Annotated in this window: 60 protein-coding genes and 1 pseudogene; 23 read left to right on the top strand and 38 right to left on the bottom strand. The window is 61.8% G+C overall.

Features of this window, described 5'->3' with window-relative positions; translation table 11 throughout:
• Positions 1-457: 457 nt before the first annotated feature.
• Both A3C3_RS0110355 and A3C3_RS0110350 read right to left on the bottom strand, forming a co-directional pair.
• The gene (locus A3C3_RS0110355) at positions 458-1,387 is read right to left on the bottom strand and encodes a peptidoglycan-binding domain-containing protein (protein ID WP_022714532.1); all 930 of its coding nucleotides are present in this window, start codon (positions 1,385-1,387) and stop codon (positions 458-460) included.
• A complete protein-coding gene (locus A3C3_RS0110350) occupies positions 1,359-2,900 on the bottom strand; it encodes a sensor histidine kinase (protein ID WP_028739546.1) in 1,542 nt (513 codons plus the stop codon). The genes A3C3_RS0110355 and A3C3_RS0110350 overlap by 29 nt, the downstream gene beginning before the upstream one ends.
• Positions 2,901-3,352: 452 nt before the next feature.
• On the opposite strand from A3C3_RS0110350, the gene A3C3_RS0110345 reads away from it, so the two are divergent.
• The 4 genes from A3C3_RS0110345 to A3C3_RS0110330 all read left to right on the top strand — a co-directional run bounded on the left by A3C3_RS0110345 (position 3,353) and on the right by A3C3_RS0110330 (position 4,928).
• Entirely contained in the window at positions 3,353-3,844 is a 492-nt protein-coding gene (locus A3C3_RS0110345) for a DUF5330 domain-containing protein (RefSeq protein ID WP_022714530.1), read from the top strand.
• Positions 3,845-3,907: 63 nt separating this feature from the next.
• Positions 3,908-4,144 (top strand): hypothetical protein, encoded by a 237-nt coding sequence (locus tag A3C3_RS0110340; protein ID WP_022714529.1) that lies wholly within the window; start codon positions 3,908-3,910, stop codon positions 4,142-4,144.
• 59 nt (positions 4,145-4,203) lie between these two features.
• Complete coding sequence (locus tag A3C3_RS48135; protein WP_051154451.1) at positions 4,204-4,407, top strand: cytochrome b/b6 domain-containing protein; 204 nt, start codon at positions 4,204-4,206, stop codon at positions 4,405-4,407.
• A 98-nt stretch (positions 4,408-4,505) separates the two neighbouring features.
• A complete protein-coding gene (locus tag A3C3_RS0110330; protein WP_022714528.1) occupies positions 4,506-4,928 on the top strand; it encodes a SufE family protein in 423 nt (140 codons plus the stop codon).
• Positions 4,929-4,936: 8 nt separating this feature from the next.
• Here the strand turns inward: A3C3_RS0110330 and A3C3_RS0110325 are convergent, their stop codons facing one another.
• From A3C3_RS0110325 to A3C3_RS0110310, 4 genes are all read right to left on the bottom strand, one after another.
• Positions 4,937-5,293 (bottom strand): hypothetical protein, encoded by a 357-nt coding sequence (locus tag A3C3_RS0110325; protein WP_022714527.1) that lies wholly within the window; start codon positions 5,291-5,293, stop codon positions 4,937-4,939.
• Positions 5,293-5,529 (bottom strand): hypothetical protein, encoded by a 237-nt coding sequence (locus A3C3_RS38110; RefSeq protein ID WP_022714526.1) that lies wholly within the window; start codon positions 5,527-5,529, stop codon positions 5,293-5,295. The genes A3C3_RS0110325 and A3C3_RS38110 overlap by 1 nt, the downstream gene beginning before the upstream one ends.
• Before the next feature lie 2 nt (positions 5,530-5,531).
• Entirely contained in the window at positions 5,532-5,837 is a 306-nt protein-coding gene (locus tag A3C3_RS0110315) for a hypothetical protein (RefSeq protein ID WP_022714525.1), read from the bottom strand.
• Positions 5,838-6,212: 375 nt separating this feature from the next.
• Positions 6,213-6,671 carry an Rrf2 family transcriptional regulator gene (locus tag A3C3_RS0110310; RefSeq protein WP_028739545.1) on the bottom strand — a complete coding sequence of 153 codons (459 nt, stop codon included), beginning with the start codon at positions 6,669-6,671 and terminating at the stop codon, positions 6,213-6,215.
• 174 nt (positions 6,672-6,845) lie between these two features.
• On the opposite strand from A3C3_RS0110310, the gene A3C3_RS0110305 reads away from it, so the two are divergent.
• Both A3C3_RS0110305 and A3C3_RS43490 read left to right on the top strand, forming a co-directional pair.
• A complete protein-coding gene (locus A3C3_RS0110305) occupies positions 6,846-7,727 on the top strand; it encodes an NAD(P)/FAD-dependent oxidoreductase (protein WP_022714523.1) in 882 nt (293 codons plus the stop codon).
• 97 nt (positions 7,728-7,824) lie between these two features.
• Positions 7,825-8,478, top strand: a complete 654-nt coding sequence (locus A3C3_RS43490) for a cysteine hydrolase family protein (RefSeq protein ID WP_084796933.1) — start codon at positions 7,825-7,827, stop codon at positions 8,476-8,478.
• On the opposite strand, the gene A3C3_RS0110295 is transcribed toward A3C3_RS43490, so the two are convergent.
• The 10 genes from A3C3_RS0110295 to A3C3_RS38105 all read right to left on the bottom strand — a co-directional run bounded on the left by A3C3_RS0110295 (position 8,379) and on the right by A3C3_RS38105 (position 17,351).
• Positions 8,379-9,320 carry an ornithine cyclodeaminase family protein gene (locus A3C3_RS0110295; protein ID WP_022714521.1) on the bottom strand — a complete coding sequence of 314 codons (942 nt, stop codon included), beginning with the start codon at positions 9,318-9,320 and terminating at the stop codon, positions 8,379-8,381. The genes A3C3_RS43490 and A3C3_RS0110295 overlap by 100 nt on opposite strands.
• A 269-nt stretch (positions 9,321-9,589) precedes the next feature.
• Positions 9,590-10,021, bottom strand: a complete 432-nt coding sequence (locus tag A3C3_RS0110290) for a Ros/MucR family transcriptional regulator (RefSeq protein WP_022714520.1) — start codon at positions 10,019-10,021, stop codon at positions 9,590-9,592.
• 431 nt (positions 10,022-10,452) lie between these two features.
• Complete coding sequence (gene mnhG, locus A3C3_RS0110285; RefSeq protein ID WP_022714519.1) at positions 10,453-10,785, bottom strand: monovalent cation/H(+) antiporter subunit G; 333 nt, start codon at positions 10,783-10,785, stop codon at positions 10,453-10,455.
• Positions 10,782-11,141 (bottom strand): cation:proton antiporter, encoded by a 360-nt coding sequence (locus A3C3_RS0110280; RefSeq protein ID WP_022714518.1) that lies wholly within the window; start codon positions 11,139-11,141, stop codon positions 10,782-10,784. The genes mnhG and A3C3_RS0110280 overlap by 4 nt, the downstream gene beginning before the upstream one ends.
• Positions 11,138-11,611, bottom strand: a complete 474-nt coding sequence (locus A3C3_RS0110275; RefSeq protein ID WP_022714517.1) for a Na+/H+ antiporter subunit E — start codon at positions 11,609-11,611, stop codon at positions 11,138-11,140. The genes A3C3_RS0110280 and A3C3_RS0110275 overlap by 4 nt, the downstream gene beginning before the upstream one ends.
• Positions 11,608-13,158 (bottom strand): Na+/H+ antiporter subunit D, encoded by a 1,551-nt coding sequence (locus tag A3C3_RS0110270; protein ID WP_022714516.1) that lies wholly within the window; start codon positions 13,156-13,158, stop codon positions 11,608-11,610. Before A3C3_RS0110270 ends, A3C3_RS0110275 begins: the two co-directional genes overlap by 4 nt.
• A 286-nt stretch (positions 13,159-13,444) precedes the next feature.
• Positions 13,445-13,822, bottom strand: coding sequence for a Na+/H+ antiporter subunit C (locus A3C3_RS0110265; protein ID WP_022714515.1), 378 nt, complete (start codon positions 13,820-13,822; stop codon positions 13,445-13,447).
• Positions 13,822-14,241 carry a Na+/H+ antiporter subunit B gene (locus A3C3_RS0110260; RefSeq protein WP_022714514.1) on the bottom strand — a complete coding sequence of 140 codons (420 nt, stop codon included), beginning with the start codon at positions 14,239-14,241 and terminating at the stop codon, positions 13,822-13,824. Before A3C3_RS0110260 ends, A3C3_RS0110265 begins: the two co-directional genes overlap by 1 nt.
• Before the next feature lie 421 nt (positions 14,242-14,662).
• Complete coding sequence (locus A3C3_RS0110255) at positions 14,663-17,029, bottom strand: putative monovalent cation/H+ antiporter subunit A (RefSeq protein WP_022714513.1); 2,367 nt, start codon at positions 17,027-17,029, stop codon at positions 14,663-14,665.
• A 112-nt stretch (positions 17,030-17,141) separates the two neighbouring features.
• Complete coding sequence (locus tag A3C3_RS38105) at positions 17,142-17,351, bottom strand: hypothetical protein (RefSeq protein ID WP_022714512.1); 210 nt, start codon at positions 17,349-17,351, stop codon at positions 17,142-17,144.
• Between the two features lie 321 nt (positions 17,352-17,672).
• On the opposite strand from A3C3_RS38105, the gene msrB reads away from it, so the two are divergent.
• Complete coding sequence (gene msrB, locus A3C3_RS0110245) at positions 17,673-18,083, top strand: peptide-methionine (R)-S-oxide reductase MsrB (RefSeq protein ID WP_022714511.1); 411 nt, start codon at positions 17,673-17,675, stop codon at positions 18,081-18,083.
• A gap of 262 nt (positions 18,084-18,345) precedes the next feature.
• On the opposite strand, the gene A3C3_RS0110240 is transcribed toward msrB, so the two are convergent.
• From A3C3_RS0110240 to A3C3_RS0110230, 3 genes are all read right to left on the bottom strand, one after another.
• Positions 18,346-18,852, bottom strand: a complete 507-nt coding sequence (locus A3C3_RS0110240; protein WP_022714510.1) for a GNAT family N-acetyltransferase — start codon at positions 18,850-18,852, stop codon at positions 18,346-18,348.
• Between the two features lie 88 nt (positions 18,853-18,940).
• Positions 18,941-19,609 (bottom strand): PAQR family membrane homeostasis protein TrhA, encoded by a 669-nt coding sequence (trhA, locus tag A3C3_RS0110235; RefSeq protein WP_022714509.1) that lies wholly within the window; start codon positions 19,607-19,609, stop codon positions 18,941-18,943.
• A gap of 107 nt (positions 19,610-19,716) precedes the next feature.
• The gene (locus A3C3_RS0110230; RefSeq protein ID WP_022714508.1) at positions 19,717-20,127 is read right to left on the bottom strand and encodes a universal stress protein; all 411 of its coding nucleotides are present in this window, start codon (positions 20,125-20,127) and stop codon (positions 19,717-19,719) included.
• A gap of 276 nt (positions 20,128-20,403) precedes the next feature.
• Between A3C3_RS0110230 and A3C3_RS0110225 the strand changes: the two genes are divergently transcribed.
• Positions 20,404-21,264 carry a VOC family protein gene (locus A3C3_RS0110225; RefSeq protein ID WP_022714507.1) on the top strand — a complete coding sequence of 287 codons (861 nt, stop codon included), beginning with the start codon at positions 20,404-20,406 and terminating at the stop codon, positions 21,262-21,264.
• Between the two features lie 32 nt (positions 21,265-21,296).
• Here A3C3_RS0110225 and A3C3_RS0110220 read toward each other — a convergent pair whose 3' ends face one another.
• The gene (locus A3C3_RS0110220; protein ID WP_022714506.1) at positions 21,297-22,358 is read right to left on the bottom strand and encodes a class I SAM-dependent methyltransferase; all 1,062 of its coding nucleotides are present in this window, start codon (positions 22,356-22,358) and stop codon (positions 21,297-21,299) included.
• A 175-nt stretch (positions 22,359-22,533) separates the two neighbouring features.
• Between A3C3_RS0110220 and A3C3_RS0110215 the strand changes: the two genes are divergently transcribed.
• The gene (locus A3C3_RS0110215; RefSeq protein WP_022714505.1) at positions 22,534-23,700 is read left to right on the top strand and encodes an AI-2E family transporter; all 1,167 of its coding nucleotides are present in this window, start codon (positions 22,534-22,536) and stop codon (positions 23,698-23,700) included.
• Positions 23,701-23,786: 86 nt separating this feature from the next.
• On the opposite strand, the gene A3C3_RS47875 is transcribed toward A3C3_RS0110215, so the two are convergent.
• Positions 23,787-23,921: a hypothetical protein gene (locus tag A3C3_RS47875; protein WP_267903856.1), complete on the bottom strand. Its 135-nt coding sequence runs from the start codon at positions 23,919-23,921 to the stop codon at positions 23,787-23,789.
• 19 nt (positions 23,922-23,940) lie between these two features.
• Positions 23,941-24,330: a DUF930 domain-containing protein gene (locus A3C3_RS0110205; protein ID WP_022714503.1), complete on the bottom strand. Its 390-nt coding sequence runs from the start codon at positions 24,328-24,330 to the stop codon at positions 23,941-23,943.
• A gap of 245 nt (positions 24,331-24,575) precedes the next feature.
• Here A3C3_RS0110205 and A3C3_RS0110200 point away from each other — a divergent pair, with 245 nt between their 5' ends.
• Positions 24,576-26,684: a S9 family peptidase gene (locus A3C3_RS0110200; protein ID WP_022714502.1), complete on the top strand. Its 2,109-nt coding sequence runs from the start codon at positions 24,576-24,578 to the stop codon at positions 26,682-26,684.
• Positions 26,685-26,892: 208 nt separating this feature from the next.
• Positions 26,893-27,417, top strand: coding sequence for a DUF1697 domain-containing protein (locus tag A3C3_RS0110195; protein ID WP_022714501.1), 525 nt, complete (start codon positions 26,893-26,895; stop codon positions 27,415-27,417).
• 398 nt (positions 27,418-27,815) lie between these two features.
• Here the strand turns inward: A3C3_RS0110195 and A3C3_RS0110190 are convergent, their stop codons facing one another.
• The gene (locus A3C3_RS0110190) at positions 27,816-28,445 is read right to left on the bottom strand and encodes a TetR/AcrR family transcriptional regulator (protein WP_022714500.1); all 630 of its coding nucleotides are present in this window, start codon (positions 28,443-28,445) and stop codon (positions 27,816-27,818) included.
• A 209-nt stretch (positions 28,446-28,654) separates the two neighbouring features.
• On the opposite strand from A3C3_RS0110190, the gene A3C3_RS0110185 reads away from it, so the two are divergent.
• The 3 genes from A3C3_RS0110185 (at position 28,655) to A3C3_RS0110175 (ending at position 31,435) form a co-directional block, all read left to right on the top strand.
• On the top strand, positions 28,655-29,611 hold the full coding sequence (locus A3C3_RS0110185; RefSeq protein WP_022714499.1) for a homocysteine S-methyltransferase family protein: 957 nt from the start codon (positions 28,655-28,657) through the stop codon (positions 29,609-29,611).
• Between the two features lie 9 nt (positions 29,612-29,620).
• A complete protein-coding gene (locus tag A3C3_RS0110180; protein ID WP_145611882.1) occupies positions 29,621-29,863 on the top strand; it encodes a hypothetical protein in 243 nt (80 codons plus the stop codon).
• A 69-nt stretch (positions 29,864-29,932) separates the two neighbouring features.
• Positions 29,933-31,435, top strand: coding sequence for a protein adenylyltransferase SelO (locus tag A3C3_RS0110175; protein WP_022714497.1), 1,503 nt, complete (start codon positions 29,933-29,935; stop codon positions 31,433-31,435).
• A 22-nt stretch (positions 31,436-31,457) separates the two neighbouring features.
• On the opposite strand, the gene A3C3_RS0110170 is transcribed toward A3C3_RS0110175, so the two are convergent.
• On the bottom strand, positions 31,458-31,961 hold the full coding sequence (locus A3C3_RS0110170) for a GNAT family N-acetyltransferase (protein ID WP_022714496.1): 504 nt from the start codon (positions 31,959-31,961) through the stop codon (positions 31,458-31,460).
• A 468-nt stretch (positions 31,962-32,429) separates the two neighbouring features.
• On the opposite strand from A3C3_RS0110170, the gene A3C3_RS0110165 reads away from it, so the two are divergent.
• Both A3C3_RS0110165 and A3C3_RS45155 read left to right on the top strand, forming a co-directional pair.
• Complete coding sequence (locus A3C3_RS0110165) at positions 32,430-34,769, top strand: glucose/quinate/shikimate family membrane-bound PQQ-dependent dehydrogenase (protein WP_022714495.1); 2,340 nt, start codon at positions 32,430-32,432, stop codon at positions 34,767-34,769.
• Between the two features lie 322 nt (positions 34,770-35,091).
• Entirely contained in the window at positions 35,092-35,256 is a 165-nt protein-coding gene (locus tag A3C3_RS45155; protein ID WP_022714494.1) for a hypothetical protein, read from the top strand.
• A 69-nt stretch (positions 35,257-35,325) separates the two neighbouring features.
• On the opposite strand, the gene bla is transcribed toward A3C3_RS45155, so the two are convergent.
• The 4 genes from bla to A3C3_RS38100 all read right to left on the bottom strand — a co-directional run bounded on the left by bla (position 35,326) and on the right by A3C3_RS38100 (position 39,820).
• A complete protein-coding gene (bla, locus tag A3C3_RS0110155; protein WP_022714493.1) occupies positions 35,326-36,216 on the bottom strand; it encodes a class A beta-lactamase in 891 nt (296 codons plus the stop codon).
• A gap of 77 nt (positions 36,217-36,293) precedes the next feature.
• Positions 36,294-37,256, bottom strand: a complete 963-nt coding sequence (dmeF, locus tag A3C3_RS0110150) for a CDF family Co(II)/Ni(II) efflux transporter DmeF (protein ID WP_022714492.1) — start codon at positions 37,254-37,256, stop codon at positions 36,294-36,296.
• A gap of 20 nt (positions 37,257-37,276) precedes the next feature.
• On the bottom strand, positions 37,277-37,549 hold the full coding sequence (dmeR, locus tag A3C3_RS0110145) for a Ni(II)/Co(II)-sensing transcriptional repressor DmeR (RefSeq protein WP_022714491.1): 273 nt from the start codon (positions 37,547-37,549) through the stop codon (positions 37,277-37,279).
• Positions 37,550-37,990: 441 nt separating this feature from the next.
• Positions 37,991-39,820 (bottom strand): phospholipase D-like domain-containing protein, encoded by a 1,830-nt coding sequence (locus A3C3_RS38100; RefSeq protein ID WP_022714490.1) that lies wholly within the window; start codon positions 39,818-39,820, stop codon positions 37,991-37,993.
• Positions 39,821-40,118: 298 nt separating this feature from the next.
• Here A3C3_RS38100 and A3C3_RS0110135 point away from each other — a divergent pair, with 298 nt between their 5' ends.
• Positions 40,119-40,613, top strand: a complete 495-nt coding sequence (locus A3C3_RS0110135) for a GNAT family N-acetyltransferase (protein WP_022714489.1) — start codon at positions 40,119-40,121, stop codon at positions 40,611-40,613.
• 34 nt (positions 40,614-40,647) lie between these two features.
• Complete coding sequence (locus A3C3_RS0110130; RefSeq protein WP_022714488.1) at positions 40,648-41,226, top strand: type 1 glutamine amidotransferase family protein; 579 nt, start codon at positions 40,648-40,650, stop codon at positions 41,224-41,226.
• A gap of 145 nt (positions 41,227-41,371) precedes the next feature.
• On the opposite strand, the gene A3C3_RS0110125 is transcribed toward A3C3_RS0110130, so the two are convergent.
• From A3C3_RS0110125 to A3C3_RS0110115, 3 genes are all read right to left on the bottom strand, one after another.
• On the bottom strand, positions 41,372-42,286 hold the full coding sequence (locus A3C3_RS0110125) for a cytochrome c (protein ID WP_022714487.1): 915 nt from the start codon (positions 42,284-42,286) through the stop codon (positions 41,372-41,374).
• 102 nt (positions 42,287-42,388) lie between these two features.
• Entirely contained in the window at positions 42,389-42,835 is a 447-nt protein-coding gene (locus A3C3_RS0110120) for a c-type cytochrome (protein WP_022714486.1), read from the bottom strand.
• Between the two features lie 310 nt (positions 42,836-43,145).
• Positions 43,146-43,784 (bottom strand): LysE family translocator, encoded by a 639-nt coding sequence (locus tag A3C3_RS0110115; RefSeq protein WP_022714485.1) that lies wholly within the window; start codon positions 43,782-43,784, stop codon positions 43,146-43,148.
• Between the two features lie 126 nt (positions 43,785-43,910).
• Here A3C3_RS0110115 and A3C3_RS0110110 point away from each other — a divergent pair, with 126 nt between their 5' ends.
• Positions 43,911-44,606, top strand: coding sequence for a helix-turn-helix transcriptional regulator (locus tag A3C3_RS0110110; RefSeq protein ID WP_022714484.1), 696 nt, complete (start codon positions 43,911-43,913; stop codon positions 44,604-44,606).
• 41 nt (positions 44,607-44,647) lie between these two features.
• Here A3C3_RS0110110 and A3C3_RS41400 read toward each other — a convergent pair whose 3' ends face one another.
• The 3 genes from A3C3_RS41400 to A3C3_RS0110095 form a co-directional block, all read right to left on the bottom strand.
• Positions 44,648-44,938 (bottom strand): hypothetical protein, encoded by a 291-nt coding sequence (locus tag A3C3_RS41400; RefSeq protein ID WP_145611885.1) that lies wholly within the window; start codon positions 44,936-44,938, stop codon positions 44,648-44,650.
• Positions 44,939-45,014: 76 nt separating this feature from the next.
• Entirely contained in the window at positions 45,015-45,860 is an 846-nt protein-coding gene (locus A3C3_RS0110100; protein ID WP_028739544.1) for a metallophosphoesterase, read from the bottom strand.
• 107 nt (positions 45,861-45,967) lie between these two features.
• Positions 45,968-46,570 carry a superoxide dismutase gene (locus tag A3C3_RS0110095; protein ID WP_022714481.1) on the bottom strand — a complete coding sequence of 201 codons (603 nt, stop codon included), beginning with the start codon at positions 46,568-46,570 and terminating at the stop codon, positions 45,968-45,970.
• Between the two features lie 211 nt (positions 46,571-46,781).
• Here A3C3_RS0110095 and A3C3_RS0110090 point away from each other — a divergent pair, with 211 nt between their 5' ends.
• The 3 genes from A3C3_RS0110090 to A3C3_RS0110080 all read left to right on the top strand — a co-directional run bounded on the left by A3C3_RS0110090 (position 46,782) and on the right by A3C3_RS0110080 (position 49,329).
• Entirely contained in the window at positions 46,782-47,111 is a 330-nt protein-coding gene (locus A3C3_RS0110090; RefSeq protein ID WP_028739543.1) for a hypothetical protein, read from the top strand.
• 116 nt (positions 47,112-47,227) lie between these two features.
• Positions 47,228-48,529, top strand: a complete 1,302-nt coding sequence (locus A3C3_RS0110085) for a hypothetical protein (protein WP_022714479.1) — start codon at positions 47,228-47,230, stop codon at positions 48,527-48,529.
• The gene (locus A3C3_RS0110080) at positions 48,526-49,329 is read left to right on the top strand and encodes a COG3904 family protein (protein ID WP_022714478.1); all 804 of its coding nucleotides are present in this window, start codon (positions 48,526-48,528) and stop codon (positions 49,327-49,329) included. Before A3C3_RS0110085 ends, A3C3_RS0110080 begins: the two co-directional genes overlap by 4 nt.
• 61 nt (positions 49,330-49,390) lie before the next feature.
• Here the strand turns inward: A3C3_RS0110080 and A3C3_RS0110075 are convergent, their stop codons facing one another.
• Both A3C3_RS0110075 and A3C3_RS45150 read right to left on the bottom strand, forming a co-directional pair.
• A complete protein-coding gene (locus A3C3_RS0110075; RefSeq protein WP_022714477.1) occupies positions 49,391-49,711 on the bottom strand; it encodes a GCG_CRPN prefix-to-repeats domain-containing protein in 321 nt (106 codons plus the stop codon).
• A gap of 74 nt (positions 49,712-49,785) precedes the next feature.
• Positions 49,786-49,935 carry a hypothetical protein gene (locus A3C3_RS45150; protein ID WP_022714476.1) on the bottom strand — a complete coding sequence of 50 codons (150 nt, stop codon included), beginning with the start codon at positions 49,933-49,935 and terminating at the stop codon, positions 49,786-49,788.
• Positions 49,936-50,692: 757 nt separating this feature from the next.
• Here A3C3_RS45150 and A3C3_RS0110060 point away from each other — a divergent pair.
• On the top strand, positions 50,693-51,424 hold the full coding sequence (locus A3C3_RS0110060) for a sulfite exporter TauE/SafE family protein (protein ID WP_022714474.1): 732 nt from the start codon (positions 50,693-50,695) through the stop codon (positions 51,422-51,424).
• A gap of 357 nt (positions 51,425-51,781) precedes the next feature.
• Here A3C3_RS0110060 and A3C3_RS0110055 read toward each other — a convergent pair whose 3' ends face one another.
• Positions 51,782-52,120 carry a nuclear transport factor 2 family protein gene (locus tag A3C3_RS0110055; protein WP_022714473.1) on the bottom strand — a complete coding sequence of 113 codons (339 nt, stop codon included), beginning with the start codon at positions 52,118-52,120 and terminating at the stop codon, positions 51,782-51,784.
• A gap of 265 nt (positions 52,121-52,385) precedes the next feature.
• A pseudogene (locus tag A3C3_RS41395) lies at positions 52,386-53,394 on the bottom strand (IS110 family RNA-guided transposase); the annotation flags it as partial.

Genomic DNA, 53,394 nt, shown 5'->3' with positions numbered 1-53,394 from the left:
CAAATGTTCGCAGTTGGCACGAAGCAAGGTGGCTTCCTGCCTGAATGGTGGCAGCTTCAGCAAGCGTTAAGTGTCGACGGGCGTGAACGTGTCGGCCCAGACGGCTCACCTTTCCAGACGGAATACTCCGCTCTCTACCGCGCCGATCACTTGCCGCAAGGTTTCCTCCCGGCTCACCTTGCGCCGGATGAACATGCCGTCCAGCTCTCCCAGCGAAGGGAGCTGCCGGTCGAGCTCCGCGATTGCCAGGGCGCGGTCAGCCTATTCCGCCACGCCCCTGGCAGCGCCGGATCACCTCGTCGAGCGCCGGACGCAGAACGACATCGTGAAGCGGCGCGGAAAGCGCCTTGAACGACGTCAGGAACCAGAAGTCGTCGGAGTGAAGATTTCACATTGGACGAGTTTTGATGCCAGCGTGTAGCGTCCGCTTCCAGCGCGAGGTCTCCCTCACCCAGCCTCAAATCGCGCCGATTTCCTTCAACTTCTTCAAAACCGCCTCGTTGGGCTCGCCGGTTTCCGGCAGGTTGTAGTGCTTCTGGAAGCGTCGGATGGCAGTGCGGGTCTGTTCGCCGGCGACACCGTCGACGCCGACATTGGCGTAGGCCATGTTGGAAAGGCCCTTCTGGATTTTCAGCACCAGATCGACATTGGTGAGCTCGGATGAGGGAACCTGCTTCAGGCCGGCGGGCGCGGTCTTGATCTGCTTTTCGGCGCTGCGGATGGCGGCGGCGACCGGATCCTCGGCCGAGGCTTTCGAGGTCACATCCTCGCGCGGCTTGTCGGCGGGAACGGCAGACGGGCCGATGGAATCGGTCTTGAGGGCAGCAAGCACCTCCGGCGTCGCATCGCCGCTCGGCGGCATGCCGACGGTTTCCTCGAAGAAAAGGATCGCGGCGCTGGTGCGCGGGCCAATGATACCGTCGGCCGTGCCGTTATAGAGGCCGCGGCGGATGAGCTCCTTCTGGATGTCCATGACCAGCTGACTGGGCTGTTGGCCGGGTGCTGCAGCCGGCGGCGTCGCATTGGTCGTGGCGGCAGCGCCCTCTTCGCCCGGACGTTCGATCTTGAAGGTCGTGACGTCGCCTGGGTGCGGCTCTTCCATGGCCGGACGGCCGATCGAGAAGGGCGCTAGCACATCGCGGGTGCGGAAGAAGGGATGCGGATGCGTACCCGGCTGATACCAGAGCGCATTGGCGGCGACGAAGCTGAAGATGACGACAAAGGCGGTGGTACCGCCTGCGACCGACGGATTGCGCGCAATGACGCCGCCGAGCGCGGATGCGCCCGTCATGCCCACGCCGCCGAGGGCGGCAGCCCCTGTGAGAAGCAGGCTCGGCTGCTGCCGGCCTCTCCTTCCCTTAGGCGATTTTCGCTTGCGCGCGGCCATCGAAAAGCCCCTCTTCCAGTCCGGCGACATTCGTCGCCGCAATTTTCAGGCGCGGCGGGAAATCGACGGCCCGGTCTTTTTGCGCATGCGCGGCACCGGCGGCAGAACCATCTGCCGCGATCGAAATGGTGATGATCGTGCCTTCGCCTGGAACGCTGGCAATCGCGAAGTGACCGCCATGCAGCGCCACGAGGCCCTTCACCAGCGACAGGCCGAGGCCCGTGCCCTCGTAGTGACGTGTATAATCGTTCTGCACCTGCATGAAGGGCTGGCCGAGCGATTCGAGCCTGTCGGCGGGAATGCCGATGCCGGTGTCGCTGACGCAGATCTGCAGGATGCCGTCGCGCATCGCCGCATCGACGGTGACGGCGCCGCCGGCATCGGTGAACTTCACAGCGTTGCCGACGAGATTGATGAGGATCTGCTGAATGGCGCGCTGGTCGGCGACAACCTCGTCGAGGCCGCGCTGGATGCGGCTCGTCAGCGTCACACCCTTGCCCTTGGCCTGCAGCGCAAGCATCGCCTCGCAGGAGCGGACCGAGGCGCCTATATCGAACGGTTCGAGCAGCAGCTCATAGCGGCCGGCCTCGATCTTGCTCATGTCGAGCATGGTGTTGACGACGGAAAGCAGGTGCGCGCCGGACTCGCGTACCAGGGTCACGTATTCGCGCTGGCGCTCATTGTCGAACTTGCCGAAATATTCGCCGAGCAGGATATCCGAGAAGCCGAGGATGGCGTTCAGCGGCGTGCGCAGCTCGTGGCTGACGGCGGCGAGGAAGCGCGACTTGGCATCGTTGGCGGATTCGGCATCGGCCGCCCGGCTTTGGGCTTCCATGCGCAGCTGTTGTTCGACGGAGACGTCGCGGAGCTGGGCGACCACGGCCAGGAGCTCGCCGTCCTCATCGCGCCGTGCCGTCATGTCCATTCTGAGATGCGCGAACTGGCGAAGATCAAGGGAAACGCAGGGGCGGTCGAGGCGAAGGTCGACGCTGGCGCACTCCTCGCCCTGGCGCAGCCGGTCGAGCGCCTGCAGGACGAAGATGCGGTCGGAGACATGCACCTGCTCGATGAAGCCCCTGCCCTTCGGATCGCGCATCCAGGCGAGGAACTCGCGGCTGTCGCGGCCACCGGCGGTGGTGACGTTGCCTTGCGGATCGAGGAAGAGGACAAGGCCGACGCTGTTTTCCAGGAAGAAGTCTTCCGCGGGTGCCGCGGCGACGGCGGACACCGCGGCGCTCTGGCGGGCAAGCGCGATGCTGCCCACGGCTGAAAAGAGGAAGCCAGCACAGACGGTCGCGACACCTGCAGGCAGCGCCACGGCCGGGCTGGTGACGAAGGAGAGGCCGGCAGGCGCAGCGATCAAGGCCGCGCTGGAGAGGAAGACGAGGCGGCGCAGGATCGCAAGCTCGCGCTCGGCAACAGCTTCGCCGCTTCCCGTGCGGAGAAGCCAGCCTGCCGCTGCCCGGTCCACGAGGGCTGCCGCCCGTCCGCCAATTTCACTCAATACGCGCACGCAATACCCGCCGAAAAGGCTCTTTACACAGTGCGGACAATAGGCCCCGGCGGCTTAAGGAAAGGATAAGGCAAAGCGGCTCTCCACAGCCCAAAAGCTGTAAAAATCCCATTTTGAGCCATCCGCAGGGCCCTTTGGTTTTTGTGGTTAATAGCGGGTAAGCGGTGGATTTCGCTCGCATTTCGGCTTTGCGTTAACCTTTGCGGCACGCTGCCCTTAGGGAATCCCTGCAATTCCAGGCGGCCCACTGCGCCATGCTTAACCCCGATGGCTACAATTTGACTGAAATGCGGTCAGAATGCCTTTATTTAAAATTCGAATTAAATTTGCCTCAAATGCCGTCGAGTTTCGAAAAGTGGCATTCGCATTTCCCCGCTAGGGTGAAAGCACACCGGAAAACCGGCCTGATTCGGCGAGAAGACCGGACGGGAAAAACAGGATGGGCAACGACAATGTGGTTTCTGATCAAAGGATCGTTCTGGTTCGGCCTTGTGCTGGTCCTCTTGTCGCTCTTCAGCTCGGAGAGCTCGACGCGGCTTGCCAACGACCCGCAAATCCAATTCTTTGACGCCTTCACCGCCGCAAGCGGCGCCTATGATTATCTCACCGGCATGTGCAACGAGAAGCCGGAGGTCTGCGCCAAGGGCGCCGAAACGCTCACCGCCCTCGGCTACCGGGCCCGCGAAGGCGCCCGCGTCGCTTATGAGCTGCTGGACAGCCAGTTCTCGGACGAGAAGGCGCCGGCTCTGAAGCTTGCGGAAGCGACGCCGGCCGCACCGCTTGGCGAAGCTCCCGTTGCAGCCGCTGCTCCTTCCGCAAAAGAGCAGAGGGCTGCCGCACTGAACCAGCCGATGCCCTACCGCCCGCCGGTGGAGGACGAATCGGTTTCCGACAAGGTCGTGACCGGCGCCATTCCCTTGCCGACACCGAAGCCGGTCCTTTAAGAATTCCGCGGAGTTCTCCGCCCCAAGCTTGCACCGGCGATCCGCATGATACGGAGATGCCCCGTGCCTGACGTGCCTGCCCTGTTTGACTTCAGCATTTTGCTGCGCCGTGAGGATGCCCATCCTTCACGGCGTTTTTTCTATGCGTTCGAGGGATACGCGGGCTGGCGGCGAAGGTCGCATTTGAGCTTGAGGCCGTCGCGCATGTTGAGGCTGAAGAGAGTGATGTTTATCGTCCCCCCCGGCGAGTTCGAGCGCCATATAGAAGACGGTGTCGAACTCACCGGCCTTGGCTTTTGAGGCGAGGAACAGGGCGAAGGAATGAGGATCAGGATGCCGTTGGCGTCGTCATTCCCGGCATGGCCAGCGGCATCGGCATGATAATCCTGAGCGGCGCGGCCCCCCCGCAATGCTGCCGAACTTCACCGACTATCCTTCGCGCGCCTCACGGCCTCGGTGCCCGCCTGCTTGTCGCGCTGCTGGTGTGCCATGCCGGAGCTGCCCTCTATCACCAGTTCGTTCGCAGCGATGAGCTGCTCCGGCGGATGCGGTACGGCGGCTGACCCCAAGGCGTTTGTCGCCTGGCGGACGTTTTTCTTTTTAATGGTTCAAAAGCGGCGCCAGTTCACCTATATCACTCACAATAGTGAAAGGCCCGCTTATGGCATCTCTCGACGAGATCATCGACGACTTCTCCTTCCTCGACGACTGGGAGGACCGCTACCGCTATGTCATCGAACTTGGCAAGGGGTTGCCGGACCTGCCGGACGACAAGAAGACGTCCGCGAACAAGGTGATGGGCTGCGCCAGCCAGGTCTGGCTGGTGACGCATCCCGAGGGGGATCCTGAAAATCCGGTGCTGATCTTCGAGGGCGATTCCGACGCGCACATCGTGCGTGGTCTCGTCGCTATCGTGCTTGCTACCTATTCCGGCAAGAGGGCCTCGGAGATCGCGGGCCTCGATGCTTTCGATATCTTCTCGAAGATCGGCCTTGTCGAGAACCTGTCGTCGCAGCGCTCCAACGGGCTGAGGTCCATGGTAAACCGGATCCGGGAAGAAGCGCGGGTGCGTGTCGCGGCTTGAGCGCGCGGTCATTCGTTCGGCAATATGCTCGCCTCGCGCGGAAACAGCCTGATCAAGTGCGTCCGCTCCATCTGCAGCCGTGAACGGCCCGACATGATATTCTCTTCGAGACATAACGTGATGTCGCTAGCCAGAGCCCTAGGGATCTCGATACCTCCGGCCTTGAGGAGCCGATGCTCCATCGCCGAAAGGGAGCCAACGGCACCATTGCAGCCGTCTGCGGAAAGTTCCGCCAGTCGTGTTCGGCGCTCGGCGGCATCGGTGGTTTGAACGCGCTCCCGCTCCTGATAGGCAGCGAACTGTCCCCACGCCAGATAAAGCGCCGCGGCGGTGCAAAAAAACGCGATGAGAAGGCCGCTCCGCATCAAGCCTCCCGAACGGCGTTGCAGTTGGCCGCAATCGGCATCTCATGCGTGCCGGCTGCGACATGCATGACGTAGCGCTCGGCGGCGTCAGCGAGAGCCAATGCAACCTCGCTCTGCAGCCACCCCGCGTTTGCGGCTTCAATCGCAATCTGCGTCGCCAGAAGGTCGAAGACGCAGGCGCACTCGTTCGCGCGCCGGGCATCGTCGACGTCGAAGGTGGGTGGCCTTATGTTCATGTTCAGTGGACGATCGCGGAAAGGGAGGAGGGAAGGCCCTGAATGGCAAAACGGTGAAACGGCGGAACGGTAGGAGGCACGGCGACGACACGCTTTGCCTTGCCGAAGTGGCGGTCGAGTTCACTTGCAAGCTCGGCGGGCGAGGTCGTGCCCGCCTGGAACAACTGGATGAGCAGCAGTGCCGCAGCATTAAAAGTCCGAGGCTGATCGAAAAGAATATCGCCGGTATAGCCTGCATCGCTCAGCACCTGCTGCAGCATGCCTAGGTCCTCGCTTTTCAGGTATTTCATGGTGACTTCGGAAGACATGCAGTCCTCCTTTCTGTCGGGGCTAGGGCATGACCGCCCTCAGACAGCAGCGCCCGTGAAAATGGCTGCTGGAGGCCGGACAGTGCGCTTCCAGGCAATACAAAGCAAACGATATCTTTCGCATTCCCTCATATAACGTCAGTCCGTTCGCGGCGCCGGAACGGACCGCTGCGCGATCCCCGCAGTCGCTTCGGGCTTTTGACCACGGATCTCCTTGCAGGGGTGTGAAAAGCGATGACGAGACGGTCAGTGATTTCGGCCCGGGCCTTGTTTATTGCCTGCATTCTTCGGCGCGGGTGTCCCGCCGGCCTTCGAGCGGCCTTGGGGCCGCCGGAAACACGTTTGGTCCAACAATAGCCTCGAAGGGGCAATTCTCTACGAATGCTCCATTTCCAAAGAGCAGTGCGCAGGCTTTGCCCATCGCTTGGAGGATTCTTCGGCAAGCCCGGCCAATGTGACCTTACCGAATTTCGCCAGCAAAATGGCTTCCGCCTCATGCATCGCCCCGGCAAGCGAGGCGTTGACGGCCTGTTCGATGACGCAGTTCGGATTGTCGCCCGCCAGTCCGATCGAGAAGAGTTGCGGCGCGCCCAAGGCATTGTGAATGTCGAGCAGGGTGATGTCCCGCAAAGGGCGCGCCAGGATCCAGCCGCCGCCGTGCCCCTTCTCGGACCGGACATACCCCTGATCCCGCAGACCGGCCATGGTTCGGCGCACGACGACGGCATTGGTGCCCAGCATCGCTGCAATTGTTTCGGATGTTGCGGCGCCTTCGTGGCGATCCATGTGAACGAGCACATGCAGCATGCGAGATAAGCGGGTGTCGTGTCTCATAGCCTGGTTCAGCTCGTTTGCGGATCAAAAGATTTAACAGATACATAATCATGCAACAATATTAGTTGCATGATTATTGACAAAGCCCTTTCACGTAACTTAAAAAGTTTCATGACTCGACATTCGGCTGTTCCCGCCGGGCGATGAACCGGAACGAGCGTGAGAGGATCATTTATGCATTTCGACGTCATCATCATCGGCGGCAGCTTTGCAGGCATTTCAGCGGCGCTGCCGCTCGCCCGTGCCAGACGGAAGATCCTGGTGATCGATGCCGGTGAGCGCCGCAATCGCTTTGCCGCTGTCTCGCACGGCTTTCTGGGGCAGGACGGCCGTGAACCCGGCCTGATCGTATCCAAGGCCCGCCAACAGCTCGAACGCTATCCGACTGTCCACTGGCTGAATGCCAAGGCACAAGCCGCAGAGAGGACCAGCAATGGATTTGCCATCGAGATCGATGGCAAGCCTATGACGGAAGGCAGGCGTCTGATCCTGGCAGCGGGGGTTGCAGATCGACTGCCCGCCATTCCAGGCCTGCAGGAACGCTGGGGAAAATCTGTCTTCCATTGCCCCTATTGCCATGGTTACGAATTGGACCAGGGGCGGATCGGCGTCATCGCATCCGGGGAGCATTCCATGCATCATGCCCTAATGCTTCCTGACTGGGGCGAGACGACTTTTTTCACCAACGGTATCGTCGTACCGAATGCCGATCAGGCAGCGCAATTGCGTGCGCGCGCAGTCAAGGTCGAGACGACACCAGTGCGGGAGATCGCAGGAGACCGTGCGGACGATGGCAGGATTGTCGCAATGGACGGTTTGTTCACCCTGACGCGGACTTCAGTGCAAATTCCTTGGGCTGAGCAACTGGGTTGCGTGCTCGAAGAGGGGCCGCTCGGCCAGTTCATCTGGACGGATGCCGTAAAGCAGACGACCGCGAAGGGCATCTTCGCCTGCGGCGATGCAGCAAGGGCCGCAGGCTCCGTGGCTCTCGCCGTTGGTGATGGAGCGCTGGCTGGAACGGCAGCGCATCAGTCGCTGATGTTCGGGAGTGATTGACGGCATTTTCATGTCCGCGGCATGAACAAGAAACGCTCCAAACCGGCATACCGCCCGGCGTCACAACACTGCAACTGTTGTGACGTCTAATCGCTTAATGACCAAACGCGCCCTTGTTATCATCGACATCATCAATGACTACCTCGACCATTGGAGCGCAGATAAAGCTGCTCGGCTGATCGGCGAAACCAACAAGCTGGCTGTGGCCTTTAGAGAGGCCGGGTTGCCGGTCATATGGGTGCGGCCGGAATTTCGGCCTGACCTTAGCGATGCCTTTCTCGAGATGCGGGACAAGAACCTGAAGATTGCGATCGAAGGAACTTCAGGCGCCCAGTTTCATGCTGGCCTCGATTGGGAGCCAAGCGACACGACCATCGTAAAGAAACGCTATAGTGCGTTTTACCGGACCGAACTTGAAGGCATTCTATCGGCGATGGGCGTGGGCGAGCTGGTATTGTGCGGCATCAACACGCACGCTTGTATTCGTATGGCCGCTATCGACGCTTACCAACGCGACCTTCGCGTGGTCCTGGCGGAGGAATGCATCGATTCCTATGATGGCGAGCATGGAAGGGTCTCGGTTGACTACCTGAATGGCAAGATTGCCAAGCTTGCTACTGTTTCCGAGATAACCCAGGCTCTCCGCCCACTTCAGGCCGCAGGAACCTTGCCGCCGCAAGCCGCAAGCAGCTTCGATGCCACCAGGACTTCGGTGCCTGCGAGGCCCGCCGAGCAAAACAACGTCGTTTGATCGTGCGCCGGGCGGACACGCAGCCTGCCGCTGACGATCGCGGCCAAATCAACCAGGCGCACGGCATCGGGCGATCCATGCAGGAAGAATGGAGCCTTATAGGCGTCTGTCTGCTCCAGAGAGTCGGTCGCGATAAGATGGGCGGCAGCGGCGATGTCCAAGCCCAACTCATGCTCATCCACGGTCTTCGGACCGATGGTGTTGATGTGAACTCCGGGCTTCAGCCAAGCTGCCTCCATCACCGGTGTTCGGCTGGTCGTTGCACAAATGACGATATCGGCTTCGCTTACAGCGCGCCGTGGCGTATCCACAGGCTCCACGGGGATCCCTAAGCGCTCTTCCATCTCCGCTGAAAATGTCCGGCGGTTCTGTTCGTGGCGGCTATAGACGCGGACGTGATCCAGCCTGCGGACAAGTGCCGCAGCCTCCAACTGCGTCCGCGCCTGGTGCCCGCTTCCAATGACGCCTACCGTCCTGACGCCAGGCGACGACATATGACGAATGGCGATGCCGCCAATCGCGCCGGTTCGGATATCTCCCAACCGGCTGCCGACGACAAGGCCCTGAAGCTCTGCCGTTTCAGCCGACCAGACCGCGACGATCTGGTCGTGGCGCAGCCCTTTGAATGTTTCATAAACCCTGAAGCCCGCAATCGAATGCTCGCCGATCGTGCCGCCGATGGTGAAGACAAGGTCGCCTTTCCCGCCAAAGGACACGTTATGCCTGGGCGGCGAAACCAATACCCCTGCTGATCGCGCCGCCATTGCTTCCTCGATCGTCTCGATGGCGATCTGCATAGCCGTGCTTCGGTCCAGGTCGCTGTCGCTTAAAATGATGGTCACCGGCACCTCCTTGGCTGACGGACTGCATCAAGTTCGCATCTCAACTTAGATTGAGGTCAACCGGGATCTTACCGGTTCCGGCACTAAGGCAGGCGCCAAATTCGATCCGGAGCGACCGCAAAGAGCGCCACGTGCAATTCTTTTTTGCTTCAAGTCGCCTTTTTCGCCACCGGCTTGAATATACTGGGATTATTTTCCACGATTTCCGCGCGAGGAGGCAAAAAAGCCGGGCTTGGGGCCCGGCTTTCGCGCTTAGGAGCGTGCGAGACTCAGCCGCGGCCGCGTTTGCGGCGCTGGCCGAGGCCCATTTCCTTGGCGAGGCGCGAGCGCGCCTCGGCATAGGCGGGAGCGACCATCGGATAATCGGCGGGAAGATCCCACTTCTCGCGGTACTCTTCCGGCGAGAGACTGTGATGGGTCATCAGATGGCGCTTGAGAGATTTGAAGTTGCCGCCGCATTCCAGGCAGGTGATCTGATCATCCTGTACTGACTTGCGTACCGAAACGGCGGGCTTCTGCTTTTCGATGGTGGCTGCGGCGGGTTGCGGTGCAGACGTGTTGCTCAGTGCGGAATGCACGTCGGAAATCAAATTGGCCAGGTCACTGACCGGGACCACATGATTGCTGACATAAGCCGCTACGATATCGGCCGTCAGTTCTACCAGCAATTCCGGCCCGTTGCCGGTCGCGGTATCCGTCATATTCTGTTTCTCCTGTTCGCATGCATGGATGACCCTCTTTCGGAGGATCGCCTTCGTAGAGGCAAACAGTAAAAGGCCCAGACAGCGGCATCATGTCCTAAAACGCGAATCCACCCCTAGATTCTTGAGACCGAAACCTGTTCTAATACTGCCCGAATACGAATCACAATCGCCGCACTCTTCGACCACAGCCTTCATTAGACATTCGAAATCAAAGCTAGAGATGGAATAGGCGAAACGATTCTAATTCGAAATCAGAACTCTACTTACACTTCAATTATCACTGTTTTACCAAAAGTCCAATTCTTATTTGCGGTTTTTCTACTTAAAAAGTTCAAAACACTAAGATTTTGCAAGCAAGGCTGCGGCTTTAGTTCACAATCGCGTGCATAACTTGCGTAAAACGAGCTAAATCGCTGAAAATTATACTCTCATCGGCCTTCCATGTCGTCGCGGACCGAGAGTTCCCACAATTTATGCCCGGTTTCATGCGCCGCCTTGGCCAAGAGGTGCGCTGCGACCGGGGCGGTCAGCAGCAAAAAGACGACGCCTGCGGTAGCGCGCGCAAAAATTGCAAGTTCGCCGGAATAAAGGCCGGCAGCAAGCAGCAGTAGGCCGGAGCCAACGGAACCCGCCTTGGAGGCTGCATGCATGCGCGAGTAAAGGTCCGGCAAACGGACGACGCCGATCGCCGCCGAGAGCGCGAAAAAGGCACCGGCAAGCATCGTGAGGGCGGTTGCCGTGGCGATAACGTATTCCATCATCCCGCCTTTCCTGCCGTATCGCCCGGCGCCGGCGTCACTGCCTGTTCTTCCCCGGCCGGCGACGGCCTGGCGCCCGTCGCACGGCGCGATAGGACAAAGCGGGCAAAGGCAACCGTCGCGAGGAAGCCGACCAGGCTCAGGGCGATCGCGATATCGATGTAAAGCGCAAAGCGCGTCTTGACGGCGATTACCGCTATGAAGCCGATGGCAATGCCGGTCAGCGTATCGAGAGCGAGAATGCGGTCCGGCAGCGTCGGTCCGGTGATCACGCGATAGGCCGTGAGCACGAAGGCGATCCCGAGGATCGCAAGCGTGACCACGGCGGCGGCCGAAACAAGCGCAAACGGCGCCATCATCGGAAAGCCTCCATGATCTTGCGTTCGAAGCCGCTCGCAATGGCGCGCTTCGTCGCCTGTGGGTCGGAGCAGTCGAGCGCGTGGACATAAAGCGTCCTGCGGTCCTCCGAAACATCGACAGAGAGCGTGCCGGGCGTCAGCGTGATGAGATTGGCAAGCAGCGTGATCTCGAGATCGCGCTCGACGGTCAGCGGAAAGGCAAAAATGCCGGGCCGGATCTCCATCCTCGGCCGCAGCACCGTCCGGGCGACGGTCCAAGCCGAAAGCGCCAGTTCCTTCAGGAAAAGCAGCGCGAGTGACAGGACGAGGCGCGTGCGGCGAAGATAGCTCTTGCTGCCGAAAGGCTCGCGCACGATCGCCAAAGCAATGGCCCCGAGAACGAAGCCGAAGACGAGATTGTGCAGCGAGGCGCTGCCGGATACGGCGACCCAGGCAATGGCGAGCAGAAGATTGACGAGGAAGGCGATCATTGCGCCGCTCCTTTGGGGAAGACAGAATGAATGTAGGCGCCCGGATCGGCAAGGCTTCCGGCGGCTGCCTGCGCCAGCGACAGCAACGGCTCCGGCAAGATGCCGAAACCGGTGACGAGTGCGGTCAGCGCCAGCAGCGGCAGCGCCGATTGCCATCCGATCGCAACCGCCTCGACAGGGGCCGGCGCCGGGCGCCAGTAGGCAAGCAGGAAGACGCGGCCGAAACAGATGGTCGTCAGAAACCCGCCGGCCAAAAGGACGGCGGCAAGCCACCATGCGCCGATATCGAGCGAGGCCTTGACGAGGATGACCTTCGGCCAGAAGCCGGAAAACGGCGGCAGGCCGCAGGCGGCGAGGAAGAGGATGAGCGAGACGGCGGCAAACCAGCCGCACTCGCGATAGAGCCCGCCGAGCGCGCCGAGCTCGAAGCTGCTGCCGAGGCGGGCCACCTGCCCCGCCAAGAGATAGAGCGCCATCATCAGCACGACGGAATGCAGCGCGTAAAAAACCGAGCCGCTGACGCCACCCGGCGTGCCGATCGCGATACCGGCAAGCATGTTGCCGATGCCGGAGATGACGACATAGCCGAGCATGCGGCGGATATCGGTCTGCGCCAGCGCGCCGAGTGCGCCTATGAGGACGGTTGCGGCGCCGACGAGCGCGATCATCAGGCTCAGCGCCTCGCGCTCCACCGGCAGCAGCATCACCATCACCCGGATCAACGCGTAGATGCCGACCTTGGTGAGCAGACCGGCAAAGAGCGCGGAGACGACGATGCGCGGCGTATGATAGGAGGCCGGCAGCCAGAAGTTTACCGGGAAAGCGGCGGCCTTCATGGCGAAGGCAAAAAGGAAGAGGGCCGCCAGCGTCGAAAGCGGCGCCGTATCGCGCAGGCCGGCGGCCTTCAGGGCGATGTCGGCCATGTTGAGCGTGCCGAAGATCGCGTAGAGGTAGCCGACGGCAGTCAAAAAGAGCGTCGTGCCGATCAGGTTCAGCACTGCATATTTCATCGCACCGTCGATCTGCTCGCGCTCGGATCCGAGGATCAGCAGGCCGAAGGACGAGATCAGCAGCACCTCGAACCAGACATAGAGATTAAAAATGTCGCCGGTAAGAAACGCCCCGGACACGCCTGCCATCAGGAGCATCAGGAAGGGGAAGAAGCCGAAGCGCCGCCCGCCCGCGTCGATGTCGGAGAGCGCATAGAGGCTGCCCGCAAGCGCCGCGATCGCGGCTGCAAGCGCCATCAGCGCGCCGAAGAGGTCGACGGTGAAGGCAATGCCGAAAGGCGGCAGCCAGCGCCCCATCACCATTGTGACTGGGCCATCGTCGATCACCCGTTTCAACAGCACCGCGTCGATCAGCACCAACGCCGCAAGGCCGAGAACGGCGATCAACGCATGCAGGCGGACATGGGCGCGCAGCATCAGCATCAGCGCGCCGAGCACGATGCAATGCACAACCGGCAAGATCACCAACCAATTGCCTGGGGGGACGGGTGCGGTGAGGAGCGCGGCGGAAAGGTCGGTGGCGAAGGGGGCGGCCATTTAAAGCTTCCTCCTCTTCTCCCCAGCGGGCAGAAGTGCCGCGCGGAGCGGGGCGATGAGGCGGGCGGTCGGCGCAGGCCGTAAACGTCGGGAGCGCAAGCGACGGATACCATGTGCCGAGCCTACCCCCCCGTCCGACACTTCCGGCCCCCTTCTCCCTGCCGGGGAGCAGGGGGAATACGCGCTACCCCCCATGGAAAAAGCCAGCGCCAACAGCCGATCTCCCTCCCTGTGGGGGCGATGCCCGTCAGAACGGAGAAGGATTATCATCGGCACCATCCTCATCTCAATACCCCACTGGCGGAAGCAGCGGGTCGTCGGGCTCGGCGACGCGCATCTCGTCGGTGTTGTCCGTGCCGATGTCTTGATAGGCGCGGTAGGTCAACACCAGCAGGAAGGCGAAGAACGAAAAGGAGATCACGATCGCCGTCAGGATGAGGGCCTGCGGCAGCGGGTTGGCGGCACCGGCGGGCAGCGCGTCGAGGCCAGCCGGAATGATCGGCGGCACCTCGCGCGTCAGGCGGCCGGCGGTAAAGAGCAAGAGGTTCACCGCGTTTCCAAGGATCGCGATACCGAGCATGATGCGGATCGAGAATTTCGACAGCAGCAGGTAGATGGCGGCGGAAAAAAACAGGCCGACGAGGACCGCAAAAAGCGGCTCCATCACTCCACCTCCCTTTCCTCAAGGGCTAGCGCAATGGCGGTGATTGCGCCGACGACGACGAAATAGACGCCGATATCGAAGAGCATGACCGTCGAGAGCGACACCTCGAGCCCGAAGATTGAGGGATGGACCCACAGGCCGGTCATGAAGGGCACGGCAGCGGCGATCGAGATCAGGCCGGCGAGCGCCGACATCATCAGCCCGGCACCGGCGATCGACAGCGGATGGAAGAGGATTGCCCGGCGCACGGCCGGCACGCCGGCCGCGATGCCGTAGATCGCCAGTGCCGAAGCGGCGATAAGCCCGCCGATGAAGCCGCCGCCCGGCTCGTTGTGGCCGCGCAGCAGGATGAAGACCGAAAAGAGCAGCATGAGCGCGACGAGGAAGGGAGCGATGGTGCGGAAGATGAGGGTGTTCATCGGGTGGGTGCTCCGCTTGGCGGCGAGCGGCGGACGAGGTTACCCTCTTCGCTCATTGAGTCAGTTGATGGAGCACGCAAGGAAAACCGCACCTGATCCCCCGCCCTCATCCTCGAAGGATCACTTCCTCGTGCGCCGCCTTGGCGATATGAATCCCGCTGAATGCGTGCCCTTTGCCACCAGCGCTCATCCCATACTCCCCTCGTTCCTGAGCTCGTCACACGAACGAGGCCACGGCGCGTCTGCGCCGTGAATGAACCGCCTTTTGACTGAGCCTCCTGCGCCCAAGGACTTGGGCGCGCTGGAATCCTGTGACAGGCACGGGAATGAGGGCGGGTGAGGCAATGACGTCTCCAGACAACAGCACCTGGCGCTGCAAACCTGCCGGAATGGGAACCCACGAGATGGAAACAAACGCCCTTCACTCCGCCACCTCCCCTCGATCCAGATCATGCGCGACCAGCTTCCGCTCTCCCCCTGCCCGCATGCGGATCAGTGCGATGATGGCGAGGCCGGTGATGGCGACGACGGCGATCTCGCCGAGAGTGTCGGTGCCGCGGAAATCGACGATGATGACGTTCACGACATTGGCGCCGTGGGCGATGGTTTTCGAATAGGTGTTGAAGAATTCCGTCAGCGCCGCATTGAACGGCCCCTCCGTCGCCCGCATCAGGAGCAGCGCAAAACCGAGGCCGCAGGCAAGCGCGATCGAGCCGTCGACAAGCCGCTGGCGCAGCGGACGCGGGTCGGTCGGCGTAAGGCGAAGCCTCGTCATGACGAGCGCCAGGATGACGACGGACAGCGTCTCGACCATGAACTGGGTGAATGAAAGATCGGGCGCCCCGAAGAGCAGGAAGATCAACGCCACGGAAAAGCCCTGGATGCCAAGCGAGACGATCGCCGTCAGCCGGTCGCGGGCGCAAAGCACTGCCGCAAGGCCGATCACGGCGAGCACGAAGACCGCCCATTCATGGAGTTGAACGCCGCGCGGCCAGACGGGAAACGACGGCAGTTCGCCGTAAAGCAGCGGCGGCACGAGGAGAATCAAGGCGAGGCAGACAAAGGTGCAGGTCACGTAGATTTCCAGCCGTCCCGGCTGGACGATGCGGGTGACGCGCCAGGCAAGGCGGACGAGTCCGGCGATGAAGCTGTCGAAGCCGCGGTCCGGCCCCGGCCCTGCCGCCTGCAGGAAGGACACCATCAGCGTCCGGGCCTGCTCTATCTTCCAATAGACCGCAACGCCCAGGATCACGGTCAATACGGAAAGCGCGAGCGGAAGGCCGAGATGTGGCATCGGCGAGATCGCAACGTCGATCGCATCGCCCTGAACGGCCGAAGCCATCGGCGACGAGACGTAGTGATGCGTGATGCCGGAAAAGAGCGCGCCAGCAAGGCCCAGCACTGCCAGGATGCCGGGACCGAGCCAGAGCAGAATGGGCGCGTCCTTGGGATGTTTCGGGGTTTCGGCCGCTTGACCGACGAAGGGCTTCAGGCCGACCGAAAAAGCAATTGCAAACATCAGCGCATTGCCGAAGATCGCGACTGCGGTGAACATCAGCGAGCGCAGATTGCCACCGGCGAGCGCTGCGTAGATCTCCTCCTTGGCGAGGAAGCCGAAGAAGGGCGGAAGGCCGCCCATCGAGATCGCGGCGAGTATCGCGATCGCAAAGGTCAGCGGCATCGCGTTCAAAAGACCACCGAGCTTCGTGATGTCGCGGGTGCCCGTCTCGTGGTCGAGGACACCCGCGATCATGAAGAGTGCGCCCTTGAAGAGCGAGTGCGCCACCAGGTAAAGCACCGCGGCTTCGATGGCGTATTCCGAACCGAAACCGGTAAGCAGGACGAGAAGGCCGAGCGAAGAAACCGTCGTATAGGCGAGCTTCAGCTTCAGGTCGGCATGGGCAACGGCGAGTGCCGAACCGGCAACCAGCGTCATCCCGCCGAAGAACGGCAGCAGGATTTCCCAGGCCGGCGTGTCACCCATCACCGGGTTCAGCCGCATCAAGAGATACACGCCGGCCTTCACCATGGTTGCGGAATGCAGGTAGGCCGATACCGGCGTCGGCGCCTCCATGGCGTTCGGCAGCCAGAAATGAAATGGAAACTGCGCCGATTTGGTAAAGGCGCCGCACAGCACGAGACCGAGCGTTGCCAGATAAAGCGGGCTGCCGCGGACGACATCGCCGAACGGCGAAAGCAGCGACATCTGCGTGACGCCGGTGATGTTCCAGAGAAAGAGCAGGCCGGCCAGCAGGCAAAGCCCTCCACCGCCGGTTACCACCAGCGCTTGAAGTGCCGCCCGTCGTGCCGCCTCCCGCTCATGGTCGAAGCCGATCAGCAGGAAGGAGGTGATGGAGGTCAGCTCCCAGAAGATGAAGAACATCAGGAAACTGTCCGAGACGACAACGCCGAGCATCGCACCCATGAACAGGAAGATGAAGGAGAAGAAACGCCCCTGCTGCGGATGCCCCTTCAGGTAGCCGCCGGCATAAAGCACGATCAACGTGCCGATGCCGGTAATCAGCAGCGCAAAGGTGAGCGACAGACCGTCGAGAAACCAAGAGAAGCTCAGATTGTAGCTCGGCACCCAGGAATATCCGCCGTTCACCACCTCGCCGCGGGCGATGCCAGGTATGAAGCGGAGGAAGTGCAGGAACGACAGCAACGGCACGGCCGCCAGCAGCCAGGCGCCGTTTGCGCCGAACCGGCGAATGACGAAAGAGGAAAGCAAGGCGCCGAGAAGCGGCAGGCACAAGGCCAAAAATGTCAGACCAGTGACACCGGCCATGTCCCCTCCTCATTGCCAGAAAGTGATGCGTTGGCGCGAACTTAGGGTAATCGGCAAGCGCCCTCAAGCAATTTCGGAGGAGGTTCAGGATGAATGATCGGAGGCGGACCGATCAGGCCCGGCGGAGCGGAGCGGCAGAAGCAAACATGTGACACAGCAGGACGGCCAAAGTCAGCGGCCAGAGAATGCATGCCACCGCGCCTGCGAGGCGGGCCAACGTCCAACCATCGTGGTTGGCCCAGCCTTCCAGCAAAGTCATCGTCAGAAAGAGCACAGCCACAAGGCAATAGGCTAACGGCAGAACCACGATGAACAAATCCATATCCCCCGCCTGGCATCAGCTGCCATGGTTGAGAGTACGTTAACGGCGCGGACGGGATCAAACCATCAATTCGGATTAGCTATTAGGCTAGGCAGTTCCTCGATTACCCTTACCCTGCCCTCTCCCCGAGGGGCCGTCAGCTATGCCGCAGCCTTTCTGCGAAACGCGGATGCACACTGGATGAGCCTTGTGCAGATATTTCGAGGCCCGCGATAGAACATGATTGCCGGGCTAATCCGTTCTATCTTGATCCCGCTTGTCTTGCGCCCCACATTCTGGCCAAGACGGAATCGCCCCTCCGGCGCGAAAGGAGCATGCCTGATGTCCGACACCACGACCGCCAAAGTTCGCAAGACCGATGCAGAATGGAAAGAGCAGCTGACGCCGGAGCAATACCGCATCACGCGCCAGCACGGCACGGAACGCGCCTTTACCGGCCCCTACTGGGACAGCTTCGAGACCGGCCTCTACCGCTGCGTCGGATGCAACGCGCCGCTCTTCCGCTCCGATACCAAGTTCGATGCCGGCTGCGGCTGGCCGAGCTATTTCGAACCGGTCTCGCCGGATGCCATGACAGAGCATCGCGACAGCTCCTACGGCATGGTCCGTACGGAGATCCGGTGCAGCAGATGCGATGCACATCTCGGCCACGTCTTCCCCGATGGCCCGCCGCCGACGGGCCTGCGCTACTGCGTCAACGGACATTCGATGGTGTTCGAGGCGGGGAAATAGGCAACGCACGGGGGCTCATCACCACCGCCAGCTCTTTTCCGGTAAGGGAAACGATCGACCGCCTGTGCCCGTCACAGGGATGAGGGCAGTGCCATGTCCATGGCGCGGAAGACTCACTCGATGCCGCATATGCGCCGTGGCTTCATTCCTGTGAGAGGCACAGGAATGAGGGAAGAGAGGCAGCGCAAGACAGCTATGGCCTAGTGTGCCGCTCCCGCGCCTGCGATTGAAGTGCCAAGAATGCCCGCCTGAACGACGAGGCTCACTTCAAAACCCTAAGCTCCATGCAGGTGAGATCGAGCCAGCGGCCGAACTTGGTGCCGACTTCGGAGAAGGTGCCGGCGATGCGGAAGCCGAGCTTTTCGTGCAGGCGGATCGAGGCGACGTTTTCCGACTCGATGCCGGCGATCATGACGTGAACGCCGTTCTCTTTGGCTTTCTCGATAAGCGCCTGCATCAAAAGCTTGCCGATGCCGCCGCCGCGGTAGTCCTTGTCGACATAGACGGAGTGCTCGACCGTATGGCGATAGCCGTCGAAGGCCCGCCAGTCGCCGTAGCTGGCGTAGCCCGCAATCTGCCCCGCCTTTTCCGCGACCAGAACCGGAAAGCCCCTCGCCTTGCGCGCCCGGAACCATTCGGCGCGGTTTTCGAGATCAACGAGGGTTTCGTTCCAGATCGCCGTCGTGTGTTCGACGGCGTGGTTGTAGATGTCGCGGATCGGCGCAAGGTCGGCTTCGGTGGCGTCGCGCACGAGGACGGCGTCGGTCATGTCATGTCCATTCCGGTTCGTTCAGCCCAAGCGCATACGCCCGGCCTTCTTCGATGTAAACCGCGAAATTGGCGCGAAGAAAGAACGATCAGAGCCTGGCAGCGCCCATGCTGAAGCAGGTGAGTACCGCCGAATAATGTACCGCTGCGGCGGCAACCACGAAGCCATGCCAGATGGCGTTCTGGAAGCGCAGCTTTTCCCAGACGTGGAAAATCACACCTGCCGAATAGATGATGCCGCCGATGACGATCAAAAGCATCGAAGCGAAGGGAATGCGCGAGGCGACCGGCCCGGCAACCAGAATGCCGCTCCAACCCATGGCGAGATAGAGCAGGATCGTGAGCTTGTCGTAGCGCCCCGGAAAGGCGCATTTCAGGAAGATGCCGGCGGCCGCCATCGCCCAGATGGCAATCAGCATGGCAAAGAGCAGCGGGTCGTCGGCACCGCGTTCAAGGAAGGGCGTATAGGTCGCGGCGATCAGGATGAAGATCGCCGAATGATCGAGCCTGCGCAGGTACCATTTGGTGGGCGAGACCGGCCAGGCATTGTAGGAAAAGGAAATGCCGAGCGTCAGCACAAGGCCGACGCCGTAAATCCAGGCGGCGGCGATCTCGCCGTAGGAGCTCCAGACCGTCGCATAGAAGATCAAGACGGTCGCACCGACGAGCGCAAGCGCCAGACCGACGCCGTGCACGATGCCGTCGGCGATCAGCTCATATCGGTCGTAAGCCCAGCGAATGCCGTTGAACTCGCCCATTGATGCGCACCCATTCCTCGACCCTTACCGATGCTCTCACTGAACGGCCGGCGGCGCAACAGGCGGCAGCACCGTGCGCGGTAAAACTTCATAAAACGCTTTAATCCTTACCGATCCACCAGCACCGAGCATTTGGCGTGGCGTACCACCCGGTCAGCGGTCGCACCGATGAAATAGTTCGAGAAATCCGGAACATGCGAGGCGATGATGATGAGGTCGGCGTGGTGCGCCTCGGCGGCGGCGAGTATGCCGTGCGCCGGCGGGCCGCGGCCGATCTCCACCTTCGCCGGGATTCCGGTCTTCAGCCGCAGCTGCTCCAGTTTCGCGCGCCCATCATCGATCGCATTGTCGATCAGTTCAGCCGGTAGGTCGACGGCGATATAGGTCGGCACGTCCTGCACGACATTGAGCAGGATGATCTCACCGCCGGCATCAAGCAGCGTCGCGGCCTTGCGGAATGCCCTTTCCCCCCTCTCGATCGTACCCATCTCGATAGGGACGATGATCTTCTTGTACATGGTTTCCTCCACAGCGGGCTTACCTACAAAAGAAGATAACGCGCGATGGACAGGTTCAAGTGGGCACAAGCGATCGTCAACATTAGCTCAACGCTTTATCCTCAAAAACTGATCTTCTGTGAACAATCGGAATCCGCCATATAGAATACAAGTACAGCGGCTCGAGAGGACTTAGAGGCGAGATGGACCGGCGAACATTCCTCGAGCTTGCTTACGGGCAGCGCTTTCGCTGCCGCCGCCGGTGCGCCTTTCCCTTCCATGGCAGGAGATAGACATATGACGACCGAAACCTCTTATGCGCTGACGCGGCCTGCCTATGTCGGCCAGTCGCATCTGGTCGTCACCGACCTGCCGCTGGTCTCGAGCTTCTATCAGTCGATGCTCGGCCTCAAGGTGATCGAGAAGGCGCCGAGCGGCGAGGTGCTCGGCGTGAACGGGATGCCGCTCCTGACGCTGACGACGGGCAGCAAGACGCAGATCGCGCCGCGCAATGCGGCCGGCCTCTTTCACACCGCCTTCCTGATGCCGAACCGGACGGAACTTGCCCGCTGGCTGCGCCATGCGGCCCATAACGATGTCGTGCTCGACGGTGCCTCCGATCATCTCGTCAGCGAAGCCATCTACCTCTCCGATCCCGAAGGCAATGGTATCGAGATTTACGCCGACCGGCCGCACGAGGCCTGGAAATTCCATCAGGACGGCCAGGTCGAAATGGCAACGATCCGCCTCGATCTGCAGGCGCTCTACGACAGTGCGCCGGAGGACGCCTGGGGCGGCATGGCCGACGGCACGGCGATCGGGCATATCCATCTGCAGGTCGGCGACATTCCGGAAGCCGATGCCTTCTATCGCGACGTCCTCGGCCTGAAGCTGATGGCGCGCTATCCCGGCGCGAGCTTCTTTGCAACTGGCGGCTATCACCATCACATCGCCGCCAACATCTGGAACAGCCGCGGCGCCGGCACTCGCGCCGACGGTATGACCGGCCTTTCCGACTACACGCTGCGCTTCAACGACAAGGCGGCGCTCGACAATGCGGTGGCGGCACTCGACCGGCTGGAGATCGAGAGCGCAAAGCGCGACGGCGGCGTGTTCCTCAAGGATCCGTGGGGCATCGGGCTGACGCTTTCGGCTTGAGGCAAAGGTCCGTCCCCCATTCCTTCGAGCCGCTACGTCCGCGCCTCGAACACCATGTTGAACGGCGTTTCCGTCGCCCGGCGGAAATGCGAGAAGCCGGCGTCGAGCACCACTTTCCTGAGCCTCATCTCGCCCGCCTGGGCGCCAAGGCCGAGGCCGACCTCCTGCGACAGCGACGCGGGGGTGCAGATCATCGTCGAAGCGCCGTAATAGACGCGTCCGATCGGATTGAGGTTGTCCTTCAGATTGTCGTGGGCAAATGGCTCGACGATCAGCCAGGTGCCGCCGGGCGCCAGCGTTTCCTTGACATGACGGCCGGCACCGACCGGGTCTCCCATGTCATGCAGGCAATCGAACATTGCGACCATGTCATATCCCTGCGGGGGGAATTCCGCCGCAGTGGCCTGCCGGAAGGTGACGCGGTCGCCGACGCCTGCCTCCTCAGCGGCGGCCCTGGCTTTCTCGATCGAGGGAGCATGATAATCGAAGCCGAAGAATCGCGAGGCGGGATAGGCCTGCGCCATCAGGATTGTCGACGCACCATGGCCGCAGCCGACATCCGCGACCCTGGCACCCGCCTTGAGCTTTGCCTCAACGCCATTGAGCGCCGGTATCCAGCTTGAAACCAGATGCGTGTTGTAGCCGGGCCGGAAGAAGCGTTCGGTGCCGCGGAACAGGCAGGCACTATGTTCGTGCCAGCCGACGCCCTGTCCGCTGCGGAAGGCTTCGGCGATCTTCGGCTCGTCCATCCACATGGACTGCGCCACCTGAAACGCGCCGGCGAAGAAGGCGGGGCTATCTTCTTGCGCAAACACCATCGCCTGCTCGGGGCTGAGATGGAAGCGGTCCGTCCCGTCGTCATAGGTTATGTAATCGGCCGCGGCCATCGCCGAGAGCCATTCGCGGAGATAGCGCTCCTTCAGCCCGGTCTCCTTCGCAAGGCGCCCCACATCCCGCGGCTCGCCGTCCGCCAGAGCCTTGAACAGACCGAGATCATCGCCGAGCACGACGAGCGCGCCGGACACAGCGGCTCCGACATCGCCGACCAGCCGTTCGACCAGTCCATCGAGTTTCGGCATATCGGGTTCGCGCATGTCACCCTCCATTTCCACCGAGGAAAGACCAGCCCGCAAAACTATTCCGAGTATGCCGCGCGAGTGTCAACTTGCCCAAACTGAGTATCCGCCGGCACGCCAGCCTGCCGGGAACCAACACGCATTCCGTGCGTTTCCGTTCCGAGCCAATGAGGCTTTCGGGGACATTCCATAGATGGGCTTTGCCAGCGGCATCCGGAAACAAGCAAAGAAGATCGCAATCGGCGAGCGGCGGACGAGCGCATGGGAAGACACGCTGACCACTGCGACGGAAGAGATGCCGCAGGCACCGGCCCACCGCATCCAGAAGGATGCGCTCGATGTCAGCATGGCCTGGGCGATGATCGGGATCTTCGTGATCCTTGGCCTTGCCGTCCTCTACCAGATGTCGCTGATCCTGATCCCCATCACGCTCGCCGTAGTGGTGGGCATGATCCTCGGCATGGCGGCGGAAAAATTGAGCAAGCTCGGCGTGCCGCGCGTCACCGTTGCCGTCATCCTTTCAAGCGCCGTTGCCCTGGTCATCTTCTTCGTCGTCAGCTCGCTTTCCGGGCCTTTGACGACACTGACCAACGAGGCCCCGGCGTTCATCGAAAGGACGATCAACCGGATCATGCCCTATCTGGAGCAGATACGCTGGCTGCGCATTACCCCCGCAAGCTTCCAGAGCGGGGCAATCTCGATCAATGCACTGCTCGAAAACACCGGCAACGTGCTGCATGTGGTGACGACAAACCTGACGCCGGCGCTCGTGCAGGCGCTGATTTTCTTTGCGGCCCTGCTGCTCTTCCTCTCCGGGCGCGTCAACCTGCGCAAGACGATCATCCTGACCTTCCGCACCCGCCAACAGCGGCTCACGGCCATCCGCGTCATCAGCTCCGTCGAGCGGGTACTGGGCTTTTATTTCGCAACCGCCTCGGTCATCTATGCAGCGCTCGGCGTCGTCATGGCGATGATTGCCTGGGCGGGCGGGCTCTCAGCGCCGGCGCTCTGGGGCTTCTTCGCCTTCCTTTCGAGCTTCATTCCCTATCTCGGCATCACCATGATGACGTTTTCCATCGCGGTCGCCGGCATCCTCATCCATAACGGCATCATCATCGGCCTCCTGCCGGCGGCCGCCTTCTTCATCGTGCACCTCGTCATGGAAAATCTGGTGTTCCCCGCCGTCATGGGCCGTCGGCTGGAAATCAATCCCTTCATCGTCTTCGTCGCCATCATCTTCTGGACATGGATGTGGGGTGCCGTCGGCGCCATGCTCGCTCTGCCGCTCTCGCTCATCGTCATGACGATCGTCGATGAACTCTTCATCGAGGAGAAAGTACTGCCGCAATTGCCGAAGTGAAGGGGTGAGGCTGATGGCGGCGGGGGCGGCATATCCTTTCTGCCAGCGGGGAGACAGTGGGTAGCCGGATGAGGGGCTGAAACGCGTCAGTTCGTGGTTTGAACCTCGCCCACATCCTCGACATCCTGCCGCTGGACGAATTCGGCGCCCTTACCCTCAGATCGAAGCGCCGTCGTAAAGGGCCGCTCAACGCCCCCATCCTCCCAATATTCTTTCGGCATCGGGAGGCCGCGCCACATCTCAATCATACAAATAATACGTGCTCCACTTTTCCCGGGGCACTTTCTCGCCGATCTCGTATTGCAGCTCGCGCACGTTGATGTGCTGCGGGCCGGTGATGCAGGTGTAGGAGAGATGGTACCAGTCGCCCTGGCTGCGGAAGACGGCGCCGGGGGCTTCGAGCTTGTCGTCGCTGGGGATCGGATCCTTGAAGGTGTAGGCGATCACCTTGTCCGGTTTGAAGCCGGTCCTGTCCTTGTTGATGCGGCTCATCGCTTCGGTGTCGCAGCTCTGTTCGAGGCGGGTGGCGGGATCGAGTTTTTCCAGCTGCTTCTTGATGGCGGGATCGACGGCGAAGGCGCAGGAGGCAAAGCTGACGACAGACACGCACAGGACCAGACATTTCCGCATTACGGGCAAATTCCTCTTTATGCTCATGGCAAAATCCGCCCGCCTATGGCCCTCACCCCAAGCCAAAACGAAGCGTAAATTCCGCGCGACGGTAGCGGACTTTGTTAAACAATGTGGTGACATCAAGGCAACGCGAGGAAGGCTCCGATTTGCCGCAGGGTTCTCGCTCCTGCCTTGGCGCTTGATCCAGCCCGCCTCCACCTCTATCTCTTCTCCACCCCGCAATTCCGATCCGGAGCCTTTCCTTGTCTGTTTTCAAGAACCTGCCGACCCCGCCCTCAGCCGCCAAGAAGCCCGTTTCCGATACCCGCCACGGCATCACCCGGTCGGACGATTATGCCTGGCTGCGCGCCGATAACTGGCAGGCGATGTTCAAGGATCCGTCGATCCTCGACCCTGAAATCCGCAGGCACCTGGAGGCGGAAAACGCCTATATGAACGCGGCGATGGAAGACACCAAGCCGCTGCAGAAGACCCTTTTTGCCGAGATGCGCGGCCGCATCAAGGAGGACGACAGCTCGGTGCCGATGAAGGACGGCGCTCACGCCTACGGCACCTTCTTCGTGACCGGCGGCGAGCAGCCGCGCTATTTCCGGATCCCGCGCGACGGCGACGTCAAGGACGAGACGATCCGCACCGTGCTGCTCAACGGCGACAAGGAGGCGGTCGGCAAATCCTATTTCCGGCTCGCCGGCCTCGACCACTCGACCGATCACAGCCGCGCCATCTGGGGCTATGACGACAGGGGATCGGAATTCTTCACGCTGAGGGTGCGTGATCTTGCGACCGGAGGAGACATGCCCGACGTGATCGAGAACACCGGCGGCGGCGGCGTCTGGGCGCCGGACGGCAAGAGCTTCTTCTATTCGGCGCTCGACGAAAACCACCGCCCCTCCAAGGTGTTCCACCACATCATCGGCACGCCGCAGAGCGAGGACCGGCTCGTCTACGAGGAAAAGGATGCAGGCTTCTTCATGAGCGTCGGCGGCTCGCTGCTCGACGATTTCATCTTCATCGACATCCACGACCATGAGACCAGCGAATACCGGCTGCTCTCGACCAAGGATCTGACGGCCGATCCGAAGCTCGTCGCCAAGCGCCAGGAAGGCATCGAATATACACTGACGGAAGGCGGCGACGTCTTCTACATCCTCACCAACGACGGCGGCGCCAAGGATTTCAAGATCATGGAAGCGCCGGTTGACAATCCCGGCAAGGAGAGCTGGCGCGAGGTCGTACCGCACAAGCCCGGAACGCTGATCATCAACCACATGGCCTATGCCCGCCACCTGCTGTGGCTTGAGCGCAAGGATGGTCTGCCGCAGATTATCATTCGCGATCGCAAGACCGGCGAGGAACATGCGATCGCCTTTGCCGAGGAAGCCTATTCACTCGGGTTGCAGGGAGCTGCCGAATACGACACCGACGTCATCCGCTTCTCCTACTCGTCGATGACGACGCCCTCGCAGCTCTACGACTATAACATGATGACGCGCGAGCGGACGCTGTTGAAGACACAGGAGGTGCCCTCGGGCCACAATCCGGACGACTACGTCACGCGGCGCGTCTTCGCGCCGTCATGGGACGGTGAGCAGGTGCCGGTCACCCTGCTCTACCGCAAGGATACGCCGCTCGACGGCTCGGCGCCCTGCCTGCTCTATGGCTACGGCGCCTACGGCATCAGCATTCCGGCCGGTTTCAACACCAACTGCCTGTCGCTCGCCGACCGCGGCTTCGTCTATGCCATCGCCCATGTCCGCGGCGGCAAGGACAAGGGCTTTGCCTGGTACGAAAACGGCAAGATGGCCTTCAAGACCAATACGTTCAAGGACTTCATCGCCGCCGCTGACTATCTGAATCAACAGAAGTTCACGTCCTACGCGAAGATCGTCGCCGAGGGCGGATCGGCAGGCGGCATGCTGATGGGCGCCGTTGCCAACATGGCGCCGGAGAAGTTCGCAGGCATCATCGCTGCCGTTCCTTTCGTCGATGTGCTGAACACCATGCTCGACGACAGCCTGCCGCTGACGCCGCCGGAATGGCCGGAATGGGGCAACCCGATCGAGAGCCGCGAGGATTACGAGCAGATCGCGTCCTATTCGCCCTACGACAACATCAGCGAAAAGGCCTATCCGCCGATCCTGGCGCTCGGCGGCCTGACCGACCCGCGCGTCACCTATTGGGAGCCGGCAAAGTGGGTCGCCAAGCTCCGCGACAAGACCACAAGCGCAGCACCGGTCCTGCTCAAGACCAACATGGACGCCGGCCACGGCGGCGCCGCCGGCCGCTTCCAGCGGCTGGAGGAGATCGCGTTTGAGTATGCGTTTGCAATCAAGGTGGCGGGGAAGGTGTAGGCGGGAGACGGCACGGGAGTTGCCTTTCCTCATTCCTGTCCTTGTGACAGGAACCCAGCCGCGGCGCCTCCGCGCAGCGGACGACTCTCATGGAGTTTCCTGCGCGCAAGGACCTGGGCGCGCTGGACGCCTGTGACGAGCACAGGAATGAGGGTGGCTGGGGTTGGCGTCTGTCCCCGGATACCAGAATGGCGAAAGGAGCAAACCCATGCCGGTCTATGTCGCGCTGCTTCGAGCTGTGAATGTCGGCGGCACGGGCGCTCTGCCGATGGCGGAGCTCAAGGCGATCTGCGAGCGGCTGGGCTTTGCTAACGTCGAGACCTACATCCAGAGCGGCAATGTGCTTTTCCGCTCGGACGAGACCGAGGCGACGGTCGAGAGGCGGCTGGACGAGGCCCTGGCCAAGAATTTCGGCAAGAAGCCGGGCGTGATGATCCGCAGCCGCAAGGAACTGCAGAAGATCGTCGACGAGGCGCCCTTCCCCGATGCCAAGCCGAATTTCCTGTTGGTGACCTTCCTGCCCGAAGCGGCCCCCAAGGGTGCCCTTGGCAATATGATCGCGCCGGACGGCGAGGAGGCGAAGGTCGCCGGGCGCGAGGTCTACGTGCATTATCCGATCGGGTCGGGAAAATCGAAGCTCAAGCTTCCGGCGCTGAAGGCAGGGACGTCGCGCAACCTCAACACCGTGCGCAAGCTCGCCGAGATGGCGGCGGCGATGGAAGATAGTGGGTGAGTATTTCAAGACTGCGCCCTCGGGCCTGCATCTCAGGATGGGCTGATCGACGGCGCCCGCGGCACTGCCCTCATCCTGAGGTGCCGAAGGCGAAGCCGCAGCGTCTCGAAGGATCCCCCTACGCCGCCTTGGCGATGCGAATCCCGCTGAATGCGTGCCTTTTGCCACTATCGCCCATCTCATATTCCCTCATTCCTGTGCCTGGCACAGGAACCGAGCGCGCCCAACTCCTTCTGCACGGGAGACACATTCAAACAAGACGCCATTCACGGCGCGGTCGCGCCGTGAATGAATCTCTGCGACAAGCCACACAGATGAGGGAGAATGTGGAGACGCCGAGACCTTCTGCACCGCATAGCCCCACGCTATGGCCGCATCCGCCGCCTCTCGCGCTAAGCCTACGCCCTTAACACCTCCACGGAAGGCTGAAACAACAGCTTGACGAAGGTCCTGAGCATCAGGATCTGCTCGGCAAGCGTGTTCGGTTCCTTGAGGGCCTTCGACAGCACGATGCCGCCTTCCAGGACGGCGGAGACCATGTCGGCGAGCTGGTCGATATGCACCGGCTCGCGCGGCGTGTAGACGGCCATGATCTCTTCGAACATGCCGCGGAAGCGGTGGCGCCAGGCGAGTACCGCGTTCCTGTTCGTCTCCCGTATCTCGCGGTCGAAGAGCCGTTCGTAATAGCAGACGGTGGCGACGAGGCAGCCGGGATGGCCGTTCGGCAGATCGGAGAGCAGTTCCGAAAGAAGTTTGAGGCCGAGCAGGAAGGATTGCAGCGGATCGTCCACCAGATCGCGGGCGCGGCTGAAGATCTCGTCGTAGATCCGCTCGTCGTTTTCGATGTAGCGGTTGAGCAGTGCTTTCGCGAGCTCGTTCTTATCCTTGAAATGATAGAAAAATCCGCTCTTGGTGATGCCGGTCTCGGCAATCAGCTCCTCGATGGAGGTGCCGCCGAAACCCTTCTGGAGTACGGCCGCCTCCGCCACATCGAGAATGCGGGTTCTCGTTTCCTCGCCCTTGCGCATCAGCCCCTCCTGTACCGCCGGTACAGTTTTTCATCGCGGCCCAACGCATCACGCATGCCGCCTCGTCATCCCAACCGATTGATTTCAAACGGCAACTTGGGAAATCGCGACCAGTATACCGCAAGCTGGCTAGTTTAGCAGGCTCTAAAGGGGGAGAAATCTTACCTGGCCGATCGATCCGACCGGTCAAACGAGGGGCGGAGCCACCGATGAGCAAATACAGAGATAGACTGCCGCAGTTAAGCGGCGGCACATTCATCACCGACGGCGGCATGGAAACCACGCTGATCTTCCACGAGGGCATGGAGCTTCCGCATTTCGCTTCCTTCGTCCTTCTCGCCTCGCCGGAAGGGCGGCGAAAGCTGAAGGAATACTACCGGCGCTATCTCGATATCGCGCGGCAGCACGGCACCGGCTTCGTGCTCGATACGGCGACCTGGCGCGCGAACGCCGACTGGGGCAACAGGCTCGGCTATTCGCCGCAAGCGCTGAAAGCTGCAAACGAGGATGCCGTCGAATTGCTCGCCGGGCTTAGAGGCGAATACGAGCGGCCGCAGATGCCGATCGTCCTCAGCGGCGCGATTGGCCCGCGCGGCGACGGCTACAAAGCGGGCGCGATGAACGCTTCGGAAGCCGAGGACTACCACGGCGAGCAGATCGCGGCCTTCGCCGGGACGGAGGCGGACATGGTGACGGCCCTCACGCTCACCAATATCGACGAGGCGATCGGGGTCGCCCGCGCCGCCAAGGCCCATGGCATGCCGTCGGCGATCTCCTTTACAGTGGAAACGGACGGCAGGCTCGTGACCGGGCGCAGCATCCAGGATGCGATCGAAACGACGGATACGGCGACCGGCGCCGCGCCAGCCTATTACATGATCAACTGCGCGCACCCGATACATTTCGAGGCCGCACTCGATCATGATAGCGGTTGGGTAAAGCGCATTTACGGCATCCGCGCCAATGCCTCGATGATGAGCCATGCCGAGCTCGACGATAGCGAGACGCTGGACGCCGGCGATCCGATCGATTTCGGCAACCGCTACCGGAGGCTATTGTCCAGCATGCCGCAGCTGCGCGTGCTGGGCGGCTGCTGCGGCACCGATCACCGGCATGTCACGGCAATCTGCGAAGCCTGCCTACCGCCGCAGGCAGTGAGCGCATGAGGTGTAATGATGGTTACGATCCAACAATGGCGGCCGAGCCACCTGCTCCAAGAAGCAGTGCGCTTCGCTTTCAGCCACAAACCCAAGCATCAGCACGAAGCCTTCGAGCTGTTCGATGCTGGGCTGATACCCTTTGAGGGCCTCGACGGTCACCTGTTGCAGGACATCGGCATCGGTCCGAACGGTTATCATGCGCATGTCGCCGATCAGCCAACCGGGACCGACAAACCAGGGCCGGTGCATGCTCTGTGACCGATGGCGGCAGGTGTGTCCGCCGCCGTGCAGCTTGCATGCGCAGCTGCGCGGCCCTACCTATGGCCTATGACTTCTGTTCTTGAAAAAGCTGCGCCCGTACGCGCCTTTCCGTTCGACAACAGCTATGCGCGGTTGCCGCAGCATTTCTTTGCGCGGCAGGCCCCGTCGCAGGCGGCGGAGCCCTGGCTGATCAAGCTGAACGAGGAACTCGCCGCCGAACTGGGCCTCGATGTGGATTTGCTGCGACGCGAGGGTGCCGCGATCTTTTCCGGCAATCTCCTGCCGGAAGGCGCCGAACCACTGGCCATGGCCTATGCCGGACACCAGTTCGGCGGCTTCGTGCCGCTGCTCGGCGATGGCCGCGCGATCCTGCTCGGCGAGGTGATCGACCGGAACGGCAAGCGGCAGGACATCCAGCTGAAGGGTGCGGGACAGACACCATTCTCACGCCGCGGCGACGGGCGTGCAGCACTCGGGCCGGTGCTTCGCGAATATATCGTCAGCGAGGCGATGTATGCGCTCGGTATTCCGGCGACACGGGCGCTCGCCGCAGTTTCGACCGGCCAGCCCGTCTATCGCGAAGAGGTGCTGCCGGGTGCGGTCTTCACCCGCGTTGCGGGAAGCCATATCCGCGTCGGCACCTTCCAGTTCTTCGCGGCCCGCGGCGATGCCGAAGGCATCAAGGCGCTCGCCGACTATGTAATCGAACGACACTATCCAGAGCTGAAGGCTGCCAAAAACCCATATCTTGCGCTCTATCAAGCGGTCTGCGAGCGGCAGGCGGCGTTGATTGCCCGCTGGTTGCATGTCGGCTTCATCCACGGCGTGATGAATACCGACAACATGTCGGTCTCCGGCGAGACGATCGACTTCGGGCCGTGTGCCTTCATGGATGCATATGATCCGGCAACCGTCTTCTCCTCGATCGACCATCACGGTCGCTATGCCTATGCCAACCAGCCTGGCATCGGCCAGTGGAACCTTGCGCGCCTCGGCGAGACGCTGCTGCCACTGATCGATGCGGATCAGGACAAGGCCGTCGAGCGCGCCAACGACGTCATTACGGACTATGGCAAGCGGTTCCAGGCGCATTGGCTTTCCGGCATGCGCCGCAAGATTGGCCTCGTCTCCGAAGAGGACGGCGATCTGGACCTGATCCAGTCGCTGCTGGCGCTGATGCAGGACGGAAAGGCGGATTTCACGCTGGCCTTCCGGCGGCTTTGCGCGCTTGCCGGCGACGATGCGGCGGAGACCGCCTTTACCGCGAGCTTCCGCGAGCCGGGGGCCTGCGGCGAATGGCTGGCACGCTGGCGCGAGCGGCTGTCGCGCGATCCGCAATCACCGGCCGACCGCGCGGAGGCGATGCGCAAGGTCAACCCCGCCTTCATCCCGCGCAATCACCGCATCGAGCAGGCGATCGTCGCCGCGACCGAGGACGGCGACTTCTCGCTCTTCGAGGCGCTGCTGACGGTTCTTTCCAAGCCCTACGACGACCAGCCGATGTTTGCAGCCTACATGGAGCCGCCGAAGCCGGAAGAGCGGGTGCTACAGACGTTTTGCGGGACGTGATTTTTCTCTGCGCGGCGCCTGTTCAGATCGGCCGCGACATGAAGACTTCGGTAGGAGCGATGCTGTCCGGCATCTGGCGGAACGGCGGGCAGCGTGTGAAGTCGAAGGCTTCGTAGACCGAGATCGCGTTCTCCATATAAACGGTCGTGTGGGCCACGATTGTGCGTCGATGACCTTTTTCGACTTCAGCCAGGACCGCTCGCATCAGCGCACTGCCGATGCCCTTGCCGCGGAATTCGGGATCGACGTAGAACTTGCGAATCTCCATGGTTGCGTCATCGAATGGAGCGAAGGCCAGGCATCCCGCCGGCGAGCCCTCCCATCTGGCGATGTACATCTTGGCGTCCGCCGAACTGTATTTCGCGGCCAGGCTGCTCCTCGTTTCGCCGTGGTATATGGCCAGCACTTCTTCCGGAGCGACGCCATAGGCCTGCACCTCGGCCGCATCCCATGCCGCGAGTGCATCGCAGAATTCCGCGGCAATCTCAAAATCCGCCGCACCAATCGCCCTGGAAACAGAAATCATCGCATAGTCCCGTGTATCCGATGATGCGATTGCATACCACGGCTGCGTAATTCTTGCGAGCGGGAAGCCAGGGTTTTGCGCTTGCTTCACGCTGCACGGGAGGCCAAGAAGCGGATACTGCTGACCGCTTTTGAGAAACGTGAGTGTCCCTCACTTTTGTCATTTCCATGCTTGTCACAAGGATCCAGCCACAGCGAGTCTGCCGTGAAATGACCCGCTTACAAGAAGGAGTCTCCTGCGCCAGGGACATGGCGCTGCTGGATCTCTGCGACACGCACAGGGATGATGGAGAACGAGGGGATGGGGGACTACGAGGAGCGTCGCATGCGAGGCGATGCGGCCGTCCATCCATGCCTCCCTGCGCCAAATGTGGCCATTGAACGACAGCCCCTTCGCCCTAAGTCGCTGATTCGGCGGAATTGTCCCCATCCCACCACGCCCAGCTCACCTTAGCGGGAGACCGGCTTTATGACGATCGTCATTACTTCCATCCTTTTTCTTATCATCGGACTGGTTCTTAGCGGCGGCGGCCTGTGGCTCGTGACGCTCGGCGGCAGCGTCTTCTATTTGTTTGCAGGGTTGATGTTCCTCATCACCGCAGCGTTGCTTTTCATGCGCAAGGCCATGGCGCTCTGGATCTATGCGGTGCTGGTTGCCGTGGCGCTCATCTGGGCGGTGTGGGAAGTCGGGTTCGACTGGTGGCAGCTCGGGCCGCGCGGCGGCTTGACCATTCTACTCGGGCTTTGGCTATTGACGCCGTGGATCCGAAGGCCGCTCGGGTTTTCGAGCCCGAGCGGCCTTCCCTACCCTGCCAATCCCTGGCCGCTCGCCGTGCCGGTGATCATCGCCATTCTTGTTGCCGGGTATTCGATGACTACCGATCCGCATGATCTTGCCGGCGATCTTCCCAGCGAGGTCGTGGCGGCCGCGCCGCCCTTCGGCGGCAATGTGCCAGACGGCGAGTGGCATCAATATGGCCGCACGCCTTTCGGCCAGCGCTATTCGCCGCTCGACCAGATCAACAAGGACAATGTGAAGGATTTGAAGGTCGCCTGGGAGTACCAGACCGGCGACGTGAAGCGGCCCGACGATATCGGCGAGACGACCTATCAGGTGACGCCGCTCAAAGTCGGCGACACGCTCTATCTTTGCACACCGCACAACTGGGCGATCGCGCTCGACGCCAAGACCGGGAAGGAGAAATGGAAATACGACGCAAATTCCGGCATGAACCCGGACCGGCAGCACCAGACCTGCCGCGGCGTCACCTACTATGCCGATCCGGCCGTCGCGGCCGGCCAGCCCTGCGCCGCACGGGTCTATCTGCCGACGTCCGATGCGCGGCTGATCGCGCTCGATGCAGCCGACGGCAAAATCTGCGAAAGCTTTGCCGACAAGGGCGTACTGCATCTGGAGACCGGCATGAAATACAACCCGGCCGGCTATTATTACTCCACCTCGCCGCCGGTCGCGGTCGCCGGCAAGCTCATCATCGGCGGTGCCGTCAACGACAACTATTCGACCCAGGAGCAATCCGGCGTCATCCGAGCCTTCGACATCAACACCGGCGCGCTTCTCTGGAACTGGGATTCTGGCAATCCGGATCAGACCGCACCTCTGCCCGAAGGCCAGACCTACGTCACCAACTCGCCGAACAGCTGGTCCGTCTTCAGTGTCGATGAAGGGCTTGGCTCCGTCTATATCCCGCTCGGCAACCAGGTGCCGGACCAGCTCGGCATGGACCGCAGCGCCAATGTCGAAAAATTCTCCTCCTCCGTCGTGGCGCTCGACATCAATACGGGCCAGTTGAAATGGGTGCAGCAGTTCGTCCACCACGACCTCTGGGATATGGACGTGCCGGCGCAGCCCGTGCTCTTCGACATGACGAAGCCGGACGGCAGCGTCGTTCCGGCTCTCGTCGCCCCGACGAAGCAGGGCGACATCTACGTACTCGACCGGCGCACCGGCCAGGCGATCATTCCCTTCAAGGAAATCCCGGCGCCCGGCGGCGCGATTCCCGAGGACCATACGGCGCCGACGCAGCCGATCTCCGACCTCAGCTTCTCGCCCGATCCGCTGAAGGAAAAGGACATGTGGGGGATTACGCTCATCGACCAGCTCGCCTGCCGCATCGCCTTTCACCGCTACAAATACGAGGGCCGCTATACGCCGCCTACGGTGGAGGGAACAATCGTCTATCCGGGCAATTTCGGCACCTTCAATTGGGGCAGCGTCGCGGTCGATCCGGAGCGGCAGATCATGTTCGGCATGCCGACTTATCTCGCCTTCACCTCAAGGCTCGTTCCGGCCGCCGAGATTCCCCCGCGCGGACAGGACGAAAAGGGCAGCGAGCAGGGCCTGAACCGCAATGACGGGGCGCCTTACGGCGTGTTCATGGGACCGCTCCTCGGCCCGCTCCAAATCCCCTGCCAGGCGCCGCCATGGGGCTATGTCGCGGGCGTCGATCTCCGGACCGGCAAGATCGCCTATATGCACAAGAACGGCACCGTGCACGACATGACGCCGCTGCCGCTTCCCTTCAAGGTCGGCGTGCCGGGTATCGGCGGGCCGATACTCACCAAGGGCGGCGTCGCCTTCCTCGGCGCTGCCGTCGACAACTACCTGCGCGCCTACGACGCCACCAACGGCAACCAGCTCTGGGAAGCGCGTCTCCCAGCCGGCGGTCAGGCAACGCCGATGACCTATACGGCCAGCGACAACAAGCAATATGTCGTCATGGTTGCCGGCGGCCATGGGTCGGTGGGGACGAAGCCCGGCGATTACGTGATCGCTTATACGCTGCCGTAGGCGCTACCGGGGTTGGTGCCGCTGGGATGCGGCTCCCACTTCAAGTCGCAAAATTTAAACACTGCCTCCTCAAGCACAACCTGAAATGGAAGCACAAGCCTTGTGCATGTTTTGGCGCCCACGGTCTGCTACAATCTTTAAGGGTGTCTGTTCATGGAAATCGGTGGAAGCGTTTGAAGCCTTCTCAGTCCCTATAACCGGCGGGGACTGAGCTGAGCTATCTGGCGCCTTCCATTTCCAGCACCATGTGGGCGATGCAGCCAGCCGGGCGACACGATGATTGCCGAGGAGACCGAGGCCGATCTCGCCGCCAAGAAACACCATGCCGAGTCTTGCCGCCATGCCGCCTGAAGGACGCGACGCAAGCGAAAAGCAGATTGCCGAGGCGATCAAGCGCGAGCTTCCCGGAATCGACAGCGCAGACGATACCGAGCGCACCGCTTCCGGGTCTCAGGCGGCCGACATCCAACGCAAACAGACCGCCTAAGTTCGCAAACTGATTCAAGACGATGCGGCGGAGATTCACATCTCCGCCGCATGCTTTTGAATTTGCTGATTATCCCGTCATGCCCGCGACGATCTTCGCGACTTCGGCAAAGACGGGGTTCAACTCCTTCACCGGCGCCGTCGCCTCGGCGATATAGGCCGTCACAAGGATCGGCCCGCGGCCCTTCGGCCAGATGATGGCGATGTCTGCAGCGCTCCCATTGTCGCCCGTGCCGGTCTTGTCGCCCACCTTCCAGGCTCCCGGCAGACCGGCGCGAAGACGCGCATCGCCCGTGGTGTTCGCCAGCATCCATTCGATCAGCTTTTCGCGTGAGGGCTCGGACAGCACCGAACCGAGCGCGAGGTTGCCGAGCGTGTCGAGCATCGCGTCCGGGGTGGTCGTGTCGCGCGGATCGCCTTTCTTGCCCTCGTTCAGCGCCGTCTCCCAGCGATCGAGGCGGGTCGCGCGGTCGCCGATCGAGCGCAGCCATTTGGTGAGCGCCTTCGGGCCTGCGACGCTTTCAAGCAACAGATTGCCGGCGGTATTGTCGCTCAGCGTAATCGCCGCCTTGCAAAGATCGCCGACGCTCATCCCCTCCCCGCCGACGTGTTTTTCCGTTTCCGGCGAATAGGAGACGAGCTTGTCCTGGCTATAGATCACGCGGCGCTCGAGATTCTCATCGCCCTTGTCGACGCGCGAAAGCACCATGGCCGAGGCGAGTACCTTGAATGTGCTACACATCGGGAAACGTTCGGTCTCGCGATAGCCGAGCGTGACCTTTGTTTCGGTGTCGATGACGGAAATGCCGAGCCTGCCGCCGGTGCGCTTTTCAAGCTCCGCCAACCGGCGTTCAATGTCGTCATCGGTTTCGGAAGCGCCAGCGAACGAGGCAAGGGAAAGTGCGGGAAAGAGCATCGCCGTCTTCAAGATCGTGCGGCGATGGATTGAAAAATCATTCATGAAATCACTCCGGCTGAATCAACAGCCAAAGAGCTATGCCGCGATTGTGGCGCCTTGTCGTCGCCTTTACGGCGTCATCAGGTCGCCTGCAATTGCGTGACCTCGACGGTCACGTGCGAGAGCTCGTCCAGGCTTTCGAGCTTCGCCTTGTAGAAAGCAGGCTCGCGCGGCTCGGACGTCGCGACGGCGACGATCGCGGCGTGATGGCCGGGGCCGAGCTGCCAGACATGCAGGTCCGTGATGCGGTCGCTGTCGGTTTCGATCACCTTGCGGATTTCTCCTGGCAGCTCCTCGCCGTCTGCCGCCGCATCGAGCAGCACGCGGCCGGAGGACTTCATCAGGCCCCAGGACCATTGCGCGATGATGAAGCCGCCGACGATGCCCATCAGTGGATCGAGCCATAGCCAGCCATAAAGGCCGCCGAAGGAAAGGGCCGCAATCGCGAGCACGGAGGTCAGCGCATCGGCGAGGACATGGGTGTAGGCGGCGCGTATGTTGTTGTCGATCGGCCCGCCGTGGTGGGGATGGTCGCCGCGATCATGATGCGCATGATCGCCGTGGTGATGATGGTGGCTGTGCCCGTGGTGATGGCCGTGATCCTTCAACAGCCAGGCGCTGACGAGATTGACGGCAAGGCCGATGACGGCGACGCCGATCGCCTGGGCGAAGCTGATGGGTACCGGATTGGCGATGCGCAGGACGCTCTCCCAGGCCATCAGCAGTGCGATCATGGCGAGAATGATCGCGCTTGCAAAACCCGCCAGATCGCCTAGCTTGCCGGTGCCGAAGGTAAAGCGCGGATTGCGGGCCTGCTTGCGGGCATAGAGATAGGCAACGGCGGAGATCAGAAGCGCACTGGCATGCGTCGACATGTGCCATCCGTCGGCGACGAGCGCCATGGAGCCGAATATTGTGCCGGCGCCGATTTCCACGACCATCATCACCGCCGTCAGCGCAATCACAAACCAGACGCGACGCTCGTTGCGCTCGTGGCCAGCACCCAGGAAGACATGGTCGTGTTCCAGAGTTTGTGTGGTCATCGCGCGCTCCTTCGATCTCTTCAGCGGATGTAGGTCCGCAGCACTTGCGAAATTTCCTCGACCGCCTCGGCGCGGGCCTTCTCGTCGGCCGCATTCAGCACGTGCTCGTGTAGGTGATCTTCCAGCACCTCGCCGGTCAGCCCGTTCAGCGCGCCGCGGATCGAGGCCAGCAGCTGCAGGATGTCAGAACAGGGGCGCTCGGCCTCCAAAGCGCGCTCGACGGCTTCCAGCTGGCCCTTGAGGCGGCTGACGCGGGCGATGAGCTTTTTCTTGTGACGGCTGGTGTGCGACAAGGGCTGTTACCATTTTAGTATAGGGGGGTATAGTATATGCGGCGGCCGCGAATGGGAAGTGTATCTTTGGTTTCCGTGTGATGTTCGACGGGCGGAACGGCAAAGACCACGTTGCTGACCGGGGGCTGCCTCATCATTCCCGCCCTCATTCATGTCCTTGTGACAGGAATGAGGAGAGTATGCGATGGTTTGCTGGTGGCAAAGGGCACGCATTCAGCGGATCCATACCGCCAAGGCGGCGTCGAGGAGGTGATCCTTCGAGGCCCTGCGCCTTCGATTTCGGGGATCTCAGCATGAGGGCCGCTCCGCGGGCACCGGCGATGAGCCCTCATCCTGAGATGCAAGCCCGCAGGGCGCAGCCTCGAAGGACGAGCGGGTGATGGGGTCGGTTTTCCTTGCGTCCCCCATCACCCGGCTTGATGAGCCCGCGGCTTGGGAACGCTACAACGTCTCCGCACCCGCCATCTTGGTGAACACCTGCACACGCTTCCAGCGCAGCGTGCCGGGCTTGTATTTCTTCAGCCACTCCTGGGTCTCGCTCTCGTCCAGGAAGAGGCTTGCACTGGTGTCGGCCGACGCATTCGCTTGGCCGTCGCTCCGCCCGGCCATGACCTCCTGGATCGAGCGGAAATAATAGTGGTTGAAGAGGCGGTTGAACTCGGTGAAGTAGATGTCGGCCACGCGTTCGCTGCCGCGGATCAGCAGCATATTCTCGTCGTTGTCATTGGTCGAAGCTTCTGAAAAATTCGCCGAACCGGACACGACGATCGGGTCGGCGCCGAGCGGGTCCTTCAGCAGAAATTTCGAGTGGACGTAAGCCACATGCTGGTTGAGCCCGAGTGCCCGGGCATTGGTTTCCCGCGTCCACTGGTAGACCGGATCGCGCAGGAACGATCCCCAGGCCTGATAGACGTTGTGTTTCGCATTCAGCGGCACGAAGGGATCGTTGGCACGGGGATTGGGCTTGTCCTGCTTTTCCAAGAGCAGGAAGATCACGGGGCGCTGCGGCATCTCTGCTTCCGTGTTGTCGACCAGCGCCGTCTTGAATTTCTTGCCGATGCCGAACGCAAGCGTGATGCCGCCGTAATCGGTGGAGGAATCGAGCGCGTCGACATACATGTCGAGCACCTTGCTTCCTGACCGCGGACTGAAGACGCTTGATACGCCTTTCGGAATATTCTCCCAGTCCGCCGGAATCGGCGCCAGCCCCATCACGGCGTCGCGATAGGCCTTGCGCTTGGCATCGGATACGGCTCTTGTTTCTCCCTCAACTGCGCCCGGATCGCTTTGGAGCGTCTTCCAGTAAGCCTCAAAGGCCGCAGCAACATCCGCATTGCGCACCCAATGGCCGACATTCGTCTGCCCGTGGATGCCGCCCGGCGACATGTTGGTCGAGCCTGTCCAGACTTCCGCCGGCTTCTGCGCAGCACCTTTCAGCAGGACCAGGAACTTGTTGTGCTGGATGTTGTTCGGATTGTTTTCCCGCCAGCGGGCAATCGCCGTCGCCGGAAGCCCGGCGTCTTTGACCATAGCCTTGTTGTCCTCGCGCGGAAAGCTCGGATGGAACTTGCCCTTGCTGTCGGTGTGTTCATTGATCTTCGCGTCGAGGATGAGTTTTACCACGACGCCGCGATCGATGGCGGCCTTCAGGCGCTCGGCGACCGGCAGATAGCGGAATTCGTAGAAGCATCCGAGGAGCGTGTCGCCGGCCTGCGCCTGATCGATGAACCTGAAAAGCGCCTCGTCGAGGTCGCGGCTCAGCCATTGCATCGCTTCAAGACGCTTCTCCGCCGGCTGCAGATCGTCAGGCTTTTCGTTGCCGAAGCGGCGTTGATAGGCCTGGCTGCTGGCAACGCCGCGGTTGAAGAAGATATCGTGCTCAAGCTCCGTAAAGAGCGGCTCAGTCCTGACGACGATCTTCACCGGCGGCGCGCTGCGGTCGAGGTTCTTGGGCTTGCCTTTCAGCGGATAGAAGAAATATTCGTATCGGCGGTCCGGCTTTGCCGTGAAGTCGTCCCAGACGAAACTCTGCACCGGGTGATCGTAGGTCGTGACGACCGTTTTCTCGTCCGGCTGTGGGATGACGCTTGCGAAGACCTTCATGCCATAGACGAAATAGCGCTGGTTTTCCGTGGGGTCGTAACGCTCGACCGCGAAACCGAGCAGGCCTTTCGTATCGGCATTTTGGTAGTCGACGGCGAATGAGACGGTGTTGACACCGGTGACCGCGAAAATGCGATATCCTTCAACTTCCTTGGAAACGAAACGCATGATGCCCCTCCGTAAAAGCGTTCGTCTGGAATTTATCGGATTTTCTACATAAGGCTGCAGCGCCACACTAAACAACTTAACAGATAGTATCCACGATAATGACGCCCCATTGACAAATCGCGCGTTCTGGAGAATCTATCGCGCATGATCAACAACGCGCACATCACTAGCACGTATTTTTGGCTGTACCTGTAAAGGGCGGCCGGACAGATCATATTGTCAACAAGCCGCCGTCAGGCGGCTTTGTTGTAATCGGCAGCGTCCTGACGGCAGAATACCAAACAAGGACGCGAAGGCCATGATTGCAATCGAAGACAGCGAAATTTCATTGATCCGCCCCTCGGTGGTGACGATCCGCACGGCAAAACCGCGCGACCTGCCGGCACTCAACGAGATGGTCGCCCTGCTTGCCGCCCATCACGGTGATGCGGCGATCGCCACGCCCGAGCAGCTGGAACGCGACCTTTTCGGCAAGGTTCCGTGGATCACGGCGCTGGTGGCCGAAACCGGCGACGGGCTGATCGGTTACGCCATCCTGGTGCCGCTCTACAGGGCGCAGGAAGGCAAGCGTGGCATGGATCTGCACCACCTCTTCGTGCGCGATGGCCATCGCGGCCACGGCATCGGCCAGCACCTCGTCAACCGCGCCCGCGAAACCGCGAGGAATGCCGGCTGCGATTACCTTTCGGTGAGTGCGGCGACCGGAAACATCCAGGCACACCGTTTCTACCAACATATGGACTTCACCCCTCGCCCGGTCACCGGCATGCGCTATATGCAGGCGCTGGCTTGAGCGCCTGCCGCTCCAGCGGACGAGGGAGAGACATATGACACGGCTTGCTGTGGTTCTGACGGAGGCTTTCGCGGACTGGGAGGTCGGGCAGCTGACGGCTTCTGCCCGCACCGAATTCGGCTTCGACGTGGTGACGGCGGCGCCCGGTGGTGCCGAGGTGCGGTCCATGGGCGGCCTGCGCGTGACGCCCGATACAGCGGCCGAAGCGCTGCGGGCCGAGGCTTTCGACGGCCTGGTGCTTTGCGGCGGCATGATCTGGGAGACCGAGAAGGCGCCGGATCTAAAGCCTGTCATCGACGATTTCATGGCCCGCGGCAAACTGGTTGCGGGGATCTGCGGCGCGACGCTGGCGCTTGCCAAGGCGGGCGCGCTGAACAATGCGGCGCATACCAGCAATGCCTTGCGTTTCATCGCCGACCTGCCCGGCTATTCCGGACATGCGCATTACAAGGACGCGCCGGCGGCGGTGCGCGACGGGATGCTGGTCACCGCCCCCGGTTCCGCCCCGGCCACCTTTGCCGCCGAAATCTACCGGGCCCTCGACTTCCGCAATGAGGATCTCGACCAGTATCTTTTAATGTTTGGCGCGGAGCATCAGCCGAAGGCGGCGTGAGGCTCAGGCGGCCGGCTTCCCGGCCGCTCTCGACAGTATCTCCTATCTCTTGCGCCCATTGGTTGAGGCTCGTGCCGCAAGCTCTGCGGCCTTTGGCGCGCGTGCATGGATTTCGGGATCGACGCGGAACATCATTTTGCAAGCATCATCGGCTCGGCACCGCCTTCAAATAGGCGGCGATCGCTTCGAGATCGCTTTTCGGCAGATGCGCGAGACTCCGCTGGACCTCGGCCATCGAGCCGCCGGCGGTGTCGAAGTCCGGGGTGAAGCCGGTTTCGAGGTAGTTGGTGATATCGGCCTCGCTCCAGGAACTGATGTCCTTGGAGCCCGGGGTGATGTTCGGGATACGACCACGGCCTTCCGGATTCGGAGCGCCTGCGAGCCACATATCCGGCTCGAAGCCGCCGAACGCGTCACGCGGCGTATGGCATTCGCCGCAATGGCCGGGGCCTTCGACGAGATACCGGCCACGCTTCAACTTGTCGTCGGCGTTGGCGAGCACGATACGGGGCGCGTCGTTGAAATAGAGGAGCTTCCAGCCGCCAAGTGCGAGGCGGATATCATAGGGGAACGGCAGTTGGTGCGGCGGCGCGACTTTGCCGCTTTTGGGCAACGTCTTGATGTAGCCGAAAAGATCGTTGACGTCCTTGTCGCTCATGCGCGCATAGGAGCCATAGGGGAAGGACGGATAGAGGTGCTGGCCGCCGGGGGCGATGCCGCGCTTCATGGCATTGCCGAATTCGGCAAGCGTCCAGGAGCCGATGCCCGCCTTCTCGTCCGGCGAGATATTCGGAACATGGAAAGTGCCGAAGGGACTCTTCAGCGCAAGACCGCCGGATAGCGTGAGCTTGGCATCGCCTTCGGAACCGGGAGCGGCATGACAGCCGACGCAGCCGCCCGCCCAGAACACCGTTTCGCCGTTCTTCACATCCGGTGCGCCGAGATTGGCCCAATGGCTTTCCGGCAGCGGGTTCGGCGCGCTGACGAAATAAAAGGCCGCACCGCCGAGGGCGACAATGCCGACAAGACAGAGCACAAACCGGATGAACCTGCGGACCATGCCGCTCCCCTTTTCAGCGACTGCAACGGTCTAAGATAAACCGGTCCAAACCTGCGGCAAGGCAGGCGCGGACCGATGGATTTGGATGGGGACGGCTACCGCTTAATCGGTCTTTATGCGGTAATTCTCATGACAGCCGCCGCAATTAGCGCCGAGCGTTTTCAACGAGCCGCCGACACCGGCAGCGTCGGCCGGAAGCTGCGCGAGGATCTTTTCGGCGTCGCTACTAAGCTTTGCGGCGCGCGCCTTGAAGTCATCTATGTTTTCCCAGATCTTCGGGCTCGCCGCCTTGTCGCCGGTTTCCGTGCCCGGCTTGAACTGGTCGGGGAAGACCTTGGCGGTTTCAGAGATCGTCGTCAGCGCTGCCTTCACCACCTCGGCATCATAGGGCTTTTCGCCCTTGGCGATTGCCGTCATGGCGCCGGCCGAGCCGCCGACCTTCTTCATCAGCGCTTTGCGCGCTTCATGCGTGCCCACCTGCTGCGCGAACACCGCCGTCACCCCCATGCCGGCAACGACCACAGCTGCCGCAATTGTTTTGAATTTCATATGTCCACTCCTCTTCGATACCGAGGTCTCTCCGAGCCCGGCGCTGGCATTCGCGGCCGCATGATGGCAAATTTATACGGGGCGCGAAGTAACAAGTGGGTGATATGACAAGGAATTCAAAATGGGTAATGCGCCCGCAATCCTCATCCCTGTGCCTGTCAAAAAGTTCCAGCAGCACCATGTCCATGGCGCGGGGAGACTCGTTGGAAGAAGGAGGGGTCATTCACGGCGCGTCTGCGCCGTGGCTGGATTTCCGTGACAGGCACAGCAATAAGATGCGCTCGGTCAAGTCTCGCTACCTATCTGCTCCTCACACGACCGCCTTCCAGCCATGCCAGGCAGTCAGCAGCGAAACGGCGATCAGCAGTGCTCCGGCGGCGCGGCCGACGATGATGGTGGCGCCGGGATTGGAGATCAGCAGCGTTCGGCTTCGCGAGGCGGTGAGCGCCACTGCGCCGTAGATCGCGAATTGGGTCGCGAGCGTCATGGCGCCCATGATAAGGCCCTGCATCCAGATCGGCCCGTAGACGGGTTTGAGGAACTGCGGATAGACAGCGAGCATGAAGAGGTAGGCCTTCGGATTGATGAGGCAGGTGATCGCGCCCTGCCGGAAGGCGCGCCAGCCGGAGCGCAGGCTCCCCTCGCCGACCGTATCCACCGTGATCGAGCTGCGGATCAGCGTGAAGCCGATCCAGATCATGTAGGCAGCGCCCAGAAAAAGCAGCGGGTTGAAGAGCGAGGGCAGCAGGCTTGCGAGGATGCCAACGCCGATTGCACCGTAGAGCGAATGCACCGCGCCACCCGCCATGATGCCTGCTGTTGCCGCCATACCGCGGCTCCTGCCGCCGGTCAGGGAGTTGGCGAGCACGAAAAGCATGTCCATGCCCGGCACGATGATGATGCCGAAGAGAAGGGTGAAGTAGAGCCAGAGGTTTTCCGTGTATGTCATGTCAGTTGCCTGCCTTCGAGCCAGCGGCCATTTTGGCGGACCGCCTTGGATTTCAATTCGATAGGCAGTGCTATACCAAAGCCCAACTGACAGTGTATTGTCAGGAGCCTTGGGGAGACCGGCAAAATGCGCAAGGCGTCACGCCTTTTTGAGATCATCCAGATCCTGCGGTTGGCAAAGAAACCGGTGACGGCGCAGGCGATGGCGGACGCGCTGGAAGTGACGGTGCGCTCCATCTATCGTGATATCGCCGCACTGCAGGCGATGCACGTGCCGATCGAGGGCGGTCGCGGCATCGGCTATATCATGCGCCCCGGCTTCGACCTGCCGCCGCTGATGTTTTCTATCGAGGAGTTGGAGGCGATCGTGTTGTCGCTGGCGCTCTTGGAGCGAACCGGCGACGCGGAGCTGAAGCAGGCGGCAAAGCGGGTGAACCAGAAGATCGCAGGCGCGGTGCCGGTACCGCTGCGCCAGGCGATGGAGAACAAGGCGCTCTTTGCCTGGGGCACCGTTGCGCAGCCGCCTGCGGGCTTCGATCTCGGCATGGTGCGCCGGGCGATCCGCGACGAGCAGAAGCTGGCGCTTAACTACCGCGACGAACTGGGACGCGCCACGGAGCGCACCATCCGCCCGATCGCGCTGATCTACTATTCACATTACGCCAATATCGTCGGCTGGTGCGAACTGCGTCAGGCCATCCGCAATTTCCGCAGCGACCGCGTCGAGCATTGCGAAACGGCCGGCGCCTTCTTCCGGGGCGAAGGCGACGGATTGCGCGAAGAATGGATGAACGGCTGGGCGGAAAGACCGCTTGCCGTCTGATCCTAACGCTGAGACGTGGCAGGGCTCTGCCCGGCGATGTGTCAGGCGGCGACGGCGGCAACGAGCAGAGCAGCGCCACGAGAGCACCGGCGGTCAGCCAGTAGGTGCCGCTGAAGGGTGGCGTCAGCACGATCAGCGCCAGGATCATGATCAGGCAGAGCGGCTCGGCGACACCGCCGAAGATAAAGCCGGGATAGTCGATGGGCTGCACCGGCAAGGTACTGCTCCTTCGACAGCCGCATCTTGCCCGGGAGCTCGAGCGCATGGGCAAGGGCCAATGCCATCGCGACGGCGACGATGAGAACAGTCAGTATTTCAAGAGCCTGGAACATCGGCATGGCCTCCTAAAGGGTCTCATGCCTAACTTTTCAGGAGGGGCATCCATTGGGCGGATAACCGTTGCCGGCTCTACAGCACCAGCGTGCGGCTTTCCTCGCGGCCGAAACCGCGGATTTCGAGGCGGTCTTCGAAGACTTCGACGATGGCGAAGGTGTTTTCCGTTTCGGAGTCGACCATGCCCTTGAAATTGACGAAGTGGCAGCCGCCGGTCTTGCCGTAGTTGCCGACGTGGTTGTGGCCGCAGAAATAGGCAACGGCGTTGTCATGGCCGGAGATGAGATCGATGATGCGTTCGCGGTCCCACATGTCGTGCTCGTTCGGCGGATAGACCGGATAGTGGTTCATCACGATCACGCGCTGGCGGGCGGCTTCTGCCGCATCCAGTTCGGCCGCAAACCATGCGAACTGCTCGTCGCTCAGTGACGCATTCCAGCGATGGGCGTTGATCGCGCCCGTTGCCGCCAGCGCCGCCAGACGCTCGGCTGCGAGTTCGCGGTATGGATGTCCTTCCGGGGGCGCGGACGTGCTGACTTCGTTGCCGTTCAAAACGACGAAACGCCAGCCACGGCACGAGAAGGCGTAATAGGGCGACGCCAGACCGACGCGTGCGGAAACAGAGGCAAGATGCTCCGCAGGGACCGCGAAATCGTGATTGCCAAGCAGGAAGAGGTTCTCGTGGCGGAGCTTTTCGTAGACCGGCAGGATATCGTCGAAGCTCTCCCAACTCCCGTCGATGAGATCGCCGAGCGTCATCACGAAGCTCAGTTCCTCGCCGTTGAAAACCTCGATCGCTTCGGCGAGCTTCGCGAGGCTGTTGGCATAATAGCGGTCCATCGCGGCATTCGGCGCGATCGCTGCATATTGCGGGTCGGCAATGATGCCGAAGCGAAAAAGGAGAGTGTCCGAGGAAGGCATGGCGGTTGCTTTAGGAGCGACGGATGACAGGGCCGTGACAGGGAGCGAAAACGAAAACACCCGGCGTTTCAAGGCGCCGGGTGCTGGATTTCAACGCGATAGACCCCTTACTTGGTGGCGGCTTCGTAACGCTCCAGGACGTAGTCCCAGTTGATCAGGCTGTCGATGAAGGCTTCGAGGTACTTCGGGCGGGCGTTGCGGTAGTCAATGTAGTAGGAATGCTCCCAGACATCGACGCCGAGGATCGGGGTGGCGCCGTGCACGAGCGGGTTTTCACCGTTCGGGGTCTTGGAGATTTCGAGCTTGCCGTTCTTGACGGAAACCCAGGCCCAGCCCGAGCCGAACTGTGTTGCGCCGGCATTGGCGAAATCGGCCTTGAACTTGTCATAGCCGCCTAAGTCGGAGTTGAAGGCCGCCTCCAGCTTGCCCGGCAGCTTGTTGCCGCCGCCGCCCTTCTTCATCCACTTCCAGAAATGGACGTGGTTGTAGTGCTGGGCCGCGTTGTTGAAGAGGCCGGCATTGGTGCCGAAGGACTTCTTTACGACCTCTTCGAGCGAGAGGTCGGCCAGGCCTGCTTCAGCCGCCAGCTTGTTGCCGTTGTCGACGTAAGCCTTGTGGTGCTTGTCGTGGTGGAACTCCAGCGTCTCCTTCGACATGAAAGGTGCGAGAGCTTCGTAGTCGTACGGGAGTGCGGGCAATTCGAAAGCCATTGTAGATCTCCTCTTGGCAATAGATTGCGGGATCGGCAGGTGAGGCGGAACATAGGAGCGGAAACGTAGGGAGGCAACGGTGGAAACATCAAAAATCGGCCGCCTCCGAGGAAAATTTGCCTCGCCTGCAGGCCTGGCTTCGGTGACAAAAATCGCCCATCATCGGCATGTAACCGCGCTTCCGGCAGACACCACGCCCAAGGGAACCAAGATGCAGAGGAATAATATCCGCCTTTCCGCAACGATTCTCCTTTTTATGACCGCAGGTCGTGCACTCGCCTCCTCCGACGAGGCATGGAAGGAATTTGCCGCGGATGTGGAGGCCAAGTGCAGGCAAGCGGCGGCCGCATCCATCGCGGATGCAAGGGCGGTCGTCGATCCGATCGGCAGCGCGCATTATGGGCTGGCGCTGGTCACCGGCAGGCCTAAAGGCGCCAACGGCTTCGTCACCCATATCTGTGTCTACGACAAGCAATCGAAAGGCGCGGAAATCGGCAGCGAACTGGACACGCAGACGCTCAACCTGCTGCCGGAAGAGTAAGGTGCGGCGCCTGCCCAGGCATACCTCCTGCGGCTAAGCGGTCCGCTGCTTTTGCGGGCCTTGTTTTCGCCGGGATTTTAATGGTTTGTTAAGAGGATACCACCGGGAGGAAACCCATGGCGCTCGGCGCATCCCATCGCCTGCAGGACGGCATCGACGCCGTCGAAACAATGACGCGTTTCGCGCTCGCCGTTCTGGCGCTCGCGTCGGGCGTCTACACCTATCTCGGCGTGCGCAGCATCCTCGACGGTTCGGCAACGGCCGTGTTCTTCGCCGCCCTCATCTATTCCAGCGCGGTCTCGGTGGCGATCTATGCCTTCTGGACCTATATGGCGCGCTTCTATCCGCATGTGACGGGTGCGGCAGGACGCGGCGCGATGCTCGGCGTCATGGCGCTCGGCTGCGCGATGATCATCGCCATGTCGAGCTGGCTGAATGCGGCTGCCCTTGCAGGATCGGCCGCACTCGAACAGCATCTTGCCGAGACGCTGGAGGATTACACCGCCGACCTCGACACGGCGCATCAGAACGCGCTTGCGGCCCAGAGCCTGCTGCCGGACATCCAGCGCACGCAGGAACGCTTCGAGCGGCTGGCCGACCAGGAGCGGGAAACCGGCGCGCTGACGGGCACGACCGGCGCAGGCAGCGTCGTGCAGCTTCTCTCGCAGATGGCCTCGCAGCTGACGGAACTCGAAAACGGCATCAATGCCTCGCGCGAACGCGTCACCTCGCTCTTCGACGAGGGCCGCAAGCACCTGGAAACGATGCGTACGCTGGTATCGGCCCCCGGCGCGATCGATCCGCGCGCCGACCAATTCGCCGCCGAAGTCGTCGGGCTTTCCGGCGTCATCACCTCGCTGGAGCAGACCTCCATCGCCCCTTCGGTGAAGCGTGCGGCAGAAGACCTTTCGCTCGGCTTCATCGCCCCCGTCGCCGACGGCCGCGAGGCCGATCTCGCCAACCGGCAGGATCAGGTTATGGAGACGATCCGCTCCTCGGTTGCGGCGCAATCCAAGGTGCTGTCGCAGGCAGCCGACCAGATCCTTTCGCGCGAACCGGTCGCCGAGCGGCGGTTCGTGCCCCTATCCTCTGCCGAAGCGGTTTTGCGCTATGCTTCGGACTTCATCCCGAGCTGGGCCGGCGCAATCTCGATCGATATCCTGCCCGCGGTGCTGGTCTTCATGCTGTCGATCGTCCACTCGACGCTGCGGCGCCAGGAACAGCGCCTGCCGTTTGCGGAGCGGATCACCGCGGCGGAGCTTCTGCAAGCGCTGGAGGTTCAGCGGGCCGTCCAGCAGCGTGGCGTCGATCTCGAAACCGCGCTCACTCAGGCAGAGAAAACGGAAACGCCGGACCAATCGAACATTGCGAGCTTCGATCTTTCCGGCAAGGGACCGAGGAAGGGGCCGCCTGTATGAGGCTGGAAACGGCAGGGCAGCGGCTGAAGGATTACGTGCTTTCCACAGATGACGGCACGCTGATACGGCACGCCTTTTACGCCCTGCTTGCCGCAGCGATCGTGCTTGCGGTCATCGACTGGCGCGAGATCAGCGCCGCCAATGCCGAGCTGCCGGGCTTCGATCCGGCACAGCCGGAGACCATGCCGGTGCTGCCGCCGGCGCTGACGGAGGGCGGACCGCAAGCGCCACCTTCCGAGATCACGACCAGCATCGAGCTGCTCAAGCAGCCGATCCGTTTCGAGCTGCAGCCGGGCGGTGTGCTTCTGGCGCAGGGGGCAATCGAGCTCGGCGCTGCCGCCCGCTTCGAACAGGAGATTGCCGCGCGCGGCGAATATGTGAAGACCGTTTCTCTGGATTCGCCGGGCGGCGCCGTCGGCGATGCGCTGGCGATGTCGAAGCTCATTCGCGAACGGAAGATCGGTACCAGGGTGGCAAGCGGCGCGCTCTGCGCCTCCTCCTGCCCGATCATCATGGCCGGCGGCGTGACCCGCGAGGCCGAGGACGGCGCCGTCATCGGCGTGCACCAGGTCTTCAACGGCTCGAAGGAGAAGCTTTCGCCGGAGCGCGCCATGTCGGAGGCGCAGCGCACGACCGCCGGCGTCACCCGCCATCTCGGCGACATGGGCATCAAGCCCGGCCTCTGGCTGCATGCGATGGAGACGCCACCCGACCGGCTCTACTATCTGACGCCGGAGGAAATCAAGAAATTCGCGCTAGCGACGACGCCGGAGAAGGTGGCAACGCGGAAAGCAAAATAAAGCCGGGGCGACATTTCGTCCCGGCTTCGTCAATCTCAGCGTTTACCGATCGCTGCGCCGCTCAAAAACTGCTGCGCTCGTAGCGGTCATAGCGGTCGTAGCGGCCCCAGTCGCGGTCGCGGCGATGGTGCGGCCGCTCCCAACCCCAGCCCCAACGTGGCGGCGGGCGATGCCAGTAGCGCGGCGGCGGCGGACGGTAGAAGCGCGGGCGGCATTCGCCCCAGCGGTTCAGGCGCCATCCGGGCCCGCAGGCATAATCGACTTTCGTGATCGCAGACGGGGCGGCGGTATCGGCACGCGCCGGCGCCATCGGCATCGCTTCGGCGGAAACTGCCGAAAGGCCTCCGATAACGAGCGCTGCTGCCAGCGAGATAATCTTCATTGCGAGTCTCCATAAATCCAGCCGAAGCGAGATTTAGCCGTGCGGTCCTGAACCGATCATGAACTGCCCGTTCATCAACGCTCAGGCGCGGGCAGAACGCGCGAGGTTTTCGCCGGATGGATTTCCGGCCATTTCGAATTGTTCGGCGCCGGCTGACTGCCGATCGCCGATATCGATACGACGATCGCGGTTACGGCCGAGAAAAGCACGAGTGCATGGGTCATAGCTTCCGATCCTCAATGGTTGGTTCCCAGCCACCGGGGCGCAAACTGATGCGGGAGGATGAACGAAAGCCTAAGCGATATGGTTAAGCGCAAAATATTGTAGCAAATTGCCACAATGTCGAATCCGTGCGCCAAGGCAACTCATCTCGCGGCGTGAAGAGAGCCTCATCCTTCTATTTTCTGCAACTATTGCAGCTTTGATCTGGTGGAACCCTCGGGGATGAACCGGCAATCAACGCGACTGGGGTCATCAGGTCGTGGGTTAACCGCAGCCAAGGCTGTCCGCCCTCCTTGCCAAATGCCTTTGCGACCGCGGCAGGGACCTCAAGCGATGCCGCTCGGCAGCGTCGGCGCATCCTGCGGATCGACGAGCTTCTTTTGGCTTCGAGAATGAAGCAGTCGCGCTTGCGAAGATCGATGCGCATACTGAAGACCAGGCCCTCCTGGACGGTTTCGCGCATGACCCTTTGGAAGACGTGGCCGTTGCCTTCCGTGGTCGTGGAGGCGGGATCGGCAGGCGGCAGGCCCGGGACCGCAAAGATCCGTCAGGAAGAGCGCTCCGCTGGCCGCCTTCCTGGCCCTGCCAGCGTTTGATGAACACTTCGACCGCTTCAGCCACGCACGATTTCTTCCATTGCTACAAAGGCGTTATCGCGCGAAACTTGGCGCCTGAAGCAAGCGATTGCCGGACACTGCGAAAGGAACTTTTCTCGCCTTTTGCGTGTTCCCTTGCGAAGCCGCCAGTTCGGGGAGTTTGATGACGCTCGATTTCTTCTTTTTCGTGCTGGTCGGCTTCTGCGCTCAAATCGTCGATGGCGCGCTTGGCATGGCGTTCGGGGTGCTTTCGACGACGAGCCTGCTGGCACTTGGCGTGCCCGTTGCCAATGCCAGCGCAATGACACATGTGGCGGAGATTTTCACGACCGCAGCATCAGGCGCATCGCATGTCTATCACCGCAATGTCGACTGGAAACTCGTGGCGCGGCTGGCGCCTGCAGGGATGATCGGCGGGGCGGTCGGAGCCTATATCCTCGCCAATGTCGAAGGCAAGGCGATCGAGCCCTTCGTTTCGGCCTATCTGATCGCCATCGGCCTCGTCATCCTCTTCAAGGCATTCCAGCCGCGCTGGCCGCGCGACGTCAAGGACTGGATCGTGCCGCCGGCCGGGCTATGCGGCGGCGTGCTCGATGCGATCGGCGGCGGCGGTTGGGGGCCGATCGTCACCAGCACGCTGGTCAGTCGCGGGCACGATCCGAAGAAGGTGATCGGCTCTACCAGCCTTACGGAATTCGCGGTGACGCTCACCATCTCGCTTACCTTCGTTCTGACGCTCGGCTGGTCGGAACTGCGTTCGGCTGTCGGCCTCATCGTTGGCGGCGTGATCGCCGCGCCGCTCGGCGCGATGCTCGTCAAGCGCCTGCCGGTGCGGCCCTTGATGATCGCTGTCTCGTTCGTCATCATCTCGACGTCGGCGATCCGGTTTTTCTAGGGACGAATGGCGCATGACCAGCTACACGACGGTCGGCACTTCCGATTTGGCGGCGTGCCCCAAGATTTCTACGGGTCGCTGTTTGTCGAAATTAGCTCGATCAGTGATAGAAAACTTCCGAACTTCGCGCTCGGTTGGGCCTCGGGCTGTCGACGCGGCGCTACCAGTCAGGCGAGGTTGATTATCTCGTCCGTACCTTGCGACCGCGGATACAACTCGCTCCCGCACCCGACCGGTCTGAAGAAAACATTGCCGCTGAGGGCCGCTCCAATCAATCAGTCTACGCCGCGTTGCCTGTTCTGCAACACGGGCGAGGATGCCGACTGGCCAGTCCACCTTGACCCAAGGCAAATGCGATTAGACATCACGCCCGAAATAGACCTCCACCGAAGCAAGCTTGCCGTCCTTGAAGCGCAGCGCCTCCATGTTTCGGAAGGCGGTGCCGTCAGCTTTTTTGGCGCGGTAGCGGACGACGGCCTCGTCGCCGTCGATCGCCAGGAATTCGATCTCCATGCCGCGAAAGGGCGGCGGTTCCGGCCAGCAGCGGGCGAAATAGGCGTTGCGGTCGATATGATCGTCACGCGGGCTCGAGAAGGTGAAATCCTCGCTCAGCATGCCGCGGACGATATCCTTACGGCCTTCGACATAGGCTTTGTAAAGGCCCCGGACGGTGTCTTCGCGGGTCGTTGCGGTCATCGCCGTTCTCCAATGAAAGAACACAAGGGACAAAACGCCTTTAACTGGCGGCTTTTCCTTGGGTTCCGTTGTGTTTTGACCGGCTGTTTTGCCGATCGGCTAAATCTCTCCCTCCGCTGGACAGCGTTGTTTGCATCCTGCGGTCATTCTCCAATTCGTAACCTGATGCCGTTCCTGGCTTCGGTCACAGAGTGGCGTTCGGCTCCCGGTTTCCCATTCTCCTTCAAGAGCGCAGCCCAGTCCTGCCGAGCTCGCTAAACGGCCATCAGGACAACCGGGATATCGTCGACGTCCCTTCCATGGTGTTTTCGCCGCGCCGCTCGTAAGCGCGCTGGTCACGCAGAATCTGGAAGGCGATCGTCAAAAGCTTGCGCGCAATGGCAACACGCGCCTTGTTCACTCCTCTGCACTTCAGATGCTCGTATTGGGCGCGAAGCTGCGCATCGCTGGCGATGGCCGGGGCGACCGCCTCGACGAAAGCCCAGCGCAGCCACTTGTTGCCCTGCTTGATGATCTTGCCGTGGAAGGTCTTGCCGCCGGAGGAATAGCTCGACGGCACCAGTCCGGCATAGGCGGCGAGCTTCTTCGGGTTGCGAAACCGCGATGGGTCGTCGATCTCGGCATCGATCAGCCGGGCGAAGAACTCGCCGATGCCCGGGATCGTCTTCAACAGCTTCACTGCCATTGGTCTTGGTCATCGCCCGGATCGTCGCCTCCGACTGCTTGATCCGCACATCAATGTCGCCGATGAAGTCGAGGCCACGATCGATCTGGATGCGGTCGATCTCTGACACGTTCACCTGCGCCAGCTGGAGGCGGCCGGCCTTGCCGAACAGGTCGCCGAGCTTCTTCAGCTGCGCCGTCTGCTCCGGATGACGATCAAACACCGTGACGATACGGTTCTTCGTCATCGTCCGCAGCCGCACGTAAAACATCCGCTCACGCAGGGCGACGCGCAGCTCGCGGGCTCGCTCTCCAGGCGCCCAGGCCTCCGGCACCAGGTCGGCTCTGAGCAGATGCGCCAGCACCGTCGCATCGATCTTGTCGGTCTTGATCTTGGCGTCGGCAATGGCCTTGACCTTCCAGGGATGGGCGAGAACGACATCATCACAAATGTCGTCGAGCCAATCGTAGATCACCATCCAGTTGCGGGTCGCCTCGACAACCGCATGCGAATTCTCCCGGTAGCGTTCCAGAAACCCACCCAGAGACTGGCGGTCGTTCTTCACCCGGCCGGATCGTAGCGTCTTGCCGCTGCTGTCCTGCACCACCAG

The sequence above is a fragment of the Rhizobium mongolense USDA 1844 genome (assembly GCF_000419765.1).
GTDB lineage: Bacteria > Pseudomonadota > Alphaproteobacteria > Rhizobiales > Rhizobiaceae > Rhizobium > Rhizobium mongolense.
The sequence above is the reverse complement of the archived record's forward strand: the minus strand, read 5'-3'. Positions and strand labels throughout refer to the sequence as shown.

Bases quoted from the DNA above. Each gene is read 5' to 3' on its own strand.
- A3C3_RS0110260 (WP_022714514.1), bottom strand. From the start codon at position 14,241: ATGAACACCCTCATCTTCCGCACCATCGCTCCCTTCCTCGTCGCGCTC.
- A3C3_RS0110180 (WP_145611882.1), top strand. From the start codon at position 29,621: ATGGTTACGATCCAACAATGGCGGCCGAGCCACCTGCTCCAAGAAGCA.
- A3C3_RS0110185 (WP_022714499.1), top strand. From the start codon at position 28,655: ATGAGCAAATACAGAGATAGACTGCCGCAGTTAAGCGGCGGCACATTC.
- A3C3_RS0110075 (WP_022714477.1), bottom strand. From the start codon at position 49,711: ATGAAGATTATCTCGCTGGCAGCAGCGCTCGTTATCGGAGGCCTTTCG.
- A3C3_RS0110085 (WP_022714479.1), top strand. From the start codon at position 47,228: ATGGCGCTCGGCGCATCCCATCGCCTGCAGGACGGCATCGACGCCGTC.
- A3C3_RS47875 (WP_267903856.1), bottom strand. From the start codon at position 23,921: ATGCCGAAAGAATATTGGGAGGATGGGGGCGTTGAGCGGCCCTTTACG.
- A3C3_RS38100 (WP_022714490.1), bottom strand. From the start codon at position 39,820: ATGCGTTTCGTTTCCAAGGAAGTTGAAGGATATCGCATTTTCGCGGTC.
- A3C3_RS0110095 (WP_022714481.1), bottom strand. From the start codon at position 46,570: ATGGCTTTCGAATTGCCCGCACTCCCGTACGACTACGAAGCTCTCGCA.
- A3C3_RS0110355 (WP_022714532.1), bottom strand. From the start codon at position 1,387: ATGGCCGCGCGCAAGCGAAAATCGCCTAAGGGAAGGAGAGGCCGGCAG.
- A3C3_RS0110275 (WP_022714517.1), bottom strand. From the start codon at position 11,611: ATGATCGCCTTCCTCGTCAATCTTCTGCTCGCCATTGCCTGGGTCGCC.
- A3C3_RS0110120 (WP_022714486.1), bottom strand. From the start codon at position 42,835: ATGAAATTCAAAACAATTGCGGCAGCTGTGGTCGTTGCCGGCATGGGG.
- A3C3_RS0110325 (WP_022714527.1), bottom strand. From the start codon at position 5,293: ATGCGGAGCGGCCTTCTCATCGCGTTTTTTTGCACCGCCGCGGCGCTT.
- A3C3_RS0110060 (WP_022714474.1), top strand. From the start codon at position 50,693: ATGACGCTCGATTTCTTCTTTTTCGTGCTGGTCGGCTTCTGCGCTCAA.
- A3C3_RS0110280 (WP_022714518.1), bottom strand. From the start codon at position 11,141: ATGATGGCGCCGTTTGCGCTTGTTTCGGCCGCCGCCGTGGTCACGCTT.
- A3C3_RS0110255 (WP_022714513.1), bottom strand. From the start codon at position 17,029: ATGGCCGGTGTCACTGGTCTGACATTTTTGGCCTTGTGCCTGCCGCTT.
- A3C3_RS38105 (WP_022714512.1), bottom strand. From the start codon at position 17,351: ATGGATTTGTTCATCGTGGTTCTGCCGTTAGCCTATTGCCTTGTGGCT.
- A3C3_RS0110080 (WP_022714478.1), top strand. From the start codon at position 48,526: ATGAGGCTGGAAACGGCAGGGCAGCGGCTGAAGGATTACGTGCTTTCC.
- A3C3_RS0110305 (WP_022714523.1), top strand. From the start codon at position 6,846: ATGCATTTCGACGTCATCATCATCGGCGGCAGCTTTGCAGGCATTTCA.
- A3C3_RS45150 (WP_022714476.1), bottom strand. From the start codon at position 49,935: ATGACCCATGCACTCGTGCTTTTCTCGGCCGTAACCGCGATCGTCGTA.
- A3C3_RS0110110 (WP_022714484.1), top strand. From the start codon at position 43,911: ATGCGCAAGGCGTCACGCCTTTTTGAGATCATCCAGATCCTGCGGTTG.
- A3C3_RS0110240 (WP_022714510.1), bottom strand. From the start codon at position 18,852: ATGACCGACGCCGTCCTCGTGCGCGACGCCACCGAAGCCGACCTTGCG.
- A3C3_RS41400 (WP_145611885.1), bottom strand. From the start codon at position 44,938: ATGTTCCAGGCTCTTGAAATACTGACTGTTCTCATCGTCGCCGTCGCG.
- A3C3_RS0110195 (WP_022714501.1), top strand. From the start codon at position 26,893: ATGCCGGTCTATGTCGCGCTGCTTCGAGCTGTGAATGTCGGCGGCACG.
- A3C3_RS43490 (WP_084796933.1), top strand. From the start codon at position 7,825: ATGACCAAACGCGCCCTTGTTATCATCGACATCATCAATGACTACCTC.
- mnhG (WP_022714519.1), bottom strand. From the start codon at position 10,785: ATGATGGAATACGTTATCGCCACGGCAACCGCCCTCACGATGCTTGCC.
- A3C3_RS0110330 (WP_022714528.1), top strand. From the start codon at position 4,506: ATGGCATCTCTCGACGAGATCATCGACGACTTCTCCTTCCTCGACGAC.
- bla (WP_022714493.1), bottom strand. From the start codon at position 36,216: ATGAATGATTTTTCAATCCATCGCCGCACGATCTTGAAGACGGCGATG.
- A3C3_RS0110165 (WP_022714495.1), top strand. From the start codon at position 32,430: ATGACGATCGTCATTACTTCCATCCTTTTTCTTATCATCGGACTGGTT.
- A3C3_RS45155 (WP_022714494.1), top strand. From the start codon at position 35,092: ATGCCGAGTCTTGCCGCCATGCCGCCTGAAGGACGCGACGCAAGCGAA.
- A3C3_RS0110130 (WP_022714488.1), top strand. From the start codon at position 40,648: ATGACACGGCTTGCTGTGGTTCTGACGGAGGCTTTCGCGGACTGGGAG.
- A3C3_RS0110055 (WP_022714473.1), bottom strand. From the start codon at position 52,120: ATGACCGCAACGACCCGCGAAGACACCGTCCGGGGCCTTTACAAAGCC.
- A3C3_RS0110315 (WP_022714525.1), bottom strand. From the start codon at position 5,837: ATGTCTTCCGAAGTCACCATGAAATACCTGAAAAGCGAGGACCTAGGC.
- A3C3_RS0110100 (WP_028739544.1), bottom strand. From the start codon at position 45,860: ATGCCTTCCTCGGACACTCTCCTTTTTCGCTTCGGCATCATTGCCGAC.
- A3C3_RS38110 (WP_022714526.1), bottom strand. From the start codon at position 5,529: ATGAACATAAGGCCACCCACCTTCGACGTCGACGATGCCCGGCGCGCG.
- A3C3_RS0110125 (WP_022714487.1), bottom strand. From the start codon at position 42,286: ATGGTCCGCAGGTTCATCCGGTTTGTGCTCTGTCTTGTCGGCATTGTC.
- A3C3_RS0110345 (WP_022714530.1), top strand. From the start codon at position 3,353: ATGTGGTTTCTGATCAAAGGATCGTTCTGGTTCGGCCTTGTGCTGGTC.
- dmeF (WP_022714492.1), bottom strand. From the start codon at position 37,256: ATGACCACACAAACTCTGGAACACGACCATGTCTTCCTGGGTGCTGGC.
- A3C3_RS0110135 (WP_022714489.1), top strand. From the start codon at position 40,119: ATGATTGCAATCGAAGACAGCGAAATTTCATTGATCCGCCCCTCGGTG.
- A3C3_RS0110205 (WP_022714503.1), bottom strand. From the start codon at position 24,330: ATGCGGAAATGTCTGGTCCTGTGCGTGTCTGTCGTCAGCTTTGCCTCC.
- A3C3_RS0110265 (WP_022714515.1), bottom strand. From the start codon at position 13,822: ATGGAGCCGCTTTTTGCGGTCCTCGTCGGCCTGTTTTTTTCCGCCGCC.
- A3C3_RS0110190 (WP_022714500.1), bottom strand. From the start codon at position 28,445: ATGCGCAAGGGCGAGGAAACGAGAACCCGCATTCTCGATGTGGCGGAG.
- A3C3_RS0110090 (WP_028739543.1), top strand. From the start codon at position 46,782: ATGCAGAGGAATAATATCCGCCTTTCCGCAACGATTCTCCTTTTTATG.
- A3C3_RS48135 (WP_051154451.1), top strand. From the start codon at position 4,204: ATGGCCAGCGGCATCGGCATGATAATCCTGAGCGGCGCGGCCCCCCCG.
- A3C3_RS0110170 (WP_022714496.1), bottom strand. From the start codon at position 31,961: ATGATTTCTGTTTCCAGGGCGATTGGTGCGGCGGATTTTGAGATTGCC.
- A3C3_RS0110225 (WP_022714507.1), top strand. From the start codon at position 20,404: ATGACGACCGAAACCTCTTATGCGCTGACGCGGCCTGCCTATGTCGGC.
- msrB (WP_022714511.1), top strand. From the start codon at position 17,673: ATGTCCGACACCACGACCGCCAAAGTTCGCAAGACCGATGCAGAATGG.
- A3C3_RS0110270 (WP_022714516.1), bottom strand. From the start codon at position 13,158: ATGGCCGCCCCCTTCGCCACCGACCTTTCCGCCGCGCTCCTCACCGCA.
- trhA (WP_022714509.1), bottom strand. From the start codon at position 19,609: ATGGGCGAGTTCAACGGCATTCGCTGGGCTTACGACCGATATGAGCTG.
- A3C3_RS0110215 (WP_022714505.1), top strand. From the start codon at position 22,534: ATGGGCTTTGCCAGCGGCATCCGGAAACAAGCAAAGAAGATCGCAATC.
- A3C3_RS0110310 (WP_028739545.1), bottom strand. From the start codon at position 6,671: ATGAGACACGACACCCGCTTATCTCGCATGCTGCATGTGCTCGTTCAC.
- A3C3_RS0110175 (WP_022714497.1), top strand. From the start codon at position 29,933: ATGACTTCTGTTCTTGAAAAAGCTGCGCCCGTACGCGCCTTTCCGTTC.
- A3C3_RS0110290 (WP_022714520.1), bottom strand. From the start codon at position 10,021: ATGACGGATACCGCGACCGGCAACGGGCCGGAATTGCTGGTAGAACTG.
- A3C3_RS0110230 (WP_022714508.1), bottom strand. From the start codon at position 20,127: ATGTACAAGAAGATCATCGTCCCTATCGAGATGGGTACGATCGAGAGG.
- A3C3_RS0110115 (WP_022714485.1), bottom strand. From the start codon at position 43,784: ATGACATACACGGAAAACCTCTGGCTCTACTTCACCCTTCTCTTCGGC.
- A3C3_RS0110220 (WP_022714506.1), bottom strand. From the start codon at position 22,358: ATGCGCGAACCCGATATGCCGAAACTCGATGGACTGGTCGAACGGCTG.